At 61.1% G+C, this 57363-nt stretch carries 54 protein-coding genes (2 of these 54 running past the window's edge); 25 read left to right on the top strand and 29 right to left on the bottom strand.

Features of this window, described 5'->3' with window-relative positions; all coding sequences use genetic code 11:
- The 8 genes from R0125_RS00760 to R0125_RS00725 all read right to left on the bottom strand — a co-directional run.
- On the bottom strand, window positions 1–227 hold the 5' end (the start) of the coding sequence (locus R0125_RS00760) for a TonB-dependent receptor domain-containing protein (protein ID WP_317236792.1). It extends 1747 nt beyond the left edge of the window; only the first 227 of its 1974 coding nucleotides appear in the window; the start codon lies at window positions 225–227; its stop codon lies beyond the left edge, outside the window.
- A 110-nt stretch (window positions 228–337) separates the two neighbouring features.
- A complete protein-coding gene (locus R0125_RS00755) occupies window positions 338–1687 on the bottom strand; it encodes a sensor histidine kinase (RefSeq protein ID WP_317236791.1) in 1350 nt (449 codons plus the stop codon).
- Complete coding sequence (locus R0125_RS00750; RefSeq protein ID WP_317236790.1) at window positions 1684–2388, bottom strand: response regulator transcription factor; 705 nt, start codon at window positions 2386–2388, stop codon at window positions 1684–1686. Before R0125_RS00750 ends, R0125_RS00755 begins: the two co-directional genes overlap by 4 nt.
- 71 nt (window positions 2389–2459) lie before the next feature.
- The gene (locus R0125_RS00745) at window positions 2460–3086 is read right to left on the bottom strand and encodes a DUF4202 domain-containing protein (RefSeq protein WP_317236789.1); all 627 of its coding nucleotides are present in this window, start codon (window positions 3084–3086) and stop codon (window positions 2460–2462) included.
- A 2-nt stretch (window positions 3087–3088) separates the two neighbouring features.
- Complete coding sequence (locus R0125_RS00740) at window positions 3089–3706, bottom strand: glutathione S-transferase family protein (RefSeq protein ID WP_317236788.1); 618 nt, start codon at window positions 3704–3706, stop codon at window positions 3089–3091.
- A gap of 88 nt (window positions 3707–3794) precedes the next feature.
- Window positions 3795–4529, bottom strand: coding sequence for an alpha/beta hydrolase (locus tag R0125_RS00735; RefSeq protein WP_317236787.1), 735 nt, complete (start codon window positions 4527–4529; stop codon window positions 3795–3797).
- Window positions 4530–4531: 2 nt separating this feature from the next.
- Entirely contained in the window at window positions 4532–5632 is a 1101-nt protein-coding gene (locus R0125_RS00730; RefSeq protein WP_248181568.1) for a M14 family zinc carboxypeptidase, read from the bottom strand.
- Between the two features lie 109 nt (window positions 5633–5741).
- A complete protein-coding gene (locus R0125_RS00725) occupies window positions 5742–6716 on the bottom strand; it encodes an META domain-containing protein (RefSeq protein ID WP_317236786.1) in 975 nt (324 codons plus the stop codon).
- A 120-nt stretch (window positions 6717–6836) separates the two neighbouring features.
- On the opposite strand from R0125_RS00725, the gene R0125_RS00720 reads away from it, so the two are divergent.
- Complete coding sequence (locus tag R0125_RS00720) at window positions 6837–7574, top strand: glutathione S-transferase family protein (RefSeq protein WP_317236785.1); 738 nt, start codon at window positions 6837–6839, stop codon at window positions 7572–7574.
- Here R0125_RS00720 and R0125_RS00715 read toward each other — a convergent pair.
- Window positions 7564–8574 (bottom strand): helix-turn-helix domain-containing protein, encoded by a 1011-nt coding sequence (locus R0125_RS00715; RefSeq protein ID WP_248181571.1) that lies wholly within the window; start codon window positions 8572–8574, stop codon window positions 7564–7566. The genes R0125_RS00720 and R0125_RS00715 overlap by 11 nt on opposite strands.
- Before the next feature lie 129 nt (window positions 8575–8703).
- Here R0125_RS00715 and R0125_RS00710 point away from each other — a divergent pair, with 129 nt between their 5' ends.
- The 4 genes from R0125_RS00710 (at window position 8704) to R0125_RS00695 (ending at window position 12710) form a co-directional block, all read left to right on the top strand.
- Window positions 8704–9666, top strand: coding sequence for a sterol desaturase family protein (locus R0125_RS00710; protein ID WP_248181572.1), 963 nt, complete (start codon window positions 8704–8706; stop codon window positions 9664–9666).
- A gap of 13 nt (window positions 9667–9679) precedes the next feature.
- Window positions 9680–10588, top strand: a complete 909-nt coding sequence (locus R0125_RS00705; protein ID WP_317236784.1) for an alpha/beta hydrolase — start codon at window positions 9680–9682, stop codon at window positions 10586–10588.
- 172 nt (window positions 10589–10760) lie between these two features.
- Complete coding sequence (locus tag R0125_RS00700) at window positions 10761–11684, top strand: PEP-CTERM sorting domain-containing protein (protein ID WP_317236783.1); 924 nt, start codon at window positions 10761–10763, stop codon at window positions 11682–11684.
- Window positions 11685–11825: 141 nt separating this feature from the next.
- Window positions 11826–12710, top strand: a complete 885-nt coding sequence (locus R0125_RS00695; protein ID WP_317236782.1) for an alpha/beta fold hydrolase — start codon at window positions 11826–11828, stop codon at window positions 12708–12710.
- A gap of 29 nt (window positions 12711–12739) precedes the next feature.
- On the opposite strand, the gene crp is transcribed toward R0125_RS00695, so the two are convergent.
- Window positions 12740–13381 carry a cAMP-activated global transcriptional regulator CRP gene (gene crp / locus R0125_RS00690; RefSeq protein WP_007153756.1) on the bottom strand — a complete coding sequence of 214 codons (642 nt, stop codon included), beginning with the start codon at window positions 13379–13381 and terminating at the stop codon, window positions 12740–12742.
- A gap of 229 nt (window positions 13382–13610) precedes the next feature.
- Between crp and R0125_RS00685 the strand changes: the two genes are divergently transcribed.
- The 3 genes from R0125_RS00685 to R0125_RS00675 all read left to right on the top strand — a co-directional run bounded on the left by R0125_RS00685 (window position 13611) and on the right by R0125_RS00675 (window position 16019).
- Window positions 13611–14033, top strand: coding sequence for an OsmC family protein (locus R0125_RS00685; RefSeq protein ID WP_248181576.1), 423 nt, complete (start codon window positions 13611–13613; stop codon window positions 14031–14033).
- Window positions 14034–14236: 203 nt separating this feature from the next.
- A complete protein-coding gene (gene speD, locus R0125_RS00680) occupies window positions 14237–15031 on the top strand; it encodes an adenosylmethionine decarboxylase (RefSeq protein ID WP_248181577.1) in 795 nt (264 codons plus the stop codon).
- Window positions 15032–15161: 130 nt separating this feature from the next.
- A complete protein-coding gene (locus R0125_RS00675; RefSeq protein WP_317236781.1) occupies window positions 15162–16019 on the top strand; it encodes a pirin family protein in 858 nt (285 codons plus the stop codon).
- Between the two features lie 10 nt (window positions 16020–16029).
- Here R0125_RS00675 and R0125_RS00670 read toward each other — a convergent pair whose 3' ends face one another.
- Both R0125_RS00670 and R0125_RS00665 read right to left on the bottom strand, forming a co-directional pair.
- Entirely contained in the window at window positions 16030–16896 is an 867-nt protein-coding gene (locus R0125_RS00670) for a phosphoribulokinase (protein ID WP_248181579.1), read from the bottom strand.
- A 19-nt stretch (window positions 16897–16915) separates the two neighbouring features.
- A complete protein-coding gene (locus tag R0125_RS00665; protein ID WP_317236780.1) occupies window positions 16916–20686 on the bottom strand; it encodes a DUF1631 family protein in 3771 nt (1256 codons plus the stop codon).
- Window positions 20687–20843: 157 nt separating this feature from the next.
- On the opposite strand from R0125_RS00665, the gene R0125_RS00660 reads away from it, so the two are divergent.
- Window positions 20844–21914 carry an aminopeptidase gene (locus R0125_RS00660; RefSeq protein ID WP_248181581.1) on the top strand — a complete coding sequence of 357 codons (1071 nt, stop codon included), beginning with the start codon at window positions 20844–20846 and terminating at the stop codon, window positions 21912–21914.
- Here the strand turns inward: R0125_RS00660 and argA are convergent.
- From argA to coaBC, 7 genes are all read right to left on the bottom strand, one after another.
- Window positions 21888–23195 carry an amino-acid N-acetyltransferase gene (gene argA / locus R0125_RS00655; protein WP_317236779.1) on the bottom strand — a complete coding sequence of 436 codons (1308 nt, stop codon included), beginning with the start codon at window positions 23193–23195 and terminating at the stop codon, window positions 21888–21890. The genes R0125_RS00660 and argA overlap by 27 nt on opposite strands.
- Before the next feature lie 24 nt (window positions 23196–23219).
- Complete coding sequence (argE, locus tag R0125_RS00650; RefSeq protein WP_248181583.1) at window positions 23220–24389, bottom strand: acetylornithine deacetylase; 1170 nt, start codon at window positions 24387–24389, stop codon at window positions 23220–23222.
- 27 nt (window positions 24390–24416) lie between these two features.
- Window positions 24417–25658, bottom strand: coding sequence for an acetylornithine deacetylase (locus tag R0125_RS00645; RefSeq protein WP_317236778.1), 1242 nt, complete (start codon window positions 25656–25658; stop codon window positions 24417–24419).
- Between the two features lie 39 nt (window positions 25659–25697).
- On the bottom strand, window positions 25698–26594 hold the full coding sequence (argB, locus tag R0125_RS00640) for an acetylglutamate kinase (RefSeq protein WP_248181585.1): 897 nt from the start codon (window positions 26592–26594) through the stop codon (window positions 25698–25700).
- 73 nt (window positions 26595–26667) lie between these two features.
- A complete protein-coding gene (locus R0125_RS00635; RefSeq protein ID WP_317236777.1) occupies window positions 26668–29313 on the bottom strand; it encodes a phosphomannomutase/phosphoglucomutase in 2646 nt (881 codons plus the stop codon).
- Between the two features lie 97 nt (window positions 29314–29410).
- A complete protein-coding gene (dut, locus tag R0125_RS00630; protein ID WP_248181586.1) occupies window positions 29411–29872 on the bottom strand; it encodes a dUTP diphosphatase in 462 nt (153 codons plus the stop codon).
- A gap of 37 nt (window positions 29873–29909) precedes the next feature.
- Window positions 29910–31115, bottom strand: a complete 1206-nt coding sequence (gene coaBC, locus R0125_RS00625; protein WP_317236776.1) for a bifunctional phosphopantothenoylcysteine decarboxylase/phosphopantothenate--cysteine ligase CoaBC — start codon at window positions 31113–31115, stop codon at window positions 29910–29912.
- A gap of 162 nt (window positions 31116–31277) precedes the next feature.
- Between coaBC and radC the strand changes: the two genes are divergently transcribed.
- From radC to rpmG, 3 genes are all read left to right on the top strand, one after another.
- The gene (gene radC / locus R0125_RS00620) at window positions 31278–31952 is read left to right on the top strand and encodes a RadC family protein (RefSeq protein ID WP_248181588.1); all 675 of its coding nucleotides are present in this window, start codon (window positions 31278–31280) and stop codon (window positions 31950–31952) included.
- Window positions 31953–32150: 198 nt separating this feature from the next.
- Window positions 32151–32387 (top strand): 50S ribosomal protein L28, encoded by a 237-nt coding sequence (gene rpmB, locus R0125_RS00615; protein WP_114335425.1) that lies wholly within the window; start codon window positions 32151–32153, stop codon window positions 32385–32387.
- Between the two features lie 11 nt (window positions 32388–32398).
- A complete protein-coding gene (gene rpmG, locus R0125_RS00610) occupies window positions 32399–32554 on the top strand; it encodes a 50S ribosomal protein L33 (RefSeq protein ID WP_007153739.1) in 156 nt (51 codons plus the stop codon).
- Between the two features lie 70 nt (window positions 32555–32624).
- Here the strand turns inward: rpmG and R0125_RS00605 are convergent, their stop codons facing one another.
- The 3 genes from R0125_RS00605 to R0125_RS00595 all read right to left on the bottom strand — a co-directional run bounded on the left by R0125_RS00605 (window position 32625) and on the right by R0125_RS00595 (window position 34937).
- Window positions 32625–33488, bottom strand: a complete 864-nt coding sequence (locus R0125_RS00605; protein WP_248181589.1) for an endonuclease/exonuclease/phosphatase family protein — start codon at window positions 33486–33488, stop codon at window positions 32625–32627.
- Between the two features lie 53 nt (window positions 33489–33541).
- The gene (locus R0125_RS00600) at window positions 33542–34177 is read right to left on the bottom strand and encodes a thiol:disulfide interchange protein DsbA/DsbL (RefSeq protein WP_248181590.1); all 636 of its coding nucleotides are present in this window, start codon (window positions 34175–34177) and stop codon (window positions 33542–33544) included.
- A gap of 151 nt (window positions 34178–34328) precedes the next feature.
- Window positions 34329–34937, bottom strand: coding sequence for a c-type cytochrome (locus R0125_RS00595; RefSeq protein ID WP_248181591.1), 609 nt, complete (start codon window positions 34935–34937; stop codon window positions 34329–34331).
- Between the two features lie 175 nt (window positions 34938–35112).
- Between R0125_RS00595 and yihA the strand changes: the two genes are divergently transcribed.
- Window positions 35113–35757, top strand: a complete 645-nt coding sequence (yihA, locus tag R0125_RS00590; protein ID WP_317236775.1) for a ribosome biogenesis GTP-binding protein YihA/YsxC — start codon at window positions 35113–35115, stop codon at window positions 35755–35757.
- 157 nt (window positions 35758–35914) lie between these two features.
- Here yihA and R0125_RS00585 read toward each other — a convergent pair whose 3' ends face one another.
- Window positions 35915–36616 (bottom strand): TetR/AcrR family transcriptional regulator, encoded by a 702-nt coding sequence (locus tag R0125_RS00585; RefSeq protein WP_317236774.1) that lies wholly within the window; start codon window positions 36614–36616, stop codon window positions 35915–35917.
- 208 nt (window positions 36617–36824) lie between these two features.
- Between R0125_RS00585 and R0125_RS00580 the strand changes: the two genes are divergently transcribed.
- From R0125_RS00580 to R0125_RS00560, 5 genes are all read left to right on the top strand, one after another.
- Complete coding sequence (locus tag R0125_RS00580) at window positions 36825–38270, top strand: coniferyl aldehyde dehydrogenase (RefSeq protein WP_248181594.1); 1446 nt, start codon at window positions 36825–36827, stop codon at window positions 38268–38270.
- A gap of 96 nt (window positions 38271–38366) precedes the next feature.
- Window positions 38367–38999: a hypothetical protein gene (locus R0125_RS00575; protein WP_317236773.1), complete on the top strand. Its 633-nt coding sequence runs from the start codon at window positions 38367–38369 to the stop codon at window positions 38997–38999.
- Window positions 39000–39029: 30 nt separating this feature from the next.
- A complete protein-coding gene (locus R0125_RS00570) occupies window positions 39030–40622 on the top strand; it encodes a GMC family oxidoreductase (protein ID WP_317236772.1) in 1593 nt (530 codons plus the stop codon).
- Window positions 40623–40675: 53 nt separating this feature from the next.
- Window positions 40676–41158, top strand: coding sequence for a pantetheine-phosphate adenylyltransferase (gene coaD / locus R0125_RS00565; protein WP_317236771.1), 483 nt, complete (start codon window positions 40676–40678; stop codon window positions 41156–41158).
- Between the two features lie 11 nt (window positions 41159–41169).
- Window positions 41170–41418, top strand: coding sequence for a YfhL family 4Fe-4S dicluster ferredoxin (locus tag R0125_RS00560; protein ID WP_248181598.1), 249 nt, complete (start codon window positions 41170–41172; stop codon window positions 41416–41418).
- Window positions 41419–41426: 8 nt separating this feature from the next.
- Here the strand turns inward: R0125_RS00560 and R0125_RS00555 are convergent, their stop codons facing one another.
- From R0125_RS00555 to R0125_RS00540, 4 genes are all read right to left on the bottom strand, one after another.
- Window positions 41427–42713 carry a DUF945 family protein gene (locus tag R0125_RS00555; protein ID WP_317236770.1) on the bottom strand — a complete coding sequence of 429 codons (1287 nt, stop codon included), beginning with the start codon at window positions 42711–42713 and terminating at the stop codon, window positions 41427–41429.
- Between the two features lie 25 nt (window positions 42714–42738).
- A complete protein-coding gene (gene ppk1, locus R0125_RS00550) occupies window positions 42739–44877 on the bottom strand; it encodes a polyphosphate kinase 1 (protein WP_248181600.1) in 2139 nt (712 codons plus the stop codon).
- Between the two features lie 35 nt (window positions 44878–44912).
- On the bottom strand, window positions 44913–45944 hold the full coding sequence (hemB, locus tag R0125_RS00545) for a porphobilinogen synthase (RefSeq protein ID WP_317236769.1): 1032 nt from the start codon (window positions 45942–45944) through the stop codon (window positions 44913–44915).
- Between the two features lie 454 nt (window positions 45945–46398).
- Window positions 46399–46620, bottom strand: a complete 222-nt coding sequence (locus R0125_RS00540) for a hypothetical protein (protein WP_248181602.1) — start codon at window positions 46618–46620, stop codon at window positions 46399–46401.
- Between the two features lie 275 nt (window positions 46621–46895).
- Here R0125_RS00540 and R0125_RS00535 point away from each other — a divergent pair, with 275 nt between their 5' ends.
- From R0125_RS00535 to panP, 4 genes are all read left to right on the top strand, one after another.
- Entirely contained in the window at window positions 46896–47576 is a 681-nt protein-coding gene (locus R0125_RS00535; RefSeq protein WP_317236768.1) for a TetR/AcrR family transcriptional regulator, read from the top strand.
- Between the two features lies 1 nt (window position 47577).
- Window positions 47578–49287: an acyl-CoA dehydrogenase family protein gene (locus R0125_RS00530; RefSeq protein WP_317236767.1), complete on the top strand. Its 1710-nt coding sequence runs from the start codon at window positions 47578–47580 to the stop codon at window positions 49285–49287.
- Window positions 49288–49478: 191 nt separating this feature from the next.
- A complete protein-coding gene (locus R0125_RS00525; protein WP_317236766.1) occupies window positions 49479–49817 on the top strand; it encodes a DUF503 domain-containing protein in 339 nt (112 codons plus the stop codon).
- Window positions 49818–50042: 225 nt separating this feature from the next.
- Window positions 50043–51722, top strand: coding sequence for a pyridoxal-dependent aspartate 1-decarboxylase PanP (panP, locus tag R0125_RS00520; protein ID WP_248181723.1), 1680 nt, complete (start codon window positions 50043–50045; stop codon window positions 51720–51722).
- Window positions 51723–51825: 103 nt separating this feature from the next.
- On the opposite strand, the gene R0125_RS00515 is transcribed toward panP, so the two are convergent.
- Both R0125_RS00515 and R0125_RS00510 read right to left on the bottom strand, forming a co-directional pair.
- On the bottom strand, window positions 51826–52092 hold the full coding sequence (locus R0125_RS00515; RefSeq protein ID WP_248181606.1) for a hypothetical protein: 267 nt from the start codon (window positions 52090–52092) through the stop codon (window positions 51826–51828).
- A 131-nt stretch (window positions 52093–52223) separates the two neighbouring features.
- Window positions 52224–53783 (bottom strand): inorganic phosphate transporter, encoded by a 1560-nt coding sequence (locus tag R0125_RS00510; RefSeq protein WP_248181607.1) that lies wholly within the window; start codon window positions 53781–53783, stop codon window positions 52224–52226.
- 251 nt (window positions 53784–54034) lie between these two features.
- On the opposite strand from R0125_RS00510, the gene R0125_RS00505 reads away from it, so the two are divergent.
- From R0125_RS00505 to R0125_RS00495, 3 genes are all read left to right on the top strand, one after another.
- Entirely contained in the window at window positions 54035–55138 is a 1104-nt protein-coding gene (locus R0125_RS00505; RefSeq protein ID WP_248181608.1) for a GGDEF domain-containing protein, read from the top strand.
- An 85-nt stretch (window positions 55139–55223) separates the two neighbouring features.
- Window positions 55224–55670, top strand: coding sequence for a flavodoxin domain-containing protein (locus R0125_RS00500; protein WP_248181609.1), 447 nt, complete (start codon window positions 55224–55226; stop codon window positions 55668–55670).
- A 109-nt stretch (window positions 55671–55779) separates the two neighbouring features.
- On the top strand, window positions 55780–57363 hold the 5' portion of the coding sequence (locus tag R0125_RS00495) for an EAL domain-containing protein (protein ID WP_317236765.1). 975 nt of this gene lie beyond the right edge of the window; only the first 1584 of its 2559 coding nucleotides appear in the window; its start codon is at window positions 55780–55782; its stop codon lies off the right edge, out of view.

Here is a 57363-nt window from a genome sequence, read left to right as displayed (position 1 = left end):
TCCGGTTGTCCGGCAAAAACGTCTTCCAGGTCATCGGCCTGGTAATTCTCCAGAGTCTGATCGGTGACCACTGCGTCGGTGCCGGCGGCCTCACGCTCTGCGGTGACCTGAATCGGCTCGAGCGAGCGGGTGTCAGTCTGGGCAAACGCCAGGGGGCTTGCGGCCAACGATGCCACAGCGACAACGAGGGCGTTGTGTTGCTTCCAGCGGGGGGTCTGATTGTTCACGTGCGCTCCGTAGTTTACTGCAAATGATTCCTATTTGGTGCGCATTCTCATTTAGCAAGTGAACAAAGTGAAACACTTTTACATTTGTTACATGCCCCGCAGGACCGGCGTCAGTCAGGACGGCAGCGGGGCACCCACAGGGTCATGCGCAGGCCACCGCCGGCCAGATTCTCGGCCCTCACCCAGCCCCCGATCGCACTGACCTGACGGCGCGCCAGTGCCAGCCCCAGTCCGTGGCCGGCGGGCTGGCGCGCCTGACCTTCACCGCTGCGGAAGAAGGGCTTGAAGATCCGTTCCAGCTGGCATTCCGGCACACCGGGCCCGTCGTCATCCATGGTCAGGCAATAACCCTCCGCGTCCCGTTGCAGCGAGACCGTCACCCGCCCGCCTGGGGGGGTGTATTTGCAGGCATTGCGCAGAATGTTCTCCAGTGCCTGGGACAACGCCCGGTGACTGCTGTCAGTGACCTCCGCCTGATCGGGAAACCGCGTGATGATCTCATGGTCCGGGTATTCATAGCGCAGATCGCTGACAATGCTGTCGAGCAAGTCGGTCAGGTCCAGACGGTCTTCATTCAGACTGGGCTTTTCGTTTTCCAGCCAGGCCAGCGTCAGGGTGTCTTCCACCAGACTGCGCATGGCCTCGCAGTCGCTGCGGATGCGGGGCACGAAATGGTGCCGGTCCACGCCCTCCTCCATGCAGCTGACGGCCATGTCGATGCGTGTCAGTGGCGTGCGCAACTCGTGGGACAACTCCGCGATGAGCCGGCGCTGGGTCAGGATCAGCTCCCCCGTGCGCTCCGCCATCTGATCAAAGGTATCCGCCAGCGCGGTCAGCTCGTCGTTCCGCGAGCCCATCAGCGCCCGTACCCGAACCCCGTGGTTACCGTCACTGAACTGACGGGTGGCCGCTTCCAGCTGGCGCAGAGGTGCCATCATATGGCGGTAGATCACCACGCACAGCAGCACCAGAACGGCCAGCGGCAGCGCTACCTTGAGCATCAACCTCGCGCCGGGCAGATAGGCCCCGGGCCGCATGCGCAGGGGAAGAGTCACCAGAAAATGGGTATGGCCATCGGCGAAGGTCATATCCATGATGGGGTTTTCCTCGAAATAGAGGTGGATCTTCCACTCAACATTCCGCCCCAACCGAAAGCCTTGCTGAAACTGCTCTGACAGGGCAGACCCCGCCAGTGGACGGACCTCGGACGCCACCACCGCCGCCCAGGTATTCTCCCGCGCCTGCAACTCCCAGAGCCACTCTGCCAGCGCCGCCTCGTCGCCCGACTGGTGGAGCCGCTCGGCCCTGCGGCCCCAGGCCTTCAGGGTTTGCTGGTGGGGGTCGGCGATGAAGCTCATCTGCTGCTCAGTTTCGGTGCCGAGGAAGGAAAGGGTCCAGAACAGCGTCAGAGTGCCCAGCGCCAGGGTGCCGCACAGTTTCCAGAACAACCGCAGGTTCACAGGAAACAGTAACCCTTGCCATGCACCGTCTGCAGGCGGTCCGGCGCCATGCCGGTCTCCACCAGTTTGCGGCGCACCCGGCTCAGGTGCATGTCGAGGCTGCGATCGTAACGGCTGAACTCACGCTCCAGCACCACCTGGTACAGGTAGGGCTTGCTCAGCACTTCACCCTGATGGCGGGCAAGAATCCAAAGCAGGCGGAACTGAATCTGGGTCAGGGTCAGCGGCACGCCCCGGAAGGAGACCGCCAGCCCGGAGCGCGCCATGTCGAGCTCGCCTACGGACAGCCGATCGGGGTCGGCGCGCTGATCGTTGGCACCACGGGTGCGGCGCAACAACGCTTCAATCCTCAGCACCAGTTCGGTGAAATTGAACGGCTTGGGGACGTAATCATCGGCGCCGCCGCGATAGCCACGGATGCGCTCTTCCTCGGCGCCACAGGCGGTGAGCATCATCACCGGCGTCTGATGGGTTTTGCGGAGGCGTTGGAGGAGCTCGAACCCGTTGAGCCGCGGCAGCAGCACGTCCAACAGGATCAGATCGAATCGCTGCCCCAGGGCGGACATCAGCCCGCCTTCGCCCTCATAGCAGGGTTGTGCCTGATAGCCCTGGGTTTCGAGCAGTCCAATGATTTGCTGGTTCAGCGTCCGGTCATCTTCGATAACCAGGATTCTGGCGGTGTGACGTTGTGGGGTTGCCATGAGAGCTTCCGAGCCCGACTCATATGATAACGATTATCATATGGAAATCCGTTTCACCTGGCAATCCCGCGTCAGCCCTCCGGTTCGGCCAGCGCCTCCTGCAACAGGGCCAGCAGGTGCGCCGGCAGATTGCCCGCCAGCGCCAGCGCTGCCTCATGCCCCCGCGGCGACATCTTGCCCCAGGTGCGGCGCACGATGCGCAGCCATTTTTCGCGGTCGTAGTCTGCTTTTTCCTCATAGAAATCGGCAAAGTAGCGCTCGAGGAACACCATGCAGGCGACGTCTTCCAGCAATTGGGTATCAGCGTCCCTGCGCAGTTCCCGCTTGGTCAGAATGGTTTCCACCCGATCACACTCCGCCTGCGGATAACCGCAGGCGGCCATGATCTCCGCTGCCCGCCGGCCGTGCATGCGGCCACAGGCCTGGCGCCACTCGTAATAGGCTTTGCGCCCCTCCGGGAAATCCTTGCGGGGCAGGGTCCAGCGCTCGATGTGCTGGGCGCGGCAGGCGATCTGCATGCGCTCAGACGGCGCCGCCTCCAGCGCGAACAGCCAGCGGGTCATGTGCTGACTGTAGGCGTATTCCTTGGGCAGCCGCTCATCGCCCAGCTGTTCCTGGTTCGGGTCGGCAAGATTGGCTTTGTCGATGGCCTCCAGGGCACAGGCCAGCGCGGCGGATGCGTGGGTGTCGTGGCTCATGGTCATACCTGCGAAGAGGGCCGGGCCTTGATGCGATCAAACCAGGCCTGGAGATGGGTGTGCTCGGGTTTGATCCGAATGTTCACCACCCGCGCAAACGCCACGGTAGTGAAGGCGTTGATATCAGCCGCGGTAAACCGGTCGGTACAGACGTACTCTTTATCGGCGAGGTGCTGGTCAAGAAAGTGCATGAACTTCTCGACACCCACACCGCACTCCTCACCCCATTCCTTGATCGGGTTCATGCGATCCTTGAAATAACCACTGGTGTGCTGGAAACACATCCCCGTCGGCATGAAGAAATACAGTTCGATCCAGCGCAGCCACTGCTCGATGAGTGTCTTTTCCAGTGCGGTCTCCCCCAGCAGTTTTGGCGCCGCAGGATAGCTTTCCTCAAAATAGCGGCAGATGGCCATGGTTTCTGCCACGCAGGTGCCGTCGTCGAGCTCCATCACCGGCACTTTTTTCATCGGGTTTCTGGCGACGAATTCCGGCGTCAGGTTTTCCCCCTTCTGAATATCGATTTCCACAAACTCGGCTTTATCCAGCAGCCCTTTCTCGGCCATGAACATGCGTACCCGGCGGGGATTCGGGGCGGTTTTGGTTTCGAAGATTTTCATCGTTTTAGGGCTCCGTTGCTGCGGGTGATCACGTCGAAAAATTCCCAAGAGACTGACGTGAAAGACCGGTTGCGTCAAGCAACCGCTATCAACGTGGGAGCCATTGCTGCAGCTGTGTAACGATCCACTCGGGGTCATCCAGCGGCAGATCGTGGCCCGCGGTGGGGTGCAATTTCAGGGTCCACTGCCAGCGCTGTTCGAGAGCCTCGCTGCACCGCCAGTGAACAATCCGGTCGGCCTTGCTGGCGAGCAGCAGGGCGTCGGGTAATGGGCGGCGTTGGTTGGGGGTGAAAGATGCTGCAGCACGCAACTGCTGCCATGCGGTGCCGACAGAAACGGGACGCTGGCGCTGAATGCTGTACCAGTGTTTCATGGTGACCAGTTCCGGCTCCCGGTTGCAGGTCAATCTGAGGATATCCGCCTCGCGATCGAACAGCTCCCGCCGCGCCAGCATTTTCAGAATCCGTGGCCAGGTGCCGGGGCGCATGCGGTGCCAGGGCGGGCTGAAGCCACTGCTGGTGTTGATCAGCACCAGCGCCTGGATTTCACCTTCCGAAACGTGCTGAGCCCAGTCGAGTGCGATCATCCCGCCCATGGAGAGTGCCAGCAAACCATAGGGTTTGGGGATATGACTGACCTGGTGTTGCACCCTCTCCCGGATGGCCGCAATGGTGCCCGGGCTCGGATCACGGAAGTGCACACCGGTACCCGGCAGGTCCACGGCATGAAAGTGATGCTCAGGGAACGCCTGCTCGAGTCGCTCCCGGAACGCACCCCAATGTGCCTGTTCCCGCGTCAGACCGCGCAGAAGAATCCAGTGCATGGTTATCGGTTGTCCCTGTACCAGTGCATGATCGCAGCCTCTCTCAGCATGGACTCCTCCGCGCCCTCCGGCAACCAGTTGCGGTGGCTCGCCGCCGCGTCCACCAGAAAATCCATGAACGCCAGATGGCTACGCAATACCCGCCGGTGGCGATGCGGCACCAGCGGATTGAACAGCCCGTCAAGCCGGAACAACTGCCGGGGCCGCTTGCGCACCCAGCGCCAGGATCCCATCTCCAGGGTTAGCGGAAGGAAAGTTCCGGTGTTGTCACGATTGATCTGCTTGTAGAAGTAATCCCACAGATCGCCGTGGGTCAGGTAATGCCGGGACTGGGGCTCGAACCGGTAATCATGGTCAGGCCAGGCCTGTTCCCAGATCAGTTTCAGCGCCATCACCGAGGCAATTTTGCGCATCGGCCGGCGCCGGTAGGCGTAGGGGAACCAGATCTGGTCCTGCCAGCCAAAGCCGGAGTGGCAATCCAGCGCAACGCTGAACGGTCGCCCGGGCAACAGCCCGCTGATCACGTGTTCGAGAGCCCGGTTTTCAGGCTCCATGGCTGTCGACGGCTCACCGATGTACCAGGGCAGCCGCGGCGACAGTTTCTGCCCGCCCAGCATGAAAGCGCTCCGGTCCTGGGCGGTAATCGGCGAGTTGCGCATCAGATCCACCCCATTGGGGTTGCTGCGCTGGTTCAGGTACATACCCCCCGGATTGAGAATCGGCAACAGGGTAATGTGGACTCGCTCCAGCAGGCGCAGCAGCGAGTCATCCCAGCTCAGCCGCGCCATCAGGTTGCGCATCCACGCCATCACCACCTGGCTGCCGATGCGCTCCAGACCGTGCACGCCCCCCACCAGCACCACCGCCGGCGCATCAGGGGCATCGGTGCCCAGATCCACCCGGTAGATCGGCAGCGTCTGCGGGCCCACATCGATACGATCCACCACCTGAGTGCGAACCTGCGCCGGCGCTTCCGCGAGTGTGCGCTCCAGCGATACCAGTTCCGGCAGGAAGGTGCGCAGCAGATGCCGCTGCCGGCGGGTACGTGTTGACTGCTCGCGGGGAATGGCGGCATGGGGGGTCAGCTGTTTCAGCTCGGTCATCGTTGGCTCCAGTCCGTGACGACCTTCCAGCATGCCCGGCAAATGCTGCAGTTATTTGACAGCCCGCCCGGCTGCGCGAGACCGGGCGGACGCAGGCCATTCTGGCGGATTATGGCTTGCCCGAGGACTGAAACGCCCGCAGGTTGTCACCGCCCGTGGTACTGAGGATCAGTTCCCCGTGCGGCCCGATGCTGAACCGGTTAACTTCGGCCATCAGATCCAGAAACCGCTGTTCCTGTTCCATCAGCGCCGGCGCGCACGCCATCAGGGTGCCGGCGATGCGGCTGAACGACAGCCCCTCTCCGCTCAGGTTCCAGCTCCCCATGTAGCGGTTACAGGAACCGCGACCGGCAACCCGGTTGTCATCCAGAAATTCAATGGTCACGCGGGAGCTGTCAATAATGCCTCCCCCGCCAATGTCCTCAACCACCCACTCCGCGCCCCGCAACAGGCGCTCGGGATCGCCCCCGCAACCGGCCAGCTGTTCTCCGTTCACCGCCAAGCGCACCTGGTTGGGATGCGGCATGCCGGACATGGAGTCTGTGCACAACTGCGGCGCGACATCGACACGGAGCTTCAGTCCGTCACGCTCGGCGACAATGGTCTGCCCGGTTTCGCTCTGCTCCGTCACCCGGGAACGCAGCGTCTCGGTGGCCTCACCCATGCGACTCAGGGTCAGTTCGTTGCCCACCAGGCTGATGTGCCAGAACGGTTCGTTACCCTTGGCAATGAAGGGCGATTCGATGGCGTCCGGCGCCAGGCACTCCGGGAGCGCCTCACCGTTGAGCGACAGCGTCGCCGTCTGACCCTTGCTCCAGAACACCGTGCGTGCGTCACCGCTGGCCACAAAGCGCGCACCAGAGGCACTTTCACTCGGGGTCATCAGGATACGCGTTCCCCCGTGGGTGAGCGCTAGAAGCCCGGTGGATGGCGTGTAGTCAAGATCAATGACCGTCTGGCCGCAGTGCATTCGGGTAGCCGCCAGCTCTGCGGGGCCGTTGTGATCGCCGGTTGAGGCGCAACCGGCGGACAACACCAGAGCCGCGGCAGCGGCCATGGACAATCCGGTTTTGTGCAGAATCATATACCATTCCCTGAGGTTCATTTTTTTGTCTGGCGTGCGTTCTAGAACGGGCACGCCTCCCTGTTTCATTACGCTAACGATAGAATGACGCCCTTCCACCCGGCCCAGGAGATGTTCCCGATGACCATGAAGCTCTATCAGTTTGCCATTTCCCATTATTGCGAAAAAGTTCGATGGGCACTGGACTACAAAGGATTGAACGCGGAAATCCACAGCCTGTTACCGGGTCAGCATGTGAACACCATCCGCAGACTCACCCGCGCCGACTCCTCGGTGCCGGTGCTGGATCACGATGGCCATATTGTACAGGGCTCGGCACAGATTCTGGATTACCTGGATCACACCTTTCCGGACCGCCCTCTCACGCCCGCGAATCCGCAAGACCAAGCGGCCGCGCTGGCCTGGGAGCAGCGACTGGACGACGAAGCCGGGCCGGCGGTACGTTGCTACTCCTACCACCACTTTCTGCAGCGCCCCAAGATTGTGGTTCCCCTGCTGGCGGCACAAACCCCTTTCTACAACCGCATCCTGCTCAGGCTGGCGTTCAGCCGGGTTGATGAAATCATGCGCAAGTGGATGAAGATCAACGAGAAAACCGCGCAAACCTCGAGCCAGACTATGGAGGCGTTACTGACGGAGCTGGCAGACATCTACAGCACCCGGCCCTATCTTGTGGGTGAGGCCTTTTCCCGCGCTGATCTGACGGCGGCCAGCCTGTTTGCGCCCATGTTCCAGCCGCCACAATATCCGGTGCCCTGGCCCAACAGCAAGCGGATCCCCAAGGCCATTCAGGCGTGGCTGGCGCAGTGGCAACCGCAACTCCAGACCCTGGAAAAGGTCTATCAGGCTAACCGCTGACCTGCCGCCGGGCGCGACCCGGCGACGTGCCGGTCCAGCGCTGATAGGCGCGGGTAAAGGCACTCTGCTCGGAAAATCCGAGCAGCAGCGCAATGTCCGTCAGGGTCAGGGAGGTGTCGGCCAGATAATTCCGGGCCAGTTGTTCCCGGCTGCGATCCAGCCACTGCTGCCAGGAAATCCCGTGACCGGCCAGGCGACGCTGCAGGGTCCGCGGTGACATGTACATGGCTCTCGCCGCGCGGGCCAGCGTGGGCTCGCCATCGGCCAGCAGCTTCAGCAGCACCTGCTGCAGTTGTCGTTCGGTATCCGAACTGCCCGGCAGCGCCCGCAACAGCGCCTGCGCCTGCCGGTCAAGCAACGCCCTCAGGGTCGGATCCCGCCGCGGCATGGGAGTACCCAGGTACTGTAGCGGGAAACAGACCCGCACGTGGCTGTCGTTCCAGCGTACCGGGCAGCCGAAAAACCGCTCATAAGCCTCGGCGGCGGCCTCACTCACCGTGCCGAGGAACGATACGCCGGAGGGCGGTGGCGGATCGTCAATCTGACGTCTGAGAAAGGTTACCAGTGCCGCTATGGCGGCGCCGTCGGCCTGCTGCCCCAGTTCGTCTTCCGAGGGTGGCCAGCGCATTTCCGCATACTCCCCCTCGATCACGATTTCCGCCAGGGTGGCACCGTAAAACAGGGTCTCGTAGCGCTGGTACGCCAGCATGGCTTCACCCAGGGTATCGGACGCCAGCACCAGATAACCCAGCACCCCCACGTGCCCGGGGCGCACGCAGGCCCCCACGTCCAGCTCCGGCGCTACCGGGCTGGCACCTTCCAGCACGCCGCGGGCCAGGCCACGCGCCAACAGATCCCGCCAGACTGGCACCGGCACGTTGTCCTGCGCCGCCCACCGTGCCAGCTCCGGCCTCAGAGCATCGGCAGCCAGACCCTGCTGATCAAGCCAGTCGCTCAGCAGCCCGGTCCAGGCGCCAGTCACCCTCATCACTCTGGCCATCGGCTGCCACGCTCCTGCAGGTTTCAGATTTGGCGTTAATTATCAATTTAGAGGCGTAAATCGTCAATTCTTTCCAGCGGTTTCCGGCAAAAATGGTTTCACGACACAACACAACGAGCGGAACTGACCATGGCCCTGTACGACATGATGCTGACGGTGCTGGAACGCAGCGGCCTGCTGCCCCTCTGGGAAGCCGTCGCGCCCTGGCTGGCGCTGGACGAACGACAACTGATCTTTATGGTGGCCACTCCGGTGTTTATCGGCGTCGCGCTATGGGAATACCTGAGGATACGCCACGACCCGGCCCTGATGGATACCCGTGAGGCGGTGCGCAATTTCGCCCTTGGCGCGGGCTACCAGGTCACCGAACTGTTGTTCGCCGGCATCATCGCCTTCCCACTTTACGCCCTGTGCTATCACTATCGGCTGTTTGAGCTTGAACTGAGCTGGCTGACGGCGGCTCTCACCTTCGTGGCTGTGGATTTCTGCTTCTACTGGATGCATCGGGCGAGCCACCGCATGCGCTGGTTCTGGGCCGCCCACGTGGTGCATCACTCATCCGAGCGAATGAATTTTTCCACCGCGATGCGGCAGAATGCCACCAACATCTTCAATGGCGGCTGGCTGTTTTACCTGCCGCTGGCACTGATCGGCCTCAACCCGGTGTGGATCGGCGTCGCTTACGCGCTGTCTCTGGTGTACCAGTTTTTCATCCACACCACGCTGGTCAAACGCCTGCCGGCCTGGGTCGAGGCGGTGTTCAACACCCCGAGCCACCATCGCGTGCACCACGGCCGCAACCCGGGATATATCGACCGCAATTACGGCGGCACGCTCATCGTCTGGGACCGGATGTTTGGCAGCTTTGCTGAAGAAGATGTCAATCATCCCCCGGAATACGGCATTACCCGCCCGGTGCACTCCCACAATCTGCTGGTGCTTTGGACCCACGAATACGTCGATCTGTTCAGGGCCATGGCGCGACCCGGCCGGATCGGTGCCCGCCTTCAGCACCTGTGGCAGCCACCGGAGTGGGAGCGTTCCGAAACCAGCGGGGATTCGCTAGACTGCGCCACTGACAACAAAAAATGATAAGGAGATCACCATGCCGGAGCAGTCCGCCAGCCTGAGCGCCCCCGATGGCCACCGGATCCACGTTAACGCCTTCGAGCCCGCCGACCCGGGCGTCACTCTGGTGATTGCCCATGGCATGGCGGAGCACAGCGGCCGATACACGCCCTTCGCCCGCTGGCTGAGCGAGCGCGGCGTCGCCGTATTCACTTACGATCATCGCGGCCACGGCGGCCACTGCCCGTCCGCTGATCTGGGGCACTACGCCGACGATCACGGCTGGCAGAAGGTAACCGACGACCTGGGACTGGTCATCCAGCATGCCCGCGCATGCCACCCGGACCGCCCACTGGCGCTGCTGGGCCACAGCATGGGCTCGTTCATCGCCCAGAGCCATGCACAGAGCCAGGGCACCGGCATCGACACGCTGATACTCAGCGCCACCAACCGCATTCACCGCCCCCATTTGCAGGCCTCAAAAGCCCTGATCGCGTCCATCGCCACCTGCTACGGCAAACGTCACCGCAGCCAGACCGTTGCGCGAATGACCTTTGGCAAGTTCAACCGCCTGTTCCAACCCAACCGCACCGCATGCGACTGGCTGAGCCGTGACCCGGAGCAGGTCGACCGTTACGCCAGCGACCCGCTGTGCGGCTTCCCGTGCACCACCGGGTTATGGCTGGATTTCATCGGGGGCATGCTGTCGATCAATCCACAGACGTGGCGCCACGACCTGCCGGTGCGGATGATTGCCGGTGACTGTGACCCGGTGGGGGAAATGGGCAAGGGCATACAGCGCCATTGCACTGCCCTGCAACGGGCGGGGTTGAGGGATTCCACCCTGACGCTGTTCGCGGGTGGCCGACACGAAATGCTCAACGAGACCAACGCCAGTGAGGTCTGGCAGACGGTCTATCAGGCCCTGCCTCTGTACGCGCGATAACCGGTTACCGACTGTCAGACCATTTTACATATCCCTCACTGACAGGGTCGGACCGACCTCTTCCGAAGATTCCCAAGATATTGACCGGCCTCCAATAAGCACGACCGGGACTGACATTTGCTACCCGTGGCAACGCATGAAATGCATTCACTATGACACGGAGACGTTACACATGCGTTTGAGCAAAACATCCCGCTTGATTCCCCAGACACTTGCCATGGCCGGTTTGCTGTTTGGCGGCTCTGCCGTTGCGGCACCCATTGTGATGGAAGGCGATTTCGTCCGCACGGCGGTCAGCGATAACGGCACACTCGGCGCCGGCGGCAGCGCCGACCCCGGTATCATGCACGACCCCACCGGCTCCCGCAGCTGGGGACCGGAAGATTACCTGACACCCGGCACCCCCTGGGAATGGTTCGGGGTAAAATCCACCCAGACCGGCACTGTTGGCAACAACAACTCCGGCTACCCCAACCAGATCTCGACACTGACTGGCCCGGTCGATCTCTCGGGCGGCAGCTTCGACAACCAGGTGGGTTGGGAAGGCCAGTACGGCAGCTGGTTCACCATCAGCCATAACTATTCCTTCAACGACAGTTATGAGCGCGTGGACGTCCTGACCACCATCACTGCCCTGCAGGACCTGACCGACGTCAAGTTCGTGCGTGCGATTGACCCGGATCCGGACGTGAACTCCTACGGTTCCTACGACACCATCAATACCCGGGGTGTCACTGGCGTGGCGGCAGAGGATTTCGTCAATTCCCAAGGCGCCAGCACCGGCTTGACACTGGGCCTGTACACCCAATCAGACACTGTCCACAACACTGCGGTATCGGCGCCATGGTCAACCGATCCGGATGCCTACCTTACCGGCACCAACGACGGTAATGGCGACTATGCCATCGGCCTGGCCTTCGACATTGGCTCGCTGTTCTCCGGAGAGCTGATCAACCTGAGCTACTCCTACGTGATGGGCGAAACCCTGGACACCGTTGACCTGCCCGTCAACGAGGTTCCGGAGCCCGGCACCCTGGCACTGCTGGGCCTCGGCCTGACCGGTGTCTGCCTGGCACGTCGCCGCAAGCACGCCTGAAGCTGTTCGGCCCGCGGTGACCACCGCGGGCCCCGCTGCGTTGTCCCGCCCAACAATCTGGCCCGCTCAGCACGAGCGCACGCCCCCCTGTCCCGTTAACCTGATGCCCTGAAACCGTATTCAACGCATCAGGAGTAAACCATGGCGACACAGCAACACTGGGTGAACAGCAACGGGGTCAATCTGTACGTGACCACCGAAGGCTCGTCCGATGCCCCGCCACTGGTTCTGGTCCATGGTTACCCGGACAACCACACCGTCTGGGACAAGGTCACCGCCCAACTGGTCGACCGCTATTTCGTCATCCGCTACGACGTGCGTGGTGCCGGTCGTTCGGACAAACCTCCGCGCACCCGGGATTACCGCATGAGCCACCTGGCGGAGGATCTCACTGCCGTGGTCAATGCGGTGATTGCGGATCGGCCGTTCCATCTCGCTGCCCATGACTGGGGCTCGATCCAGAGCTGGGAATCCGTCACCCACGGTCCGCTGAAGCCACACATTCTGTCTTACACCAGCATATCCGGCCCCTGCCTGGACCATGTCGCGTTCTGGCTGAGAAACAACGTCACCCGCCTTCGCGAGGGGGGCACCCGCAAGGTGCTCGGCCAACTGGCGAGCTCCTGGTATGTGGCCATGTTCCAGCTGCCGTTGCTGCCGGAAACCGCATGGCGCGCGGGTCTCGACCGGCTATGGCCGAACTATCTGCGCAAGCGGGAACAGGTGAGCGAAGCAGACTTCAGTCACTTCCAGCGCAATGACGGTCGCTACGGGGTGAAACTGTACCGGGCCAATTTCCTGCCGCGCCTGTTGCGACCGGAGCCCAGGCAGGCAGACTGCCCGGTTCAGCTGATTGTGCCGAAGCAGGACAATTACGTGGGGGAGCAGTTATTCGAGGATCTGGGGAAATGGACCGGCAAGCTTAGCCGCAAGGACATCGATGGGCCTCACTGGGTACTGCTGACCCAGCCGGATACCATTGCCGGCTGGATCGACGGATTTGCCCGGCAGTCCACTCGCACCTGAGGCTGCGGGCATCAGGCCGTGCCTGAGCGTCACCGGGTGCCGTAGACCACCATGGTCTTGCCCTTGACCCGCACCAGCCCCTGATCTTCCAGGGTTTTCAGTACGCGACCCACCATTTCCCGGGAGCAACCGACAATGCGTCCGATTTCCTGGCGGGTGATCTTGATTTGCATGCCGTCGGGATGGGTCATCGCGTCCGGTTCCTTGCACAGGTCAAGTAACGTGCGCGCCACCCGGCCGGTCACATCGAGGAACGCCAGGTCACCCACCTTACGGGTGGTCTGGCGCAGGCGGGACGCCATCTGTTCGCCGATGAAGTACAGCACCCGCGGGTCCTGCTGGGCAATCTCGCGAAACTTGGTATAGCTGATCTCGGCGACTTCGCACTCGGTTTTGGCCTTTACCCAGGCACTGCGGGAATCCATGTTGTCGAACAGGCCCATCTCGCCGAAAAAATCTCCGGCGTTCAGGTAGGCCATGATCATTTCGCGCCCGTCGTCATCTTCGATGATGACGGTGACCGACCCCTTGACGATATAAAACAGCGAATCGCTTTTGTCACCCGCGTAAATAATGGTGCTCTTGGCGGGGTAACGCCGGCGGTGACATTGCGAAAGGAAGTAATCCAGATGCTTGGTTTTCTGCTCAACCGGCTTGACGATAGTGGCCATAGTGCGAGTCATGCCTCCTCAAATACTGGCGGATCCCGATGATTGTTATATACCCCGCTTTCCGTGCGGGTTTATTCATTTTTATACATAATCAGCGCAACTTATAACAAGAAGGCCCGGTTTCGGCAACCTGAAACCGTAGTGATCACCACCGGCTGGCGGCTGCCGCGGCACCAGCCGATGTGCTAGCATCACGCCCAGATCCCCTTGTACTGCGGAGCACTTCGCCATGAAAGCAACCATAGACTGGGCCGGCAACGCCAGCTTCACAGCCACCAGCGGCACCGGACACACGGTTCAGATGGACGGCCCGCCCGATCACGGCGGCGAAAATCTCGGGCCCCGGCCCATGGAGCTGCTGTTGATGGGCCTGGGCGGCTGCTCATCCTTTGACGTTATGAGTATTCTCAAGAAAAGCCGGCAGGATGTGACCGCATGCCACGCCGAGCTCGAGGCCGAACGCGCCGACGCCATTCCCGCAGTGTTTACCCGCATTCATCTGCACTTTGTGGTGACCGGTCACAAGTTGAAAGAGGGGCAGGTCAAACGCGCCGTCAGCCTGTCTGCGGAAAAATACTGCTCAGCATCCATAATGCTTGAAAAGGCCGGCGTCGAGATCACTCACAGCCATGAGGTCCGCGAGGCGGAATAGCCGGCGGCAGCCACCGAAACCCGGTTACCAAAAGTTGGTTGCACAGACTACCCAACGTCATTCGCGGTGTGCATAATACGCACCCTTCTCCGCCGGTCTGCGCAAATGGTGAACAACCCGGTCAGTTATCGGTGGCGGCCTCAGCAGAATGCCCTGTCAGGCATTCTGTAGTCATTCATCTCCATCATTCGGAGGGGCTGAGCATGGAATCAAAACTCCAGCTGCACGGTTTCAACAACCTGACCAAATCCCTGAGCTTCAATATCTACGATATCTGTTATGCGCAGACTGAAGAACAGCGTGAAGCCTACATCGACTACATCGACGAGATGTACAACGCCGAGCGACTGACCCAGATTCTCAGCGATGTGGTCAAGATCATCGGCGCTAACATTCTCAACATTGCCCGCCAGGACTACGAGCCCCACGGCGCGTCGGTGACCATGCTGATTGCCGAGCATGAACTCACTAGTGGCGAGGAGCCGGACAACGAGGAATCCCCGGGGCCGCTGCCGGACACCATCGTGGCGCACCTGGACAAGAGCCACGTCACCGTGCACACCTACCCGGAAAGCCATCCCCATGATGGTGTCAGTACCTTCCGCGCCGATATCGACGTATCCACCTGTGGCCTGATCTCGCCGCTGAAGGTGCTGAACTACCTGATCCACAGCTTCGATTCCGATGTGGTCACTGTGGACTACCGGGTCCGGGGTTTCACCCGCGATGTGGATGGCACCAAGCACTACATCGATCACGACATCAACTCGATTCAGAACTACCTGACCGAAGACACCCAGAACGCCTATCAGATGATTGACGTCAATGTGTACCAGGAAAACCTGTTCCACACCAAGATGATGCTGAAGAACTTCAAACTCGACAACTACGTGTTCGGCGTCAACGCCAGCGACCTCGACCCGGGTGAAGCCCAGTCCATCGAAGATCGCCTGCGCCGTGAGATGCTGGAGATCTTCTACTCCCGCAACGTGGAATGAGCCCCGTCGCGACCGGCGGCACCCCGCCGCCGGTCATTCAGTTTTTTTGATGTCCCACTCCGAAAATCTCCGTTTTCTTCCCGACAGCCTCCGGCGTTTAATAGCATGATAGCCACGCAAGGAGGACACCATGACTTTACGAGCCGTCAAGCAAACCATTCCCGCTCTGGAAACCTCCGATGGTGCCGGCGTGAAAATCAAACGGTCCATCGGTCAACATCAGAACATTCGCCTGGATCCGTTCCTGATGCTCGACGAATTCGGTTCCGATCAACCCCAGGATTATATTGCCGGGTTTCCCTCGCACCCGCACCGGGGCTTCGAGACCGTAACCTACATGATCGAAGGCCACATGCTTCACGAGGATCACCTGGGCAACCGGGGCAACCTCAGGAACGGCGGCGTGCAGTGGATGACCGCCGGGCGCGGCATTGTGCATTCGGAAATGCCCCAGCAGGAATCCGGTCGCATGCGCGGCTTCCAGCTCTGGCTCAACCTGCCGGCGGCCGAGAAAATGAAGCCCGCCGGCTACCGCGATCTGCAACCGGAAGACATCCCCGAGGTACCGTTTAAGGGGGGTCGACTGAAACTGATTGCCGGTGAGGTTGCCATTAATGGCATCAACCGGGCCGGTGCTGTGACCGGTGGCAGCACCCGCCCGCTCTACATCGATATCCAGCTGGAGCCTGAGAGCGCTGTTTCACTCCCGGTTGATGAGGAACTGGACGGCCTGCTGTACCTCTACGAAGGCAGCGCCGGGCTGCGCCACGGCGAGCACCCGGAGGCACTCACCCCGAGCGCAGCCAGCATCCTCGGAAGCGGCGACGAGATCCGGCTGGAAGCCGGCAGGGCGGGCGCGCGTCTGCTGTTGATTGCCGGCAGGCCGATCAACGAACCGGTAGTTCAGTACGGCCCGTTCGTCATGAACAGCCGCGCGGAGATCGAGCAGACGCTACGGGATTACCGGGACGGACGCCTGACAGCCTGAGGGCGACCAATCACGCGAAGGGTTTTTGCGCCATCAATCGCAACACCATGGGTCTCAGGATGAGATCCATGGCCAGCCCCAGCTTGGTACCGGGGATCACCAGAGTGTCGTGACGGGACACACTGCTGCCGGCAATCATCTGCAGCAGATACGGAAAGTCGATTTCCGACGCCTCGCGGAAGCGGATCACCACCATGCTCTCATCTTCGGTGGGCACGTCCCGAACCACGAACGGGTTGGAGGTGTCGACCAGCGGCACCCGCTGGAAGTTGATGTGGGTCTGGGCGAACTGAGGCACGATGTCATGCACGTAGTCGTCCATGCGGTTAATGATGGTCTCCACCACGGCTTCCTGGGAATAGCCTCGCTTGTTGGTATCCCGGTGAATTTTCTGGATCCACTCCAGATTCACGATGGGCACCACACCGATCAGCAGGTCCACGTACTGGGCAATATTGTAGGTGTCGCTGACCACACCTCCGTGCAGCCCTTCATAGAACAACAGGTCCGTATCCGCCGGCAGCGGCCCCCAGGGCGTAAAAGTACCCGGCTTGTGGCCCGCTGACCGCAGTGCCTGGTCTTCATCGTGCACGTACTGGCGATACTGACCGTTGCCGGTGTGGCCGTAGTCGTAGAACAGGGCCTCAAGCTTTTCGATATGATTGGCGGCCAGCGCGAAATGGTTGCGCTCACCAAACTGACCCTTCGCGGCCAGGCGGGCCATCTGCTCGCGGGTGTAACGGTGAAAACTGTCGCCACTGACCATGGCGGCGTGCAGCCCTTCACTGGCAAACATGCGACTGAAAATCTGGCCGGTGGTCGTGGTGCCCGCGCCCGAGGACCCGGTCACCGCAATAACGGGATGGCGTTTTGACATGGCAAACAGAGCTCAGAAGTTAGTTTAGACTGTCCAGCAACCGCGGCTTTTCGATCACGAAACCCTGGGCATAATCCACACCCAGCTGCCTCAACTGGTCAAGCACGTCGCGGGACTCCACCTGCGAGGCAATCACTTCCCGCTTCATGTAGTGGGCCATATCCACCATGGACTTCACCATCGCGCGGTCCGTATCGTTGATGTCCACCTGGTTGGTGAAGGCGCTGTCGAGCTTGATCATGTCCACCGGCAGGGTACGCATCAACTGGAACGACACCGGTCCGCTGCCAAAGTTGCCCAGGCAGAACCGGCAGCCCAGTTCTTTCAGTTCGGTCATGAACCCGGCCAGGCGATCAAGATCGGTGATAGCGGCAGTTTCCGTCAACTCGAACCACAAACGCTCGATGGGCGCATCCTTCTGGCTCAGTTTGTCATAGATGAACTCCAGCAACGACTGGTCGTTGAGCGAATAACCGGACAGGTTCACACAGACACCGCCCAGATGTTCCGGGTCCGGCCCCTTGTCCCGCAGCCAGTCAAGCATATGCCCCACCACCCACCGGTCCACGGCCTGCATGCGGTCATAGCGCTCGGCGGTGCGCACGAAATCGCGGCCGGCGATCAGGTTGCCGGCATCGTCGTACATGCTGATCAGCACCTCGTACTGGGCCGACATTTCGGTGTTGGGATGAAGCGGTATCATTTTCTGGCAGCGCAGCAGCATGCGCTCTTCATCGAGATCTCCGAGACTGGCAACCTTGGCGGCAATCTGCTCCTGGCGAGACTGATCATCGGCGTCCAGGGTATAGTTCACCACCTTGCCATGCCCCTGCTGTTTGGACGCCTTCATCGCCTGCTCTGAGGCTCTTAGCCAGCGCTCAGCAGTCGCCAGAGCCGGCAGTTCCATGGCCATCCCCGCGCTGGCCGACAGGCGGTAGTGACGTTCCCCGAAGATCAGGTCACAGGCCTCGATATCGTCAATGATGGCCTGTGTTGTTTCGGCGGCGGTCTCTGCGGGTAGCAGCCAGGCAAACTCATTGCCCGCCAGACGCGCCAGCGGCATGCCATCCACCACCCGGGCGCGGAGTATGTCCGCGACCTGACGCAAGGCATCGTCGCCGGCCTGATAGCCGGCCGTATCGTTGAGAAGACGGAACTTGCGCAGGTCCAGTCGCAGCAGCGCCCGCTCATCTTCCCGCTGCGCCAGTTGCTGATCCAGCACCCGCTCGAATTCACGACGCCCCAGCAGGCCGGTCAGCTCGTCGTGGGTCGACGCCCACGACAGCTGGTCATAGACCTTTCGTACCATCCGGTCGAGGCTTTCGTCCACCAATGGACGCTCGTATTGGCTGTCCGGCACCACGATGCCTTTGCGCATCTGACGCGCCAGCGCCTCCAGGTCCAACTCCACCACCCGCATGCCCTGGTGATTCACAAACACGAACCGACTGAATTCGCGGGCAATCCACACCAGCCGGATGTACTGGGGCTCGTCAGGATTGTCCTGATCCCGCAACCAGTCACCGGTGCGCAACTGCTTGGCCCGATGGATCCAGCGCTGCAGGCTTTTCTGCTCACGCTCGGACAGAGTCTTGCTTCTGCTCTCCTCCGAGGCTAGCGCTGGCATGTCCACCATCTCGGCCGGTGTCTCGACACTGCGAACCAGAAACTGCTTTAGCTCATCCCGGATCTGGGATGACGGCATGTGGTTGCTCGAAATGGAGGCCAGGCCATCCTGGATCACCCGCAGCAACTCCGGCAGGTTGACACCCGCTTTCGGATCATCCGCAAACGCCAGCAGAGAATCCACAACCGACAGATAGTCCTGCCATAACTGACTGTCCTGCCCCTGTCGGATCCACGTCAGCGACAGCAGGTCACGCCAGCCACCCTCCAGCAGACTCAGCAGAGCCCGGGGTACCCGGCGCCCGGCCAGTTTCCGGTTCAACACCTCGGCGACAGCCGCCTTCGACTCCGCTACTTTCTGCGCGCCTTCAGCGGCCGCGGTCACCCGCTCCACATTGCGACGGTACACCAGGTTCTGGCGATCGATCAGGGTGTCCAGCTCCTGCAGAGTACTGTCAAACACCCCGGTGTCCTGTTCAAAATCGGTCGTGATGCGATGAATCAGCTCGTCAATACGGCGCTGTACCACCGGATTGATTCGTCCACCCTTGACCCCTAGCTGGGCCAGACGGTTCATCACACCGCGAACCGGGCTGTTCTGGTCATCGAAAAACGTGGGATCCCGCATCACCACCTTCAGCACCGGCACTTCCAGCTGGCGCATCCGGCTCTGGGCATAATCGCTGAGTTTCGGGCTTTCCACCACGCTGCGGAAAAAGCGGTCGACCACGTCCAGAGTGTCCTGCTGTTCGTCATTGAGCGCGTGATCGCCACTGTGTTTGACTCGTTCCACCACCCGCTCACGAAGGCTCGGCTGATCCGGAGCCAGGGCTGCAGTTTCCGCCTGCAGCTGCTGCAGCTCCCGGTGCAATTCACCGGCGGATAGCGGGCGCGCGTTGGGGGCAAACGCCACTGGCTCGGCATCGCCGCGGGCCAGCCGGCTGGCGGTGAGCGTACCAATCAGGTTGCGCACCGTGGCAAACGCGGTCTGGGCTGCCTGGGCGTGACCGCGAAACTCCTGCGGTGCACGACCGGCAAATCCGGGTTTGCGCTCAGGCGCGGTTTGCCGGGCAGGCGGCGCGGACTCCGGGACTGCTACTGCGGCGGATGACGATTGCGCGCTTGTTGTCGCGGGTTTTGGTGCAGGCGCCGGCTTTTCTTCCGCTGCCGCCGGGCGCTCACTGAGGTATTTGCTCAGGTCCAGATCCGGCAACACGCCGTGCCGGATCAGAATATTATTGAGTTCCTGATACAGGGGGCCGAGCTGCTGCAATACGGTCTGCTCAAACACCTTGAGACAGATCTTCTCGACATCGCGACTGGCCTTGAGGTGGTTCAACCCGTTATGAAACGCTTCACAAACCAGGGACGGCCCAAGCGGGTTGTGGTGGCCAGTGGCATTGGCAACCCCCAGCGTGTCGAGCCTAAGCTTCAACTGCAGCAACTCGCCGCGGAACTGGGTGTCCGCTTTGGTGACCATGACCCGGATAGTCAGCCAGTCCTCGAATTCGCCTTTGTCCACCACCGACAGTTCTGAACCGGGAAATCCTTTGGGTGCCGGTTTGAGGGGTGACTCCAGATTCTGCGCCATCTGATGCCAGATCACCCGCTGGCGGGCCTGGAGTTGCCCCGTCGCGTCCATGTAGTCGTTGGCCTGCTGATCACTGACCGCACGCTGTGCCGCCTGTTTCAGGGCCGCCAGCATCTGCACGAAACAGGTGTCCATCAACGGCTCGATAAACTGCACGACTGCCCGCGCCGACTGATGCAGAACGAACTGTACCCGGTCGCTGGGCGCCCGCAGTGCGGATCGCTCCTGATCACGGCTGCCGCCGCATTGCTTGAGCATGGCGTGCACGGCGTCGGGATTGGAACGGGTGAAGTGCACCCCCATAGCACCTTCGATACGACGAATCGCACTGACGTGAAGCTCGTGGCGACGATTGCCCTCCGCCGTGCGGAAGCGCACAACAAATTCGTCGGGATGATCGTTGGCAAAAATCCGTTCGAGCTTGCGCGAAGTATCCCCGGAGTAGCGAACAAACAGCCCCTCCGCGCAGAAATCGGCAATCTGGCATGGCCAGGTCTCACCCGAGCCGAGATCCAGCTGGGCGGCGAGCTTGATAGGCTTTCGAGGGCTTGTGCGACGATCTCTGGGGTCCATGAACTACCTGATATCTGGCAAAAACGGGGGAAGGATTCTTCTCTTCCACCGGTGTCCCTGAAGGAGCGGCATCTGCCGCAAACTACTCATCCGGGATCTGTCTGTAATATAGTGAGGAATCCCGTGCTGAGACAGACACACTATAACGTTGTGAACCATGACACAGCTTAGTCAGATCTATACGCTTTTGCTACTGGTAACAGTGCTTCCGGGGTGTACGACCATTGGCTACTACAGTCAGGCCATCAGCGGCCACGTCTCGCTGATGTGGTCGGCGCAACCGGTTGACGACCTGTTGGAAAATCCCGCGACCGACCCGTCTCTGGCGGACAAGCTGGCACTGGCCCGAGACGCCCGCGCGTTTGCGAAAAGCCGCCTGGCGTTGCCAGTAGGCGATGCCTTCACCGAGTTCACCGAGCTGGGGCGCCCCTGGGTGGTGGTGAATCTGGTGGCGGCGCCGGAGTTTTCCCTGACACCGCGTCAGTGGTGCTACCCGGTTGCCGGATGCCAGGCTTACCGCGGTTATTTCAGTCTTGACGATGCGCGCTCTGAGCAGAAAATCCTCAGCACCCGCGGCTACGACACCTTTATTGGCGGTGTCACCGCTTACTCCACGCTGGGCTGGTTCGATGATCCGCTGCATTCCGGTTTTACCAACCTGCCCGATGACCGCATGGTGGCGCTGATGTTCCATGAACTCGCGCACCGGGTGGTGTACGTGGACGAGGACACCGCGTTCAATGAAAGCTTCGCCACGGCGGTGGAGCTGGAGGGCCTGCGGCTATGGCTGGAAGAGAGGGGCGATACGAGCGGATTTGCCGAAGCGCTGGCACGCCTGAAACAGAGGAACGCCACCCTGGTGCTGGTAGAAGACACGGTGACGGCCCTCGAGCGCCTGTACCAGGGCCCGGGCGCGGTGGCTGCAGCCGACATGCGGCAACAGAAACAGGAGCTGATCGCCGACCTGATGGCCCGCTATAATGCGATGGCCGAGAGCTGGGATGAACCCGGGCCTTTCGGCGAGTCCGTAGACACCCTCAACAACGCCAACCTGGCGCTGTTCCGCCAGTACAACCAGTACGTGCCCGGATTCCGCCAGCTGCTGCGGGAGCATGACTACCGCTTTGCCGACTTTTTCGAGCAGGTGCGTACGCTGTCGGCACGGGAGTCCGAGCAGCGTTCGCAGGCACTGCTGCACCTGTCAGAGCGTTTTGACGAACACTTTTGAGTTGCGCTGGGTGTTGTAGGCCGCCAGTTTTGGCCCCGGCAGTTCCTGAACCGTTGAGGGCAGAAAACCGCGCTCACGGAACCAGTGTTCGGTCTGGGTGGTGAGCACGAACAACCGCGCGATGCCCTGGCTGCGCGCCAGCCTCTCCACCATCGCGAGGATGTCATCGCCGCGGCCGGCACGGCGGTAATTGGGGTCGACGGCGAAGCAGGACAATTCACCGGCGCCTTCCTCCGGGTAATGGTAGAGCGCGGCACACCCGACAATGGTGCCATCGCGCTCCGCTACCACGAAACGGTCGATTTCGGTTTCCAGCATCTCCCGCGAACGACGCACCAGAATGCCCTGCTCTTCGAGCGGCTGGATCAGTTCCAGCACACCGCCAATGTCTTCGACCCGGGCCTGGCGAATCTGCTCGTAGTGGTCGCCACTGACCAGAGTGCCGGAACCGTCGCGAGTGAACAGCTCCTCCAGCAGGGCGCCGTCATTCACGTAGCTGATGATGTGGGAGCGGCGCACGCCTTTGACACAGGCATCGCAGGCAGCTTTCAACAAGGCGGCATCGTGACCGGTGACCGCGCCTTGCGCCAGCTGCTCGGAGGCCTGCCGCGCAGACAGCTCGCGAATCAGCGAGCCGTCGGCCTCCAGCAGACCCTGATCGTCGATGAAGATGATCAGTTTCTCGGCCTGCAGGGCAGCCGCCACCTGGCTGCCGACATCCTCGTAAGACAGGTTGAACGTGTCGCCGGTGGGGGAATAGCCCTGGGGCGGCAGCAACACAATGTGCCCCAGCTCCAGCAGCTTTTCGATACCGGCCACATCCACCCGGCGTACCCGCCCGGTGTAACCGAAGTCTACCCCATCGAGAACCCCGACCGGGCGCGCGGTCACGAAGTTACCGCCGCTGACACGAATTCGCGCATTGTGCATCGGCGAGTTCACCAGCCCCATGGACAAGTGGCTTTCCAGATGCGCCCGCAACCCGCCAACGGCCTGCAGTACCAGCGGTAGCTGATCCTCCGGCGTCATTCTCAGGCCACGATGGAACGACGACTCCACCCCGGCACTGTCCAGACGCTCCTGAATCTGCGGGCGCGCTCCGAATACCACCACCAGTCGCACGCCGAGACTGCTCAGCAACGCAATGTCGTGAATGATATTGATGAAGTTGTCGTGGGCTACCGCATCCCCGCCAATGGTCAGCACCACCGTGCGGCCCCGATGGGCGTTGATGTACGGGGATGAATGGCGGAATCCGTGCAGCCAGTCGTTGGATTTCAATCGTCTCTCCTGATGGCCTGGGTGTTACAGGCAGAACTGGTGAATCAATCCCTTGAGGATCCTGACGGTGGGCTCCAGTTGCGACAGCTCCAGGAACTCATCGGGCTGGTGGGCCTGATCGATGGAGCCGGGGCCCATCACCAGGGTTTCCAGACCGAGCTGCTGCAACCACGGTGCCTCCGTGGCAAAGCCCACGGCGTGCGCGGTGTGACCGGTCAGCTTTTCACAGGCACGAACCAGCTCCGCATCCGCCGGCGTCTCGAACGGCGGCACACCATCGAACAGCGGCTCGAACACCAGGTTCAGCTCACGGCGTTCTGCGACCGGCCGGACTTTACTCAGAATGGCCTGGCGCAGGGTTTCCATATTCATGCCCGGCAACGGGCGCAGATCAAAATGCAATTCGCACTGGGCGCAGATCCGGTTCGGGTTGTCACCGCCGTGGATGCAGCCCAGGTTCATGGTCGGCACCTGCACCTCAAAGTTCGGGTTCTGGTATTGCGCCTGCCAGCCCGACCGCAGCGCCAGCAATTCGCCCAGAGCCTCGTGCATGCCCTCCATGGCATTGCGGCCGAGCGCCGGATTCGACGAGTGCCCGGACTGCCCCTCAAACTTCAGCCGCTCCATCATAATGCCCTTGTGCATGCGCACCGGCTTCAGCCCCGTGGGCTCGCCAATCACCGCGTAACGGCCTTTCGGCCGCCCTGCCTCCGCCAGCGCCCGGGCGCCGTTCATCGAGCTCTCTTCGTCGGCGGTGGCCAGAATGATCAGCGGCTGTTGCAGCTTCTGACCGGCGAACGCCCGGGCCGCTTCGATGGCCAGCGGAAAAAACCCCTTCATGTCGCAGGTGCCCAACCCGTACCAGCGGTTGTCACGCTCGGTAAGAGTGAACGGATCGCTCTGCCAGCGCTTGTCGTCGAAGGGTACGGTGTCGGTGTGCCCCGAAAGCACCAACCCACCGGGGCCGCTGCCCAGAGTGGCAATCAGGTTGTACTTCCCCGGCATGCCGGGCACCGGCATCATCTCAACAGCAAAACCCAGCGGCTCCAGCCACTCGGCGAGAGTGCGCACGACCGCCTCATTGCTGTGATCCCACTCAGGGGTCGCGCTGCTGATGGATGGCAAGGCGATCAGCCGTGTCAGCATGTCGCGAATACCCGGCACAAAACCGGTTTTCAGTGTGGACTCAGACATAGAACAATTCCCTGATCCGGTTGCGGATCAACGGGTCTGGCCGCGCCGCCAGACCTCAAATGACTCAATGGCGCGAATAACAATCGGGTAGGCGACTTCGCCGCCACCCACAATACGGGCAATCTCCAGGGTCTGCTCGCCGACACTGGCCAATCGCCCCTCCACCACATTGCCGTTGGACAAGGTGGCCTTCACCGTGCGCCCTTTCCAGCGGCCGGCTTCGGTCACATCGGCGGGGTACCAGCCGGCCACCTGGCCGTCTTCACCCTCCGGAACCAGAGGTTGAACAGCCTCCCCTGCAACGGTCGACTCGGGGGGCTGAACCGCCCTCAGAAAGACGTCCGGAACGACCTGTTCATTGTACCTGACTGCCAGTGTTGCGGACTGTTCCCCGTCCGGCTCCCGCACCGGCACACCCATAAGCTCTTCGCCGGGCATCAGCGTGAGGGTCAGCTCACCGCCCTCGGTCAGCCATTGCCGATACAGCGCCAGTAACTGTGGGCTGGCCTCGTAACCGCGCGCATTCAGCCCGGAGCGAAACGCCTCCATCACGATTTCGGTCCACTCTTCGGTGGCCACGGCAGATTCGCGGGCGCAGTAGGCGGCGATCCGCCGCATCAGACCACCGTCACGGAGAATAACTCGCATGGGCCCGTCCGCGCCCTGAATCGGCGAATCGGGGTTCAGCACATCAAGGCGGACTCCGGGCCAGCGGGCTTCCAGGCTGCCAGCCTTATCCGTAGTGATTTCCAGATACAGATCCTCGGGCTGCTGCCGGATCAGGATTTCGCCGCCAATGCCGTTCATCCCCATTCTCACCAGGTCTCCGCTGCCCAGTTGTTGGCGGTGGTCGGGGCCACAGACCGGCGCAAACAGGGTGTCAGCGCCATCAGCACCGTCAGTGACCCAGTTGCGGAACATGCTGGCCTCGACTCGCACGCCCAGCCGCTCTCCCCGCAGGGTCCATGAAGGTGGCAGTGCCGCCGGATCCAGCAGCGTCTTCAACAGATTCACCGGCGAGCCGGCATCAAAGGTTACCCGTCCGGCGCGCAGCGGGCCGGCAAGGCGGAAATCCTGGTAACTGGCGTCGTTAAGCAGCAGACGCCCCTCAATACCCGAGCTGATCGAGCCCCGCTCGATCACGCCCACTTGCTCCATGGCCGCCCGGGTGTCGGCAAGGCGCTGGTCCGCCAGCCACCACACCGATGCTTTGAACAGCACCCAACCGAACAGCAGTATGATGACCACAAAAGTCAGCAGGCGTTTCATCCATTTATCCTCATGCCGGGCAATACGACCGGATACCCATCAGTTGCGGGAAATCAGTGTCCCCACACCCTCATCGGTGAATATCTCCAGCAGGGTGGCGTGCGCAACCCGGCCGTCGATGATGTGAGACGTGCGCACGCCATTTTCCACCGCACTCAACGCGCAACGGATCTTCGGCAGCATGCCGCCGTGGATGGTGCCATCTTCAATCAGATCGTTGACCTGCTTTGCGGTCAGGCCGGTCAGCACCTTGTCTTCCTTGCTCTTGAGGCCGGACACATTGGTCAGCAGGATCAGCTTTTCGGCTTTCATGGCCTCTGCCACTTTACCCGCCACCAGATCGGCATTGATGTTGTAGGACGCGCCATCGGGGCCTACGCCGATCGGTGCGATCACCGGAATCACGTTGCTTCGGGTCAACATGTCGATGACCTCCACATTGACACTGGCCACCTCGCCCACGTGACCGATATCGATGATTTCCGGCCGCTCCAGTTCCGGGGAACGGTCGAACACCTCGAGCTTTCGGGCACGGATCAGGTTGGCATCCTTACCGGTCAGACCCACGGCAGTGCCGCCCTGAGCGTTAATCAGTGACACAATTTCCTTGTTCACCTGACCGCCGAGCACCATCTCCACAATATCCATGGTTTCGCTGTCGGTCACCCGCATGCCGTTGACGAAGCGGGATTTGATGTTCAACCGCTCCAGCAACCCACCAATTTGCGGGCCGCCGCCGTGCACCACGATCGGGTTGATGCCCACCAGCTTCATCAGCACCACGTCGCGGGCGAAACTGCTCTTGAGCTCTTCGTTCTCCATGGCGTTACCGCCGTATTTGATGACCACGGTTTTTCCGGTAAAACGCTGAATGTAGGGCAAGCCCTTACTCAGTACGGACGCCACCTGCATTGCTGTTTCACGATCCAGTGCCATGTTGCTGCCTTCGCCTTTCCAAACGGTCGGTTAACGTAGTGTCAGAGTGCTCTGTCTGTGCTCCGGGCGGCCATCAAAAGCTCACCGCCAGGTCCGGAGCCACTTTCTGTAGCTGGTCACGGAACACCTGTTTGATGCGCTCCAGTGCCTCCTCGGTTTCCGCCTCGAACCTCAGCACCAGCACCGGGGTGGTGTTCGACGCCCGGCACAAGCCCCAGCCGTCGGCATAGTCCACACGAATGCCATCGATGGTGCTGATATTGCCATCGCCGAACACCCCTTCCTTCCCCAGGCGCGCCACCAGCTCGAACTTGGTGTCTTCGGTCACATCCACATTCAGTTCAGGCGTACTGATGTCTTCCGGGAAATCCTCGAACACCTCATCGCTGTGGCGGTCCTCAATGCCCAGAATTTCCAGCAGCCGGGCGGCCGAATACAGGCCATCATCGAACCCGTACCAGCGTTCGCCGAAGAAGATGTGGCCGCTCATCTCTCCCGCCAGTAATGCCCCGGTTTCCTTCATCTTCGCCTTCATCAGCGAGTGTCCGGTTTTCCACATGATCGGGCGCCCCCCGGCTTCGGAGATCACCCCCGCCAGGCGGCGGCTACACTTGACGTCGTAGAGCACGTCAGCGCCCGGATTGCGCGAAACCACGTCGCGAGCAAACAGCATCAGCAGGCGGTCGGGCCAGATGATCTTGCCGGTGTTGGTCACGACACCCAGGCGGTCTCCATCGCCATCGAAGGCCAGGCCAATATCCGCTTTTTCCGCCTGAACCCGGGCAATCAGGTCCGCCAGGTTGTCGGGCTTGCCGGGATCCGGATGGTGGTTGGGAAAATCGCCATCCACCTCGCAGTACAGGGGAATTACATCACAGCCGAGCTCTTCCACCAGCATGGGTGCCAGCTCTCCGGCAATACCGTTACCGGCGTCCAGCACCACCTTCAGGGGTGCAGCCACGGCAATATCGCCCACAATACGATCCAGATAGGCGCGCCGGACATCCTCGGACGACTGGGACCCCTGGCCACTGGCCAGATCTCCGGTCTGGATCCGCTGCAGCAGCTTCTGAATGGCATCACCGGACAGAGTCTCCCCGCCCAGCATGATTTTCAGGCCGTTGTAGTTGGCCGGGTTGTGACTACCGGTCACCATCACCCCGGAACCGGTCTGCAGTTTGTGAGTGGCAAAATACAGCACCGGCGTGGGTACCGCCCCCACGTGAACCACATTGCAGCCGGTGGACATGATCCCCCGAGCCACGGCGTCCGCGAGATCGGGGCTGGAGTGACGGCCATCGTAGCCGATGCAGATCCTGTCCACACCCCGCTGCGCCGCTTCGCTGCCAATGGCGCGGCCGATGGTATACACAATATCCTCGGACAGGGTTTCACCCACAATGCCCCGTATGTCGTAGGCCCGGAAGATTCCGGCAGGCACGCTGACCGATGGCGGTGTCGCCTCCCGCACTGCCGATGCCGGAGAGGCCTCCCTGAGACTGTCATCCCCGCTGCCACCCCCGAAACCCAGAACGTCTTCATCACCGTCTAGCATGTCGATGTCCAGCATGTCCTTTTCCTGGAACAACGGCTCGTCGGTCTCTGCCGGCACCGGCTTTGACGCTCCCTTCGCCGGCCGGGCCGACTCGGAGGCTTTCGCCATCCGCTTATCAACCATCTGGGACAACCGCTGCAGGACCTCGCCGGTGGAAGCCACCATGTCCCACCTGAGCGCGGGCAGCTTCAATCGCTCACCGCCGAATACTTTCTGAGCCCACTGGGTGAGCGCGGTCACATCCTGACGGATACTCCGCTGGGCCGCGCCCAGCAGCATCCACACCACAATCGCCGCAACGAGCACCGGAGCCAGCACCAGAATCAGCGAGAGCATGGCGCTGACCACCGGAACGGGGGCCGAGGCCGGTTTGTAGCTGATGGACCAGTCCGGGGCGCCGAGCCCCCGCTCCAGCGCGGCACCGCCGCCGGTGCCGTTGCTGACCACCACCCGGGCGCTGCCACCGACTGTTTGCACCAGCGCCAGCTGCCCGCCAAGCTGATCGTTATTCACCGCCAGCAGCGGCCGCAGTTGCGCTGCATCGAACACCACCAGCATGCTGCCGGCCATGGCCTGATTATTCGGATTACGAATAGGTGCGGCCAGCTGGAAATACCACTGGTTGTCGCGGGGAAAGGCGTCGGGGTGCAACGAACGCCCGGATTCGGCCCGCCGGGCCAGGTCGAGACCGGCAAACCCAAGGGTGTCCGAGCCACTGGCACTGCGAGGTATATCACCGTAGGGGAAAAGGTGAACTGCACGCACGCCGGGCAAGGCACCGGCAAGCTCATCCGTAACGGCCTGCCTTTCTTGTGGGCTGGCCAGCGCCTCACGCACGTGACCCTGCGCGGCCAGTCCGGACACCGCGGCCTGCAACAGCGCAACGTGCTGGTTCAGGCGATTGGCCGCGGTGTCGACCTCAACCGCCGCCTGCAACTGCGCACGGCGCGATTCCGCCGGTCCGACGATCAGAAAGTGGATCAGCCCCGCCGCCAGCAAACCGGCCACAAACACCACCGCCGCCTGGGTTCCGGCAACCGAGCCCATGCGTTTCAGGCGTGGACCACTGGCTGCCCTTTTTTTCGGCTTCGATTCAGCCGGCGACGGGTTATCGGATTGGTCGGCCACAGCGTCATCCGGTTTCTTCTTTTTACCCAGCTTCATGAGTCCATCCTGCACTTATAATTTTTTCCGAGGCAACGAGCCATCAGCCAAGTATAGACGCCCGACGCTTTTTCTGCGTTTACAGTCTGTTACCTGATCAACGGGTGCCGGTGGAGCCAAAACCACCGGCACCACGGTCACTGGCGTCAAAGGCATCAACCACTTCAAAATCCGCCTGCACCACCGGCACCAGAACCAATTGCGCCAAACGCTCACCGATGTCGATGGTGAACTCGCTGTGCCCACGATTCCAGCACGACACCATCAGTTCGCCCTGGTAGTCCGAATCGATCAGACCAACCAGATTGCCCAGCACAATGCCGTGCTTGTGGCCCAGACCACTACGGGGCAGGATAACGGCCGCCAGTGAAGGATCGGCGATGTGAATCGACAGGCCGGTTCTGATCAGCTCGGTATCGCCCGGTTTCAGGGTCACCGGCTGCTCCAGGCAGGCCCGCAGATCCAGTCCTGCAGAGCCCTCGGTGGCGTATTCCGGAAACGCGATGGTGTCACCGATTCTGGGGTCCAGGATGCGGACCTGAAGTGTTTTGCGTGTCATGAAAGTTCCTGTCGGTAGGGTTTCAGAGAAATACGGTTCAGGGCAGTTGCCCGGCAATCAGTGCGATCAGCCGGCGGGCGATACCGGTTTTGCTCTCCGGCCCGATGGCCTGCTGGCCACCCGGCCAGAACACGGTGACGGCGTTACGATCACTGTTAAAACCCAACCCGGGCACGGAGACATCGTTGGCAACAATCATGTGCAGCTTCTTGCGTGCCATCTTGTCGCGGGCGTAATGCTCCACATCGGTGGTTTCTGCGGCAAACCCGACCGTGAAAGGCGCATCGTCCCGAGCGGCAATGGTTGCCAGAGTATCCGGGTTGCGCACCAGGGCCAGAGTCATGTCTGTGCCGGTCTTCTTGATCTTGTCACTGGCGCAGGCACCGGGACGGTAATCCGCTACCGCGGCAGTGGCGATGAACAGGTCGCAGCCTTCGTCCACCGCACGACTGGTTTCCATCAGCATCTCCTCAGCGGTCATCACCGGCCGAACCAGCACGCCGGAAGGTGCAGACAGGGTGACCGGCCCGCTGACCAACACCACGTCGGCGCCAGCGGCACGAGCAGCCGCGGCAATGGCATAGCCCATTTTACCGGAGCTGTGATTGCTGATGTAGCGCACCGGGTCAATGGGTTCTCGCGTTGGCCCGGCGGTAATAACAATCCGCTTGCCGGTTAAAATACCGGGGCCAGGCGATGGCGCACCGGCGTCGCCAGTTATCCGCTCGAACAGAACCAGGGGCTCCAGCATCCGGCCCGGGCCGGTATCCCCGCAGGCCTGGGATCCTTCATCCGGCCCCCACAGCCGGATCTGGGAATCCTCAGCCAGTAATTCGATGTTGCGCCGGGTGCGGGCGTTGTTCCACATGGCCTGATTCATTGCCGGAGCCAGCGCGATGGGCGCTTCGGTCGCGCAGCACAGGGTTGTCAGCAGGTCGTCCGCCAGGCCATGAGCCAGGCGGGCAATGAAATCCGCTGTGGCGGGCGCAACCACAACCAGATCTGCCCACTTGGCCAGCTCAATGTGCCCCATCCCCTGCTCAGCCTCGGGATCCAGCAGCGACGTCCTCACCGGCTCTCCGCTCAGGGCCTGAAAGGTCAGCGGCGTGACGAACGCCTCGGCGCCCCGGGTCATCACCACGCGGACCTCGTGCCCGGCCTTTTTCAGCAGACGCACCAGCTCGGCACACTTGTAGGCGGCAATACCGCCGGTGATTCCCAGCAGAATTCGTTGTGGGGCCATACCCGCTCCGTACCCGAATGACATAAAGAAGTCATAAGATACCACGGCTAACGCCTGTGGACAGCCTGCAGCCCGTGATAGACTTTCTGACAGATTTCAGTGGCCTGCGCAGGACGCGCCGACGCCACCCGAACCCTGACCACTGACCGCAAGGATGCAACCATGACCACCCCCACCTGGCCCGCCGACGAGCGCCCGCGCGAACGACTGCTGGCCCACGGCGCGGGCAGCCTGTCTGACGCCGAGTTGCTGGCCATTTTCCTGCGCACCGGCACCGCCGGTATGCCGGTGATGGCACTGGCCCGCCACCTGATCGACAACTTCGGTGGCCTGCGCGGCCTGATGACAGCATCGCAACGACAATTCTGTGAGGTCAAAGGCCTCGGCACCGCCAAATACGCCCAGGTTCAGGCTGCCATGGAGATGGCGCAACGGGTGATGGACGAACCCCTGCGCCAGGGCGACCCGCTGCGATCCCCCGGCGACACCCGGCGTTTTCTGTGCAGCCGGCTCGGCACCTACCCACACGAAGTGTTTGCCGGTCTGTTTCTGGACAACCGACACCGGGTCATTCAGTACCGGGAGCTGTTTCGCGGCACGATTGATGGTGCCGCGGTCTACCCCAGGGAGGTGGTGCGTCAGGCATTGGAGTATAATGCAGCGGCGGTCATTTTTGCCCACAACCACCCGTCCGGCGTGGCGGAACCGAGCCAGGCGGACATTTCCCTCACCCGACGCCTGAGCGAGGCCCTGGGATTGGTCGATATCAGGGTTCTTGACCATATGGTTGTCGGCCACGGTGAGGTAATATCCCTGGCTGAACGGGGGTTGATGTAAACTGCGCTGGGCCAGATCCAAAAAACTGGCCAAATTCCCAACAATTTTTTGCGTTGGGGGGCCAGTTCTGGTATAAAAGCGTCCCTTTCTGGCGGCGTCTGGCGAGCAGCTTGCTTTTTCGTGGCGCAAGCAGCGACAACCAGAAGCGCGATTAAACGAATTCGTATATCAAGACCATTGCTCAGGTCGGAGGCAAGTATGTCCAGAGTTTGTCAGGTTACCGGTAAGCGTCCGGTCACCGGTAACAACGTATCCCACGCGATGAACCACACTCGTCGTCGCTTTCTGCCGAATCTGCAGAACCACCGCTTCTGGGTTGAATCAGAGAAGCGTTTCGTGAAGCTGCGCGTATCCACCAAGGGTATGCGCATCATCGATAAAAAAGGCATTGACGCTGTGCTGGCCGATCTTCGTGCCCGCGGCGAGAAATTTTAAGGAGCCGCATCATGCGCGAGAAAATCAAGCTGGTTTCATCAGCAGGTACTGGTCACTTCTACACGACCAACAAGAACAAGCGTAACACCCCGGAAAAAATCGAGATCAAGAAATACGATCCGGTTGTCCGTAAGCACGTTGCGTACAAGGAAGCCAAGATCAAGTAATTGATCCGGCGACCGACAAAAAACCCGGCCTTGTGCCGGGTTTTTTAGTGCCTCAAACCTTTCCCTTTTATCAGAACGTCTCCAGATACCCTTTCGGCAGCGCCACATCCATGGCAATCGGCAGGTGGTCGGACATCGGATAACTCACTACCTCCGAGCGGCGGATCTCCAGACTGGGACTGACCAGGATGTGATCCAGCGCTTTTTCCGGACGCCAACTGGGGAAACTGTGGGCGGTATCCGGCAGCGGAATCAGGTTCGTTTCCTTCAGGGGGGTCTGGGTCAGTAACTCTTCGGCGTGATTGTTCATGTCCCCCATCAGCACCACGTGCTGATAATCGCCGATCAGTTCGCGGATGTAACCCAGCTGGCGCTGCTGCGCCGCCCGGCTCAGCGACAGGTGCATCATCACCAGCACCAGCGGGTCGTCTTCGGAGCCATAGCGGGCAATGATCGCACCCCGCCCGGGGATCAGCCCCGGCAGCTTGTGCTCGGTAACATCCAGCGGCCGATAGCGGCTCAGCAGCCCGTTACTGTGCTGGGCAATCTGCCCGAGGTTGCGGTTGAGCTGTTGATACCAGTAAGGAATGCCCGCCGCCTCAGCCAGGTACTGAACCTGGTTGATGTAGGCACTGCGCAGACTGCCGCCATCACACTCCTGCAGGGCAATGACATCGTAGTTGCGCAACAACGTGGCAATTCGGTCGAGGTTCTCGATGCGGTTGCGGTGCGGAAGAAAATGCTGCCAGCTGCGGGTCAGATAATGCCGGTAGGACGAGGTATTGATCCCCACCTGGATATTGAACGTCAGCAGCCGGATATGCCGGTGCGCTTCGAACTCGGGCACATGCTCGCTGCCCGAGCTGCAACTGCCCCTGGGCTCTCGGGCAGGGCGCAGGAGGCCATCCAGCTGCTTGCGAATGTGTCTGTACATAGTGGCCAGCTCACCCGACTGTGACGCGTGTTTACCTGCGCAAGCAGGGTTGTTTACTCGGCAGCGCCCCGCTCCTGTTCGACCAGGTAATCCACCACTTCCAGCGCCGCTTCATGACTGCCAGCCATGGAGGCACTGACCGTATACTTGCCATTAACCAGCATAGTCGGTGTCCCAGTGATGCGCGCACCACGGATTTTGGACTGCGCCTTCTGCATTTTCGCATTCACCCCGAAGCTGTTGTAGGCCTTCAGGAACGCCTCGCCATCCACGTCATGATCGCTGACGAACGCTGCCAGCGCCTCACCGGAGTTCAGTGGCCGGCGATCCCGGGCCAGCGCGTCGAACAGCGCGTCGTGCACCTTGTCCAGCTCACCCATGAACTCCAGCGCGTAAAATGCCCTGGCGTGTGGTTCCCAGGATTGACCGAGCGCTGCCGGAATCTGCACGTAATCGACGTCGTCCGGGATATCCTCTACCCAGGACTCCACCAGCGGCTTGAAGTTGTAACAATGGGGACAGCCATACCAGAACACTTCTGCCACTTCGATGGTTTCGCTGTTGTCGGTACGAACCGGTGAACTGAGCTCCCGGTAATGGGTGCCTTCCTGCCACTCCGCCGCACTGACCTGTCCGGCAATGGCAAAGGCTGCGAGCAAGGTGACAGCAGTACTCAGACTTCTCAACATCGACTATCTCCGTTTTTGAACATTGTTTCTGGACCTGATTATGACCCAGCGTGCGCATAAAGTTCCACCGACCCCAGATTAAAGCGGGGAAAGGCATAAAAAAACCCCGCACCGGGCGGGGTCTTCACGTCGCGACGCTGATCCGATGAGCTCAGTTCAGGCCGGAGAGGTAGTTGGAAACCGCTTCAATTTCCGAGTCGGTCAGCTTGGCGGCCACGTCCATCATGATGGACGCATTCTGGCCACCGGCACGCTCACCATCGCGGTAAGCCTTCAATTGCTTCTGGATATACTCGGCATTCTGGCCACCCAGTCGCGGGTAGCCCGCCGGCTCGTTACCCTTGCCCTGCGGGCTATGACAGCCGGAGCAGGCAGGAACGCCAGACGCCATGTTGCCGCCGCGGTACAACGCCTGACCGGCGTCAACCAGATCCGGATTGGCCTGCTGGACAGTCATGTCCTGCTCGTTGTAATAGGCGGCCAGGTCCTGCAGGTCCTCGTCTGACAGGTTATCCAGAATACCGGTCATTTCGGCGATCTGACGGTCGCCGTTCTTGACTGCCACTAACTGGCGGTACAAGTATTTTTCACCCAGCCCGGTCAGTTTAGGGTAAATCCCCATGATGGGTTTGGCACCGCCTTCGCCGTGACAACTCGCGCACACTGCTGCATTCGCTTTGCCTGCTTCAGGATCTCCCGCCCCGTGCGCCATCGCTGTGAGGCCAACGCCGAGAACAACTCCTGCGATCAGTTTTTTCATGCTCGCTCCGCTTCTCTCATCCAAAGTATTCTTCGTTATGCAGCCGGCAGGCACTGGCCCAGACAGGCACAAAACCGGGGCTGTTCAGCAGCAACGCTCAGCGTGCTGCCCGGAATTGGTGTAGCATTATACATTAATCCCTGATAACTGAAATCCAATAGGAAATCCAACCGCCGTGTCATCCGACCTGACCCCGAAGCCCGTCTCGTTCAACAGCGCCCGCTTTCTGATCAGCGCCTCCAAACTGGAGGAGTGCCCACCGGACACCGGTGCCGAGGTGGCATTCGCCGGGCGCTCCAACGCCGGTAAGTCCAGCGCCATCAATTCGATCACCGCGCACGGCAAGCTGGCAAGAACCAGTAAAACCCCCGGTCGTACCCGGCTGATCAATTTCTTTACGCTGAACCGGGAACATTGCCGCCTGGTGGACCTGCCCGGCTACGGCTACGCCAAGGTCTCCCGGGACATGAAAGACGACTGGCAGAAGCACCTGGGTCATTACCTTAATGATCGCCGCTGCCTGCGCGGCCTTGTGCTGGTGATGGACATCCGCCACCCGCTAACCGATTTCGACCAAATGATGGTGGAATGGTGCGAGCATAACAACCTGCCACTGATGATTCTTGCCACCAAGGCCGACAAGCTGAAGTTTGGTCAGGCCAAAACCGCGATGATGGGGATTGCCAACAAACTGAAAGCCTTCACCTGCGTGCACCACCTGATCATGTTCTCGGCCACGTCCAAGCGCGGCGTCGATGAGTGCCGTGATGCGCTGAACGCGTGGCTTGAGGGAGAGGATACGTCGCCTGCGGCGGAGTAAGCGATAAAAAACCGGCTTGCCATCAGACAAGCCGGCGAAACGTCAGGGTTTGCGACGTGCTAAAACCTGAGAACTCACTCAGGGTGACACCAGGGATGTCCGGATCCCCAGTGTCGGTAGTGAGACACCCGGCCTTTTGAAAAGTTCCCGCCGCTGATCAGTTTTTAATCAGACTCGCTTCGGCGGTTTGCGCTTGAGGCGCAACCGCCGTCTCCGGCAGTTGCGGACGGTACCGCTCCCGCAGGGCCATCACCCGCTCACGGTAAGCGAAAGTCAGGTAAGGCACTTCCAGCGTCAGCACCTGATAAATGCCCTGCTTGAGCTCGGTCAGGGTCAGCGTGGCAGACTCCTCACCGGCATGGGCGGTTTTCAGGAATGCCATCCAGTTGGTGATCACCAGCCAGACATTCAGCGACATGGCCGCCCGTAATTCGTCCGGCTGCGGCTCGATGATTCCGGCTTCCGCCAGTTTCTCGAAAATACGGCTGATGGCATCCAGGCAGCGGTTGGTGAACTCCCGATAGTCCTGCCGCAATCGCCGATCACCATCCAGCAGATACTCCAGATCCCGGTGAAAGAACCGGTAACTCCACAAACCATCAAACACCGATTCCAGATAGAACGTCATGTCCTCTAGGGTGAGCGGCCGGTCTTCGGGGATATCCAGGTAAAAATCCACCAACTTTTCATATTCCAGGAAAATCTCGTAGATGATGTCCGACTTGTTGCGGAAATGGTAATAGAGGTTGCCCGGAGAAATAGCCAGGTGCGCGGCAATGTGATTGGTGGTGACGTTCCGCTCTCCCCGTTCGTTGAAGAGCTCCAGGCTGGATAACAGAATCTTGTCTCTGGTTTTCATAGGTTCGGCGTGGCCTTGTTGTTAAGGACGTCGTTGTATGGCCGGCGGATGGCCTGATCCGCCATCGGGCTTTTCTTGACTCACTAGAGTATATACTCTAATAATACCATCAAGCGCAAATTGGGCGTTTTTTCGCCACCACGCACTATCGCCACACACAACAACAGTGTTTCCGGCACCCCGCCCGGAGCCGCGAGGAGAAAGCACCATGGGAGCTACAGTCGTTCAGCTTACCGAGAGCAAGAAACAGATTCAGCATACACACCGTGTGTTCGAAGACCAGAAAAAGGCCTTCCGCAACAATCCGATGCCGTCGCTGTCAGAGCGCCAGGAAAACCTCAAACGTCTGAAGCGTGCGCTGCTGAACAACCAGGACAAACTGACCGACGCCATCGATCGGGACTTCAGCTGTCGCTCACGGGACGAATCGCTGATTGCCGAGATCATGCCGTCCATACAGGGCATCAACTACACCCTGAAAAACCTGAGCGGCTGGATGAAGCCGTCCAAGCGACACGTCAGCGTGCTGTTCCAGCCGGCCAGCAACAAGGTGCACTACCAGCCCAAGGGCGTTGTCGGCGTGATCGTGCCCTGGAACTATCCACTCTATCTCGCGGTTGGCCCCCTGGTGGCCTCGCTGGCGGCGGGTAACCGCACCATGATCAAAATGTCGGAATTCACCCCGCACACCTCGGCATTGTTCAAAGAAATCATCGAGTCCACCTTCCCGGAGGACCTGGTGTCGGTGATCACCGGCGAAGCTGACGTGGCCGCTGATTTCTCCGGCCGGGCGTTCGACCACTTGCTGTTCACCGGCTCCACGTCCGTCGGCAAACTGGTGATGAAGGCGGCCGCCGAAAATCTGACCCCGGTGACCTTGGAACTTGGCGGCAAGTCACCCGCCATTGTGTCCTCGGACGTACCGATGGAAGATGCCGCCCAACGCATCGCTTTCGGTAAGGCTTTCAACGCCGGCCAGACCTGCGTGGCCCCGGACTTCGTGCTGTGCCCCGCCGATCGGGTCAAGGCGTTTGTGGACGAGTTCCGTGCCCGCTTCAGCGACATGTACCCGAGCCTGCGGGACAACGACGATTTCACCGCCATCATCAACGAGCGTCAGTACGATCGCCTGCAGAGCTATCTGACTGACGCCCGCGAGAAAGGCGCGGAAGTTATCGAAATCAACCCCGCCCGGGAGAATCTCAACGATGGCACCCGCAAGATTCCGCTGACTCTGGTGCTGAACACCACACCGGACATGAAAGTGATGCAGGACGAAATCTTCGGCCCGATTCTGCCGGTGGTCAGCTATGGCAATCTTGACGAAGCCATCCACTACATCAACGATCGCCCGCGGCCGCTGGCGCTGTACTTTTTCGGCTACGACAAATCCATGCAGCAACACGTGGTAGACAGCACCCATTCTGGCGGCATGTGCATTAACGATGCCCTGATGCACGTGGCTCAGGACGACTTGCCCTTCGGCGGTGTTGGCGACTCCGGCATGGGCCATTATCACGGCAAGGAAGGTTTCCTGACCTTCTCCCACCACCGGGCTATCTTCGCCAAACAGAAGTTCAACAGCGGCAAGTACGTGTATGCCCCCCATGGCACCGCCGCCCACAAAATGGTCTACAAGCTGTTCATTCGCTGAAATACCGACAATCCGGAGACCGAAAAGCCGGAGAAAGCGCCGGGTTGCACCCCGGCGCTTTTCGTCAGCCAACGACAATAAAAAGGCGACCCTGACATGCCCCACGTTCCTCATTCCGAATCCCACGACGCGACCGCCATGGACCGGCGCAGCTTTCTCCGCACCGGCGTGGGTGGCACGCTGCTTCTCGGCACTGTAAGCCTGGGCGCCGGTCTCAGTGGCTGCGCTACCGCGCCCGCGGGGCGCCTGAGCGCCGTGGATACCCGCATGGATGCCAGTTACCGCTTCCAGTTTCTCACCCGTGACGACATCACGCTGTTCGAGGCCCTGCTGCCCGCGATCGTCGGGCCGGCGCTGACCGAGCAGCCGGAACAGCGCAGCCAAGCGATTGCTGGCACCATTGAACGTATCGATCAGGGCATCGTGCAATTCGGCCCGGCCAACCAGCAAGAGTTGCGGCGGTTGTTTGACCTGCTCAACTTCGGGCTGACACGGATCACCATTGCCCGGGTCTGGTCCAGCTGGCCCAATGTGACAACCGCCGAAGCCGAAGCCTTTCTGCAGCGCTGGCGCTCCAGCGGGATCGGCCTGTTCAACAACGGCTACATTGCACTGACCAAAATCAGCAACGTGGCGTTCTATGGCCACCCTGATCACTGGCATCTCTCGGGTTATCCGGGACCACCGACCTGGGCCAAGGATGCCCTGCCCCAGTTCAAGAACGCCTGACACCGCCTTTGCTGATTACCGGAGCCAATCATGTCGTTAACCGATCGTATCGCCCAGGGCCTTGAGTCCGGCTGGCGCGTCACCGACGCCGCTACCCTTACCATTCACCAGACCCACGAAGCCGATGTGGTCATCATCGGCACCGGCGCCGGCGGCGGCACCACCGCCGAAATACTTGCCCGCGCGGGGTTGTCGGTCATCCTCGTGGAGGAGGGTCGGCTGTATCACCAGAAAGACTTCCGCATGGACGAGCTCACCGCCTATGCCTCGCTTTACCAGGAAGGCATGAGCCGGGTCACCAAAGACGGTGCCATTGCGATTCTGCAGGGCCGCTGCGTCGGCGGATCCACCACCGTAAACTGGACGTCAAGCTTCCGCACCCCCGAGCCGACACTGAATTACTGGGCCGACCGGTTCGGCCTCGAGGCCCTGCGGCCAGAGGCAATGAGACCCTGGTTCGACGGTCGGGAGCAGCGCCACACCGTGGCTCCCTGGCTGACCGATCCCAACGTCAACAATGACATCCTGCGCCAGGGCTGTGAAAAGCTCGGTTTTTCCTGGAAAGTCATCCCCCGCAACGTGAAGGGGTGCTGGAATCTGGGTTACTGCGGCGTAGGCTGCCCCACCAACGCTAAGCAGGGCGCTCTGACCACCACCATTCCCGCTGCCCTGGATAACGATGCCCGCCTGTTCCATGGCTTGCGCGCCGACAAACTGGTGATGAAGCAGGACCGCATCGACCATCTGGTGGCCTCCGCCATGTCCGCGGACAGCGTGACACCCTCGGGTGTGACGGTGACGCTCAAGGCCCGGCATTTTGTGGTCGCGGCCAGCGCCATCGGCTCGCCGGGGCTATTGCTCCGTTCACAGTTGCCCGACCCCCACAACCGGGTCGGCAAGCGCTCATTTATCCACCCGGTCAATGCCACCGTGGCCCGAATGCCTGAAAAGGTCGATCCGTTCTACGGGGCCCCCCAATCGATCTACTCGGACGAGTTCAATTTCCGCGAGGGCGTAGACGGGCCGGCAGGCTACAAACTGGAAGTACCGCCGCTGCATCCGGCGCTGTCCAGCGGGGTGGTGCCGGGTCATGGCACGGAGCAGCTCGACAACCTCAAACAGCTGCCCTGGATGCAGTCGGTGATTGCGCTGATGCGGGACGGTTTTCACCCGGACAGCCCCGGCGGCACCGTCAGCCTCCGTGATGACGGCAGCCCGGTGCTGGATTACCCGGTCACCGACTACCTTTGGACCGGGTTGCGTAACGCGTTCCGCACCATGGCGGAAATCCAGTTCGCCGCCGGCGCAGAGCAGGTGCGACTGATGCACCTGGACTCGCCCTGGTTTGATCGCTGGGCCGACGCCAAAGCCGCCATCGACACCCTGCCCATGGAGCCGCACCGCGTGCGGCTGTTCACTGCACATCAGATGGGTGGCTGCGGGATGGGCGAGGACCCACGCAACTCGGTGGTGAACGGGTTTGGCGAGCACCATCAGGTCAGCAACCTGAGCATTCACGATGCCTCGGTGTTTCCCACCAGCATCGGCGCCAACCCGCAGTTGTCGGTGTACGCGCTGGCGGCGCGCAACAGCACTCGCCTCGCCAGCCGGCTCAGAGGCTGACAAAGGCGCAGGTGCCCGAGTATGCTATAGGCCCGTTACCCAAGGAGCTGTGCATGCCTAAAGTCATTTACCCGGGCACTTTTGACCCAATCACCAATGGCCACACCGACCTGATCGAACGGGCTGGCCGAATGTTCGACGAAATTGTGGTGGCGGTCGCTTACAACTCGAAAAAACAGCCGCTGCTGAATCTGGACGAGCGCTGCGAGCTGGTCCGCAAGGCCACTGCCCACATTCCCAACGTGACGGTCACCGGATTCAGCAATCTCCTGGCGGATTTCGTGCGGGAACAGAAAGCAACGGTGATTCTGCGGGGATTACGGGCGGTGTCGGATTTCGAGTACGAGTTTCAGTTGGCGGACATGAATCGGCGCCTGGCGCCAGAAGTCGAAAGCGTGTTCCTGACCCCGGCCAACCACCTGTCCTACATTTCCTCAACGCTGATCCGGGAAATTGCCTCCCTGGGCGGTGACGTGTCGGAATTCGTGGACCCCGCCGTTGAGACTGCCCTGAAACAGAAATTCCAGCATTCCTGAGGTAATCCCTGATGGCCCTGTTGATTACCGACGAGTGCATCAATTGCGATGTCTGCGAGCCAGAATGCCCGAACGATGCGATTTCGCCGGGCGACGAGATTTACGTGATTGATCCCAACAAGTGCACCGAGTGCGTGGGGCATTTTGATGAGCCCCAGTGCCAGCAGGTTTGCCCGGTGGATTGCATCCCCCTCGACCCGATGCGGCCGGAAACCGAGGCGCAGCTACTGGAAAAATACCACCAGCTGACCGGCAACTGATCAGGCCATTACAGCAGGGGGGGTAACGGAATAACCACTCCGTTCACGTTGAGGGCCAGATCCTTCAGCTCCGCCTCCATGCTCAATCGGTCGCCCTGCTGCACCATCATGCCTTCCTTGATCAGCGGTGCCAGCTGCATCATCAGCGCCGGATACTTGTCGGCCAGCATAGCGGGCAGGCTCACCGCCACCTGACCGGTCAGCCGCTGCATGACCATCAGCATTTCTGCCCGCTCCTGGTCCGAGAGCCGGGGATGGCCGATCATCACCTCACCGTTCACCTCACCTTCCGGTGTCATCACGCTGATGGCTGGAAAGCCGATAGTGAAGCCTTCCGCCGCCAGACCAAGCAGCGACTCATTGATGCGATTCATGCTGGCCATCTGATGCTCAAAAGCCGCCGGCGAGCCGCCCTGATCCATGGCGGCCATCTGCAGATCGGTCAGGGCCGCCGTCAGCGCACTCCAGCCGTCCACATCCAGATCCTGCAGCACAAATTCCACGCGGTGCGGGCCGGCGGTCTGCTCACCGGCGGTGACAGTGTCCACCGTCGCCAGGGTTTCGCTGTTCACGCGTCGTTCGTTATCAGTGGCCCAGGTCTGGCTGGTCAGGGCAAAGCCTTCCAGCCGCACCGACGGCTGTCCCGGAGCAGACCACTCCAGGACGTCGAGATGCGCCTCACCTTCCCCCGTCCAGACTTCGCCGCGCAGGTGGCGCAGACTCTGTTCCAGCCGGAATTCATTCACCGAGAGCGACATCTCCGGGGAGGACACAACCATTCCGGGCCAGACGAGGGTCAGATCCGCCTCGGTGCCGGCGCCACCGATATCTGCTCGGGCAAAGCCCCCAGACATCCGCAGCGTCTCACCGGTCTGGTCGTCGTTCACCGACACCGCCGGCATGGTCAGCTCAACAATGGCGGTGCCCCACAGACGGGTTTCCAGGGTCAACTCGGGTTTTTCCTCCGCGAACAGTTCCTTCGCGACCTCGGGCAAGTCCTCCAGTGGGGAGAACTCCATCAAGCTGCCGGTCACCCCGTGGGAGACCCGGGCCTGATACCGGAACCGCAGGGGCTCGTCCCCAGCGGGATCATCAAACACCAGGGTGCCCTCAAAGCGGCCACCGAGATAGCCACGCTGGTAATCACCGGTATCCACCCGGACAAACTGCTGTGACGCGTTCACCTCCGATGTAACCCTGTGCCATTGCTGCTCGGTCACCATGCCAACCCCATAGGGCGCGGCGATGGCGGCGGCAAGGACAACCGCACCCACGACTATTCCTGTCTTTTTCAATGCCGTTCTCCGTCACACTCTGAATTTATTGCCCGGTCAGGCGGTCCAGCAGAACCAGTTGCGATGCCAGCCGCTCTTCGCCTTCCGCGGGCTGATTCTGCAGGTAGCTGCCATCCGGCTGCAAGACCCAGGACTGGCAATTGTCCGCAAGATAGGTATCCAGGTCCTCACGCACCCGCGCAATCAGGTGCGGGTCTTCCAGCGGGAAAGCGGTTTCGATCCGGCTCAGCAGGTTGCGTTCCATGCCATCGGCACTGGAACAGTAGACGTCCGGCCGACCATTGTTGCCGAAGTAATAGACACGGGTATGTTCCAGAAAGCGACCGATGATCGATCGCACGCGGATGTTGTCCGATAGCCCCGGCACCTCCGGCCGCAGGCAGCAGATACCGCGAATGATCAGGTCAATCTTTACCCCCGCCTGGGACGCCCGGTACAACGACTTGATCAGCTGCGGTTCGGTCAGCGCATTGAACTTGAGAATGATGCGGCCTTTCTGGCCATGCTCCGCCTCACGATCGATCAGGCTCAACAACCGCGTATGCAGGGTAAAGGGCGCATGGAAAAGTTTCTTGATCTTCAGTGCCTTGCCCATGCCGGTCAGCTGCTGGAACAGCTTGTTGACGTCATCGCCGATGGATTCGTCACAGGTCAGGAAGCTGTAATCGGTGTACAGCCGGGCGTTACCGGCGTGGTAGTTGCCGGTACCCAGGTGAACGTAGCGACGCAGGCGCCCCTCTTCCCGCCGCACGATCAAAATCATCTTGGCGTGGGTCTTGTAGCCCACCACACCGTAGACCACGATCACCCCGGCTTCCTGCAGACGGCTGGCCAGCTCGAGGTTTTCTGCTTCGCTGAAACGCGCCCGCAGTTCGATCACCGCGGTCACTTCCTTGCCACGGCGGGCGGCATCGGCCAGTGCTTCAACAATTTCCGAGTCCGCGCCGGCGCGGTAGAGCGTCTGGCGGATCGCCAGGACCTGGGGATCTTTTGCCGCCTGGCGCAGCAGGTCGGTCACCGGGCTGAAATTCTCATAGGGGTGCAGCAGCAGGATCGGCCGTTTGCGGATGGCATCAAACATCGAATCCTTGCTGCGGATCTGCCGCGGTATCGAGGGTGAAAAGCCGGAGTACGTCAGGTCCGGCCGATCCACCAGCCCGCCGACCGCCATCAGTCGGGTCAGGTTCACCGGGCCGTGCACCTGATACAGGTCCCGCTCGGTCAGCCCGAACTCCTGCAGCAGAAACTGAACCAGTTCTTCCGGGCAATTGTCAGCCACTTCCAGACGCACACCGTCACCAAACCGGCGGCTGAGCAACTCCCCCCGCAGCGCCGACGCCAAATCCTCGAGATCGTCCTCCAGCTCAAGGTCGGCGTTGCGGGTCAGGCGGAACTGGTAGCAGCCCTTGACCTCCATGCCGGGGAACAGCTCGTCGGCGTGGGCGTGAATCATCGACGACAGGAACACCAGATTCTCACCGCCATCGCAGACGTCATTAGGCAACCGCACCAGCCTCGGCAGTGAGCGCGGCGCGGGAACGATGGCCATACCGGTCTCTCGCCCGAAGGCGTCCTTGCCGTCGAGTTCCACAATGAAGTTGAGGCTTTTGTTCACCAGCCGGGGAAAGGGGTGGGACGGGTCCAGTCCGATGGGGCTGACCACCGGCAGGATTTCCTCGTCGAAGTAACGGCGCACCCACTCGGCCTGGGCCGGAGTCCACTCCCGGCGGCGCACGAAATGGATGTTCTCCTGCTCCATCTCCGGAATCAGCACGTTGTTGATGATGTCGTACTGTTCACGGATGTACTCGTGAGCCACGCGGCTGATTTCCGCCAGCGCCTGCTCAGGCATCATGCCGTCCGAACCGACGGTCTCACGGCCGTATTTCATCTGCTGGCGCAGACCGGCGACACGGATCTCGAAAAACTCGTCCATGTTGCTGCTGAAAATACAGCAGAAAATCAGCCGGTTGATCAGCGGGTGCGTGGTGTCCAGCGCCTGCTTCAACACCCGATAGTTGAACTGCAGCTGGCTGAGTTCACGGTTGAAGTAGTTTTCGCTGGCGCCCAGATCAACTTCCTGCCCCACCGGCGGCACTTCCACCGGGGCCGGGATGCTCTGATCGTCCACAACGTGCAATTCATTGGCTGATTCGGTAGTCATGACTCGCTGATTCCAGATGTTTGATTCTTGGTACTTTATGGCTTCCCGGCACCTTGCGCGGACTCACGCAGCAGCCGTGCTGCCCTGACCGCGAAATAGGTCAGGATGGCATCGGCACCGGCCCGGCGCATGGCCATCAGGCTTTCCATCATCACCGCATCGCCGTCGAGCCAGCCATTGTCCGCCGCTGCCATGTGCATGGCATACTCTCCGCTGACCTGATACACAAATGTGGGTACCTGCAGCTCGTGTTTGACGCGGTACACAATGTCCAGATACGGCATGCCGGGCTTGATCATCACCATGTCGGCCCCCTCGGCCAGATCCATGGCGACCTCGTGGAGTGCCTCATCACTGTTGGCCGGATCCATCTGATAAGTCGATTTATTGCCTTTGCCCAGATTGGCGGCGGAACCGACGGCATCACGGAAGGGGCCATAATAGCTCGACGCATATTTGGCAGAATAAGCCAGAATGCGAGTGTTCACATAGCCCGCCGATTCAAGGGCATCGCGGATGGCACCGACGCGGCCGTCCATCATGTCTGAGGGCGCCACGATATCGGCGCCGGCATCTGCATGGGACAACGCCTGATTGACCAGCGCTTCAATGGTGACGTCGTTCAGCACATAACCGTCATTATCAACGATGCCGTCCTGGCCATGGGTGGTGAACGGATCCAGCGCCACATCGGTGATCACACCCAACTCAGGCACCGCTTTCTTCAATGCACGCACCGCACGCTGGGCCAGACCGTCGGAGTTCCAGGCGCCCGAACCGGATACGTTCTTGTCCGCCGCCGGCACCACCGGAAACAGCGCCACCGCCGGAATGCCCAGGTCCACCAGTTCTTCCGCCAGCTCGACCAGCAGATCAATGCTTAACCGTTCAACACCCGGCATCGACGGCACGGCTTCGCGCTTACCCTGACCTTCCAGCACAAATACCGGGTAGATCAGATTGTCTGCGGTCAGTTGATGCTCCCGCACCAGGCGACGAGAAAAGTCATCGGCACGATTACGACGCAGGCGGGCAGCAGGAAAAGCACGACGGATGGGTGAACGCATATAACACCTCCTGGGGCGGGTCAGATTTTTGGCCGACCGGAGATCACCGATCAACCGCACTTTCATCATACACGCCCATGCCGTCGGGAGGCACGCGACCGCCGGTAATGGCCCCGATAGCGCCAGATCGTAACCGGGGGATATGACAGCTCCGTTACCGCAAGGATCCAGAGCCCCTGCTCACCGTTACTCGGGTCACGAGTCGACAGCCGGCGGTTGTGACCCGGGTGATTGATTTACCAGCCAAAAACCGACGAGGACTGCTATGATCACCAGCAAACCCGTTGCCAGCAGCAATGAGACTCTCATAATCCGCAGGTGCTTGTTGGAATTATAAAATGCAGTCCGCCGGCGAAGCCGGCAGCCGAGGGAAACAGAATAGACCAATGCTCCAGGGCTCGCTGAGACAGCGTTCAAAAACCGGCCCGCTCCGCACGGAGGCGGGCCCGAGAGATCAGAGTGACCGGTTATTGAAACCAATCTCCACCTTGCGGGAAGGGTCGGACCGGAACGTTGTGTCCACTTCCTGGATTTTTCCGCCCTGGCTCAGAAATGCTTCGATGTCCGCCTGCAACTGTGCACGAATCCGGGCACGGCCAGCGACCGAGTGGTTATCCTCGTTGTCGCTGCTCCAGCTTCCGGATTGCTCCAGATTGCTTTCGTCGAATTCACTCACGGCCTTAATCTCCATCAACGAAAACAAAACACCGAGCGCACCAAACCCGGCGCGGGCAGGCCGCTCTGTCTCGGTGACACCGGGCGTTCCGGATCACCTTGGCGTCTTTATAATCTGCTTTTTCGAGCAACGCTATTTCAGATCAACGACTTTTTTGTAATTTTTTGTAATCATTAATAAGATATTGAAATACATATATAAAATTGTTCATCCGCCAGCCCCTTCCAGGTTGACAAAAAGAATGAATAATGATTCACTATTTCAAAGGAGTCGGCATGGCTTACCGGGAAACGGAAAAAATGCGCAAACGCAAGGCGGAAGCCCGTCAGCGCATTCTGACTTGCGCCTATGAATGTGTGGCTTACAGCGGATTCCGCAGCGCCAGAGTGACCACCATTGCCACTCAGGCTGGCGTGGCGACCGGAACCATCTACCGCCATTTCGAGTCCAAAGAGGATCTGTTTGCGGAGATCTTCCGGTTGGCCACCCAGAGGGAGGTGGACAAGGTCGCGGAGGCTCTGGCCACCCGGGGTAACGCCACCGCCCGACTGGAAGCCGCACTGCGCCAGTTTGCAGAGAGAGCACTGCGGGGACCGGTCATGGCCTGGTCGCTGATCGCCGAGCCGGTCGATCCGAAGGTGGAAGTGGAACGACTGAAATACCGCAAGGCCTACGCCGAGCTGTTCGAGCAAGCCATCAGCGAGGGCATGGAGGAAGGCTGCATTCCACAACAGGACGCCGGTCAGAGCAGCACCTGCCTGGTGGGTGCCATTGCCGAAAGCCTGGTGGGACCCTTGTCACCGGTGCAAAGCGACGCCCGACAGAAACCGGGAAACGAACCGGAACCCGACAACAACGACAACAACGACAACAACGACAACAACGACAACAACGATCCGCTGGTCAACGCCATCATACGATTTTGCATGCAGGGGCTGACTGGCACCAGGAGGTAACATGAACGCCCGCCAGCCCATACCGCCCGTCGCGGCCGATGACGCACAGGAACCGCAAGAGCACTACTTGGCCCAGACCCACGACGTGGTCAACCAACCGCCCGCCCTGGAAGACTACAACCTGTACGAACAGGATCAGGCGCTGCAGGAAGCGGTGATACGGGAAGGCGGGCCGGGCGCCACGAACGGCCTGGTCGCCTTCGGCGCCCTCGCCGGTACGCGCGAAACCATCGAACTGGGCTTCCGCGCCAACGAGAACAAACCGGTGTTCAACACCCACGACCGCTTCGGACACCGCATCGACCAGGTGGACTTCCACCCCGCCTATCACCAACTGATGTCCATCGCGATGGAACATGGCCTGCACAGCAGCCCCTGGACCAACCCCGGTGCCGGCGCCCACGTTAACCGCGCAGCCAAGTACTACATGCACTCCCAGGTGGAAGCCGCCCACTGCTGCCCCATTACCATGACTTTCGCCGCCATCCCCTCGATCCGCAAACAGCCGGAACTGGCGGCGTTGTGGGAAGATCGCATCCTTGCCAATGCGTACGACCCCCGCAACCTGCCCGACGGCGGGAAAAGCTCGGTGACCATCGGTATGGCGATGACCGAAAAACAGGGCGGCAGCGATGTGCGGGCTAACAGCACCCGGGCCTACCCCGTGGGCGCTGAAGGTCCCGGCCAGCCCTATGAGCTGGTCGGCCACAAATGGTTTGTCTCCGCCCCCATGTGTGACGCTTTCCTGGTGCTGGCCCAGACCAGCAACGGCCTGTCCTGCTTCCTGATGCCGCGCTGGCGACCGGACGGCAGCAAGAACCCGTGGCAGATCCAGCGCCTGAAGAACAAGATGGGCAATGTCGCCAACGCCTCCAGCGAGGCGGAACTGCGCGGCGCCCTGGCGTGGATGGTCGGTGACGAAGGCCGTGGCGTACCCACCATCATTGAAATGGTGGCCATGACCCGCTTCGACTGCATGATCGGCAGCTCCGCCGGCATGCGCCAGGCCGTGGCCCAGGCCACCCATCACTGCCGCCACCGCAGTGCCTTCGGCCACCGCCTCAACGAACAGCCGCTGATGCAGAACGTGCTGGCCGACCTGGCGCTGGAAAGCGAAGCGGCACTGGTCTATACCCTGCGCATCGCCCGCGCGCTGGACAACCAGCACCTCGAACACGAACGCCTGCTGGCGCGCCTGGCCACCCCGGTGGGCAAATACTGGATCTGCAAACGCGCCCCCAACCACGCCTATGAAGCCATGGAGTGCATCGGCGGCAGCGGCGTGATGGAAGACTGCATCATGCCACGCCTGTTCCGCGAATCCCCGGTCAACGCCATCTGGGAGGGCAGCGGTAACGTCCAGTGCCTGGACACCCTGCGCGCCATCCAGAAAGAGCCGGACACCCTCGAGGCCTTCTTCCGCGAAGTAGCCGAAGCCCGCGGCAGCGATGACCGCTTCGACCGCTTCGTGGCCGAGCTGCAGAACGACTTCGCCGACATTAGCGACTTCCAGTACCGCGCCCGCAACCTCGTCGACCGCCTGGCTCTGGCCCTACAGGCCAGCCTGCTGCTGCGCGGCTCCGACCCGGCCGTGGCCGACGCCTTCTGCGCCGCCCGCCTGCAGTCCGGCGGCGGCCTCAACTATGGCAACCTACCCTCCGGCACCGACGCCGCGGCCATTATCAAACGGGCCACGCCTGTAGTAGGCTAAAGTTCAAATGATCAGGATATCCGAAGCCTGACTGAACCCGATGCCACCTGAAAAGTTGGAGAGCTGTCGGGGGCAGGGCTTCCAAAACCCTGCGGAGCCATGGATGGCGGAGCGGAGCGTACAGGGACGTATTCACAGCGTGTTTTGGAAGTCCTGCCCCCGGCGGCTCCCGCACCGAAGCCGAACACAACATGTCAGAAGCACTCAGAAAACTGCTCAACCAGTCTGGTCCGACGCCGGTGATCGCCCCCCACGTGGGTGTGCTCACCCTGCACTTCCAGCTTTACGGCTGCGAGGATCTCAAGGCCAAACGCAAAGTCTTCACCGCCCTGAAAGCCGTCTGGGGCCGCGAACCTGATCTGGCAGTGGCGGAGACCGCCGACCAGGACGCCCTCGACTGCGCCACCTGGACCATCGCCGCCCTGGGCAGCTCGACCCAGCAGATCACCCAGCGCCTCGACCAGGTCGAAAAAGCCATTCAGGAACGGGTGGATGCTGCCATACTGGACGTGCACCGGGAGATTCTCTGAGTGCGGCCGGAGGCCCTGTAGCCTAACTACCCACCAGGTCGTATACTACGCGTCCTTTGACAGGGTGCCGAAAGGCTGGCTCAGGGGTCATAAGGGAGGCCAGAGCGCCCGCGGGACAACGGGCAAGACGATTTCTTCACCGTCGGATGTAACCGTCCGGCTGTATCCGCCAGGCATCCGGAACCCGCCAGGCGGATGACCACCGATGAAAAGTGTGTGTCGCGTATGACCGGAAAGAAAAAATCCGCCCAGGCCTCAGTTGAGGCAATGTATCGGGTCTTCACGGTGCCAGAGGCGCCGGAATCGACCCTGAGCCGGATTGACCAGAACATATCCCGCAACCTTGCCGGTTTCCTGCAGGAACACATCGTCGCGGTCGAGCGGGACCTGTCAGAAGTCGAAAAGGACTTCTCCGACTACGCCATTCCCGAAAAGCCCGTGTTCGTCTCCGAACAGGCCCAGTTCCTGCTGGACAAGCTGGTGGCCAACTCGGTTCACACCGCCTCCCCCAGCTTCATCGGCCACATGACCTCAGCGCTGCCCTATTTCATGCTGCCGCTGTCCAAAATCATGATCGCCCTCAACCAGAACCTGGTGAAGACCGAAACCTCCAAGGCGTTCACCCCCATGGAACGCCAGGTACTGGGCATGATTCACCGGCTGGTGTATGGCCAGGACGGTGCCTTCTACCGCAAGTGGATGCACGACCCCCGCTACGCCCTCGGCGCCATGTGCTCCGGTGGCACGGTGGCCAATCTGACTGCGTTGTGGGTTGCCCGCAACCGCGCATTCCCGGCCGAGGGCAGCTTCCGCGGCATCCATGAAGAGGGCCTGTTCCGGGCGCTGCGCTATTACGGCCACGAGGGTGCCGCCATACTGGTGTCCCGCCGCGGTCACTACTCCCTGCGCAAGGCCGCCGACGTACTTGGCCTGGGCCGTGAGTTCCTGGTGCCGGTGGACACCGACGACGACAACCGCATCGATACCGACGCGCTGCGGGACAAATGCCTGGAACTGCAGAAACAGAAGATCAAGGTCATGGCCATCTGCGGCATCGCCGGCACCACCGAAACCGGCAACGTTGACCCACTGGACGCCATGGCCGACATCGCCCGGGAATTCGGCGCCCATTTCCATGTCGACGCCGCCTGGGGCGGCCCCACCCTGTTCTCCCGCGCCCACCGTGGACTGCTGCGGGGCATCGAACAGGCGGACTCGGTCACCTTCGACGCCCACAAACAGCTTTATGTGCCCATGGGCGTGGGCCTGGTAGTGTTTCGTGATCCAAGCCTTGCCAGCGCCGTCGAGCACCACGCCCAGTACATCATCCGTAAAGGCTCGCGGGATCTGGGCAGCACCACTCTGGAAGGCTCACGCCCCGGCATGTCGATGCTGATCCACTCGGGCCTGAAAATCCTGGCACGGGAAGGCTACGAAATCCTTATCGACCAGGGCATCGACAAGGCCCAGACCTTCGCCGATCTGATCGACGCCCATCCGGATTTCGAGCTGGTGACCAAACCGGAACTGAACATTCTGACCTACCGCTACTGCCCGCCCGAGGTGCAACAGGCGCTGGCGCAGGCCGATGAACTGCAGGCGGAAAAACTCAACGCCTGCCTCAACCGCATCACCAAGTTCATCCAGAAAACCCAGCGGGAGCGGGGCAAGGCATTCGTCTCGCGGACCCGACTGGAGCCGGCCCGTTACTTCCACTTCCCCTGCATCGTGTTCCGGGTGGTGCTGGCCAATCCGCTGACCACGCGGGAGATTCTGGAGGATATTCTGGCCGAACAGCGGGAACTGGCGATGACCGAGGACGGGATTCAGGACGAGATTTCAATTCTGCATCAGATGGCGGATGCGGTGCTTAAGCAGCGTGAGCCTGGCGTACGACAGGCCTGAGTAATTCTGAATCGGGTTCCGCCAGCGCCGCCATCCATGGCTCCGCAGGGTTTTGGACAGGCCACCCCGACCCCGGCTCTGCGTTCTGCCGCAGCCCCCCGACTCAGTAAAGCGCCTCTTCGTCATCCAGCACTTCGTGCAGGATGTCCAGAAACATATGATCCGCCTCACTCCAGTTCTCCGGGATACGGATCGTGGTATTCGCGCTGATCTCACGGGCAATCACTTCATTGGCATTCTGCTCGCTACGGTGCTTGCGGGCGATTTCCACGGATTTGACAGCAATGGTGGGATCGCTCAGTACTTTTTTGATGAACACTCGCAGCTCATTGATCATACGAGCCTGACGGCTTTCGGCAGACGAACTCATCATAAACTCCCGGATAGTTTAACGTTCAGGGCTCACCCCTCAACATCGCAATAGTATGGCTAATTCGGCGGGCGGCAACCAGCCCGGAATCGTCCCGCCCGGTCCGCCAGCGAACCGGGCAACGGCCAGCTTTACATCAACAGCCCACGCAGGGTGAAGAACAGCATCGCCGCCATCAGTGCGGAGGCCGGCACGGTGATGATCCACGCGGCCACGATGCGAGTCAGATGGGAACGCTTGACCATTTCCTCGCGGTAGATCTTCTTCAGGCGCTTGCGTTCGCTCTTGGACAACGGCACCTGCTTTTTCTTCTTGGCCTGCTTGAGCAGGTTTTCCATTTCCTCCACCGAGGCATTGCGGAAGTCGTCGAGGAACGGACGCAGGCGCGCCTGCTCTGCTTCGTCATGCTGCTCCATGATCTTGTGCAGCTGGGTGGCGTAGTTGTATTTCAGATACTCCCGCAGGAAGCCGACACCGAACACACCGCCGATGGCGATGTGGGTGGAGCTTACCGGCAGGCCCAGCTGGGAGGCGATGATGACCGTGAGCGCGGCCGACAGGGCGATACAGAAGGCGCGGGTTTTGTCGAGTTCGGTGATCTCGCTGCCCACTGTCTTGATCAGGCGCGGGCCGAACAGCATCAGGCCAACGGCAAGGCCGAGCGCACCCACCAGCATGACCCAGAGCGGAATGGCGGCGGAGGTCACCACCGCGCCGGCCGACAGGGCATCGTTAATCGCGGCAAGCGGACCAATGGCGTTCGCCACGTCGTTGGCACCGTGGGCAAAACTGAGCAGCGCCGCGGCAAAAATCAGCGGCCAGGTAAACAGGGAGTTCACCCCCTCGGCACTGTTTTCCATGGTGGCGGCGCGACGACCGACCAGTACCCGCATGGCCACGAAAACCACCGCCGCAACCGCCAGCCCCACCAGCGACGCGCCGAGGAAGTCCACCTCAACCAGCTTCTTTACACCCTTGACCATCAGGTAGGTGCCGAACGCCCAGGCCATGATTGCCACCAGCCAGGGCACAAAGGTGCGCGCCGCCGGGATCAGATTCTGGCGATAGAGTACGGTTTTTTTGATGGCAAAGAGGAACAGCGCTGCCAGCACGCCGCCCATCACCGGTGAAATCACCCAGCTGGCCACGATTTTGCTCATCACCGCCCAATCGGCGATGCCCCAGCCCCCAGCGGCAATACCCGCGCCCAGCACACCGCCAACGATGGAGTGAGTGGTGGAAACCGGTGCGCCCATCCAGGTGGCCAGGTTCAGCCACAAGGCACCGGCCAGCAACGCGGCGGTCATCAGCCAGACGAACGCGTTAACGTCGTCGAGACGATCGGCGGCAATGATGCCGCCCTTGATAGTCGATACCACGTCACCGCCGGCAATGATCGCGCCGCCGGCTTCGAAGATGGCCGCAAGCAATACCGCACCGCCAAGAGACAGGGCGCCGGAACCCACCGCGGGGCCAACGTTGTTGGCAACGTCATTGGCACCGATGTTGATCGCCATGTAGCCGCCGATAACCGCGGCGGCCATCAACAGCATGCTGTTGGGCATGCCACTGCTCAGTTGCCCGACCACCAGCCAGATGCCGAGCAGGAACAGAAAGCTGAAGCCTACCCGGTAACGCTCGGTGGAAGGACTGGTCAGGAGGGTGTCAAGAAATCCGCTTTTCGGGGCCATAACAGATCCGGTCTCGTCGATGCTGAATGAGTTGCTACGTATTGCGCCTTCCCGGCCAGTCAGATTGCGCCTTCCCTAGGGTAGTCTACACTGCGCGGCAACTATAATTTTTTTGCCACAAAAATGAAACATTTGAACCGGACCCGGGGCTGCTGACAAATATCTTGGATAGTTGCTGCACGGTCGGCTCAAATTGACTCATAATTGCTATAAAACGCGCCAGAAATACAACAATAGCAACAAAGGCAGCCATGACCGATCGCATCCCCCCCCAGCCCCCCGACAGCTCGGAAGAGGCGCGCATCGCGCGGCTGCTGACGTGGTTGTCGCTGATGGCGATTGTGTTTCTGGTGGGCATCGGCACCAAGGCGTGGAACGCCGATCACGCGGTCCATGCCTGGACGCTCTGGGCATTCGCGTTGCCGATCGCACTGAACATGGCCCACTTTGCGCGCACCCGGAACCGGGCGGCCCAAAAAGGCGGTCTGATTACCGTGGTGGGCTTGCTGTTCGCCTATCTGATGGCGTCTGGTGGGGAGAGCAACACCGGCCCGCTGTGGTTTTTCGTGTTTCCCCCCCTGCTCTTCTACCTCACCAACCTGAAAACCGGCACCGCCATTCTGCTGTTCTGCTATCTGCTCGCGGTGGTGGTGTTCCAGTTCCCCAACCTGCCGCTGGTCACCGCGGAATACTCAACCGACTTCAAGATCCGCTTTTTCGCGGCACTGACCTTCGAGTCCATTTTCTGTTTTGTGCTGGAAGCCAGCCGGCTGAAGGCGAGAAACGAGTTGATGGAACTGGCCCGCACCCATGAACATGCGGCCCGTACCGACGAGCTGACCGGGCTGGCCAACCGGCGGGATATGCAGCACCGGCTGTTGGCGGAATTCTCGCGCTTCCAGCGTTCGGGCCATCACTTCTCGATCGTGCTGATCGATCTGGACCTGTTCAAGGCGATCAACGACCAGTTCGGCCATGACGCCGGTGATGAGGTGCTGAAAACCTTTGCCGGCCAGATGCGCACGGTGATCCGCCAAACCGACGTGGCGGCCCGCTGGGGCGGCGAGGAGTTTCTGCTACTGCTCCCTGACACCTCGTTACTGCAGGCCCTCACGCTCGCCGAGCGCCTGCGGGCCGAGGTGGAGACCACAGAGTTCGTGTTCGGCAGGCAACGACTGCCGGTCTCCATCAGTGCCGGGGTCTGCTCCATCGCCAAGGCCAGCTCGGTGGATGAGCTGCTGAAACAGGCGGATGTCCATCTTTACAGCGCCAAGGAGGCGGGTCGCAATCGTATTGCCCCACGCGTCCGCAGTCTTGGCGGGAATGACGCTGCCGACCCCCTCACCCAGTCTTGAGCGGCGCCGGACCAACCGCTATGATCCAACGCCAGATCTAACCATGGCGGCCAACAACTGCCATGAAGACATGACAGAGGCGGATATGGCAGCAATTCGAGTACTGGTGGGCAGCGTTTACGGCGGCGCTCTGATGACCGCACGGGCAATCCGGAAAACCCTGGAAAGCGAGGGGCACACCGTCACCGTGCTGGAGAATCCGGTACTGGACCAGATCACCGACAACACCGACCCCCTGCTGATATGCACATCAACGACAGGACAGGGCGAGGTGCCCCCGAACCTGCTGCCGTTTTACCTGTCCCTGCGCGAGCAACTGCCGCAGCAACCCGGACGGCCGTTTGGCGTGATTGTGCTGGGTGACAGCTCCTATGGAGAGACGTTCTGTGGCGCCGGCGAGCTGCTGGAAGAGGCGCTGTACGAAACCGCCGCCCGCAAGGTCGGTGACACCCTGCGTATCGACGCGCTGGAAACCCTGGAGCCGGAGCAGGAAGCCCTGCCCTGGTCGCGGGAATGGATCGCCAATCTGTAACCGTGGTGGCAGAGTGAGTAACACTCGGCAAATTTCAGGATGACGCCCTTGAGCGGTTCCCGGGCGGAAGTCATACTGCACAAAACAAACATAACAAGTTCGGTATTTTGTGCGCCATATTGCTCTGTTTTTCGCCCTGATGGGCGCGATGATCACCATGGCCCCCGAAGGTCAGGCAGATGCCACGGGGTCGTCACGACTTCCCCAGCCCACCATTGCCTTCCTGGAGGCGCCCGGGGGCGACGACCTCTCGGGCCTGCTGGCCCGTCCGGATTGGCAGCCCCTGGCGGAAGACACCCCCAATTTCGGCTATGTGACCGGTCATTACTGGTACCGTCTGTCCCTGCCGGATGGACCTCCGCAGCAGGTGCTGGAAATCAGCTATCCGCAACTGGATTATGTCACCTTTTATCTGCTCGCTGATGGCGAGCTGGTGGACAAAGTCGTCACCGGGGATCATCTGCCGTTTGCTGAGCGCCCGCTTTACCACCCCAGCTTTCTGGTGCCCTACACCGTAGAGCCGGGTGTCAGCTACGAGATACTGCTGTCGGTCCAGACCAACGGCGCGCACCAGGTGCCTATTCGGCTGTGGGAGCAGAACGCCCTGTTCGACGCCCTGACCACCGAGGACCGCCTCCACAGTCTGTATTACGGCATCCTGATCACCACCATTTTCTTCAACCTGTTTATCTTCCTGACCCTGCGGGAAGCCACCTACCTGTTCTATGTGCTGTCGACATTTGGCTACCTGTTCCTGATGGCGACTCTGCGTGGGGTGACTTATCAGGTGTTCTGGCCCGAAAGTCCGTGGCTGCATAACCAGACCATGCTGATGGCCGTTCCGGTGGCCGTCGTGTTTGCACTGCTGTTTGCCCGCTCGTTCCTCAAACTGCGGGATCGCGCGCCCCTCACGGACCGGCTGCTGAAAGTCATTATCGGGCTCAGTCTGGCGGCGGTGCTCGGCACCTTCGTGCTGGATTTCAATACCTCGATCAAATCCTCGGTGGCGCTGGCATTGTCCGGCTTCCTCGTGCTGACGGTGATCGGGCCGGTCCAGTGGGCCCGGCGCAACCCCCAGGCTGGCTACTACACCGTCGCCTGGGCGCTGTTGATCGTCGGCACCATGCTCACCGCCGCCAACAAGTACGGCTTGCTACCCACCAACTGGCTGACCACCTATGGCATGCAGGTGGGCTCTGGCCTGGAAGCCATTCTGCTGACCATCGCCCTGGCCAAACGGCTGTACAACGAGCGGGAAGAGAAGCTGCACGCCCGCGAAGCGGAGCTGCGAGCCATGGCGGCGCGGCGGACCGCAGAGCTGCGGTTGATGGATCAGGCCCTGCACAACCCCCTGACCGGGCTGCCCAACCGCACCAGTTTCGAGATGATGATCAACGATCTGATCACCCGGGTGCCCGATCGCCGTTACGCCATTGCAGTAATCCACCTGAGCAACCTGCAGGCGATCACCAAGACCCTGGGGCATCGCAATACCGATCGCCTGATCGAGCTGGCCTCGGCCCGCTTCAACAGCATTGTCAGGGAACTGCCGGGGATTCTGCCCATCGAGACCACCGAACAGCGGTCGGTGTACCTGGCGTCACTGGAGCCTTCAACCTTCGGTTTTGTGGTCGATGCCGCGATGATCGGTAACGCACCCCGCGCCATCATTCAGGGCCTGGAAGAGCTCCGG

Source organism: Marinobacter sp. M-5, from assembly GCF_032911545.1.
Lineage (GTDB): Bacteria > Pseudomonadota > Gammaproteobacteria > Pseudomonadales > Oleiphilaceae > Marinobacter > Marinobacter goseongensis.
The sequence above is the reverse complement of the archived record's forward strand: the minus strand, read 5'-3'. Positions and strand labels throughout refer to the sequence as shown.

Bases quoted from the DNA above. Each gene is read 5' to 3' on its own strand.
- coaD (WP_317236771.1), top strand. From the start codon at position 40,676: ATGCCTAAAGTCATTTACCCGGGCACTTTTGACCCAATCACCAATGGC.
- R0125_RS00535 (WP_317236768.1), top strand. From the start codon at position 46,896: ATGGCTTACCGGGAAACGGAAAAAATGCGCAAACGCAAGGCGGAAGCC.
- R0125_RS00605 (WP_248181589.1), bottom strand. From the start codon at position 33,488: ATGTACAGACACATTCGCAAGCAGCTGGATGGCCTCCTGCGCCCTGCC.
- R0125_RS00715 (WP_248181571.1), bottom strand. From the start codon at position 8,574: ATGGCCAGAGTGATGAGGGTGACTGGCGCCTGGACCGGGCTGCTGAGC.
- R0125_RS00595 (WP_248181591.1), bottom strand. From the start codon at position 34,937: ATGAAAAAACTGATCGCAGGAGTTGTTCTCGGCGTTGGCCTCACAGCG.
- R0125_RS00695 (WP_317236782.1), top strand. From the start codon at position 11,826: ATGGCGACACAGCAACACTGGGTGAACAGCAACGGGGTCAATCTGTAC.
- R0125_RS00500 (WP_248181609.1), top strand. From the start codon at position 55,224: ATGGCAGCAATTCGAGTACTGGTGGGCAGCGTTTACGGCGGCGCTCTG.
- R0125_RS00740 (WP_317236788.1), bottom strand. From the start codon at position 3,706: ATGAAAATCTTCGAAACCAAAACCGCCCCGAATCCCCGCCGGGTACGC.
- R0125_RS00570 (WP_317236772.1), top strand. From the start codon at position 39,030: ATGTCGTTAACCGATCGTATCGCCCAGGGCCTTGAGTCCGGCTGGCGC.
- argE (WP_248181583.1), bottom strand. From the start codon at position 24,389: ATGTCTGAGTCCACACTGAAAACCGGTTTTGTGCCGGGTATTCGCGAC.
- R0125_RS00735 (WP_317236787.1), bottom strand. From the start codon at position 4,529: ATGCACTGGATTCTTCTGCGCGGTCTGACGCGGGAACAGGCACATTGG.
- R0125_RS00505 (WP_248181608.1), top strand. From the start codon at position 54,035: ATGACCGATCGCATCCCCCCCCAGCCCCCCGACAGCTCGGAAGAGGCG.
- R0125_RS00700 (WP_317236783.1), top strand. From the start codon at position 10,761: ATGCGTTTGAGCAAAACATCCCGCTTGATTCCCCAGACACTTGCCATG.
- R0125_RS00635 (WP_317236777.1), bottom strand. From the start codon at position 29,313: ATGAAGCTGGGTAAAAAGAAGAAACCGGATGACGCTGTGGCCGACCAA.
- R0125_RS00515 (WP_248181606.1), bottom strand. From the start codon at position 52,092: ATGAGTTCGTCTGCCGAAAGCCGTCAGGCTCGTATGATCAATGAGCTG.
- radC (WP_248181588.1), top strand. From the start codon at position 31,278: ATGACCACCCCCACCTGGCCCGCCGACGAGCGCCCGCGCGAACGACTG.
- R0125_RS00725 (WP_317236786.1), bottom strand. From the start codon at position 6,716: ATGATTCTGCACAAAACCGGATTGTCCATGGCCGCTGCCGCGGCTCTG.
- R0125_RS00660 (WP_248181581.1), top strand. From the start codon at position 20,844: ATGACACAGCTTAGTCAGATCTATACGCTTTTGCTACTGGTAACAGTG.
- R0125_RS00580 (WP_248181594.1), top strand. From the start codon at position 36,825: ATGGGAGCTACAGTCGTTCAGCTTACCGAGAGCAAGAAACAGATTCAG.
- ppk1 (WP_248181600.1), bottom strand. From the start codon at position 44,877: ATGACTACCGAATCAGCCAATGAATTGCACGTTGTGGACGATCAGAGC.
- hemB (WP_317236769.1), bottom strand. From the start codon at position 45,944: ATGCGTTCACCCATCCGTCGTGCTTTTCCTGCTGCCCGCCTGCGTCGT.
- R0125_RS00745 (WP_317236789.1), bottom strand. From the start codon at position 3,086: ATGAGCCACGACACCCACGCATCCGCCGCGCTGGCCTGTGCCCTGGAG.
- R0125_RS00730 (WP_248181568.1), bottom strand. From the start codon at position 5,632: ATGACCGAGCTGAAACAGCTGACCCCCCATGCCGCCATTCCCCGCGAG.
- crp (WP_007153756.1), bottom strand. From the start codon at position 13,381: ATGGCCACTATCGTCAAGCCGGTTGAGCAGAAAACCAAGCATCTGGAT.
- dut (WP_248181586.1), bottom strand. From the start codon at position 29,872: ATGACACGCAAAACACTTCAGGTCCGCATCCTGGACCCCAGAATCGGT.
- R0125_RS00705 (WP_317236784.1), top strand. From the start codon at position 9,680: ATGCCGGAGCAGTCCGCCAGCCTGAGCGCCCCCGATGGCCACCGGATC.
- R0125_RS00670 (WP_248181579.1), bottom strand. From the start codon at position 16,896: ATGTCAAAACGCCATCCCGTTATTGCGGTGACCGGGTCCTCGGGCGCG.
- argB (WP_248181585.1), bottom strand. From the start codon at position 26,594: ATGGCACTGGATCGTGAAACAGCAATGCAGGTGGCGTCCGTACTGAGT.
- R0125_RS00750 (WP_317236790.1), bottom strand. From the start codon at position 2,388: ATGGCAACCCCACAACGTCACACCGCCAGAATCCTGGTTATCGAAGAT.
- R0125_RS00675 (WP_317236781.1), top strand. From the start codon at position 15,162: ATGACTTTACGAGCCGTCAAGCAAACCATTCCCGCTCTGGAAACCTCC.
- R0125_RS00575 (WP_317236773.1), top strand. From the start codon at position 38,367: ATGCCCCACGTTCCTCATTCCGAATCCCACGACGCGACCGCCATGGAC.
- R0125_RS00645 (WP_317236778.1), bottom strand. From the start codon at position 25,658: ATGAAACGCCTGCTGACTTTTGTGGTCATCATACTGCTGTTCGGTTGG.
- R0125_RS00685 (WP_248181576.1), top strand. From the start codon at position 13,611: ATGAAAGCAACCATAGACTGGGCCGGCAACGCCAGCTTCACAGCCACC.
- R0125_RS00665 (WP_317236780.1), bottom strand. From the start codon at position 20,686: ATGGACCCCAGAGATCGTCGCACAAGCCCTCGAAAGCCTATCAAGCTC.
- speD (WP_248181577.1), top strand. From the start codon at position 14,237: ATGGAATCAAAACTCCAGCTGCACGGTTTCAACAACCTGACCAAATCC.
- R0125_RS00585 (WP_317236774.1), bottom strand. From the start codon at position 36,616: ATGAAAACCAGAGACAAGATTCTGTTATCCAGCCTGGAGCTCTTCAAC.
- panP (WP_248181723.1), top strand. From the start codon at position 50,043: ATGACCGGAAAGAAAAAATCCGCCCAGGCCTCAGTTGAGGCAATGTAT.
- rpmG (WP_007153739.1), top strand. From the start codon at position 32,399: ATGCGCGAGAAAATCAAGCTGGTTTCATCAGCAGGTACTGGTCACTTC.
- R0125_RS00510 (WP_248181607.1), bottom strand. From the start codon at position 53,783: ATGGCCCCGAAAAGCGGATTTCTTGACACCCTCCTGACCAGTCCTTCC.
- R0125_RS00720 (WP_317236785.1), top strand. From the start codon at position 6,837: ATGACCATGAAGCTCTATCAGTTTGCCATTTCCCATTATTGCGAAAAA.
- R0125_RS00600 (WP_248181590.1), bottom strand. From the start codon at position 34,177: ATGTTGAGAAGTCTGAGTACTGCTGTCACCTTGCTCGCAGCCTTTGCC.
- rpmB (WP_114335425.1), top strand. From the start codon at position 32,151: ATGTCCAGAGTTTGTCAGGTTACCGGTAAGCGTCCGGTCACCGGTAAC.
- coaBC (WP_317236776.1), bottom strand. From the start codon at position 31,115: ATGGCCCCACAACGAATTCTGCTGGGAATCACCGGCGGTATTGCCGCC.
- R0125_RS00560 (WP_248181598.1), top strand. From the start codon at position 41,170: ATGGCCCTGTTGATTACCGACGAGTGCATCAATTGCGATGTCTGCGAG.
- R0125_RS00710 (WP_248181572.1), top strand. From the start codon at position 8,704: ATGGCCCTGTACGACATGATGCTGACGGTGCTGGAACGCAGCGGCCTG.
- R0125_RS00530 (WP_317236767.1), top strand. From the start codon at position 47,578: ATGAACGCCCGCCAGCCCATACCGCCCGTCGCGGCCGATGACGCACAG.
- R0125_RS00525 (WP_317236766.1), top strand. From the start codon at position 49,479: ATGTCAGAAGCACTCAGAAAACTGCTCAACCAGTCTGGTCCGACGCCG.